Genomic DNA, 47,062 nt, shown 5'->3' on the forward strand with positions numbered 1-47,062 from the left:
GGGGTTTCGACAAAGCCGAAGTCCACCTCGCCGTGCTGCACGGCCCGGATGACATCCTGCGAGTTCATGATCCGCATGCGCGGCTTGACCTGGGGCATGGTGCGGTGCAGGGCGCCGATCCAGCCCGGGGCCAGGAATTCGGCCACCGTCATGCTGGCCCCGAAGTCCAGCTCGGCCTGGCCGAGGTCGGCCAGGGTGCGCGCCCCGGCGGCGAAGTGCTGCAGGCTGTCAAGCACATCGCGGGCCCACTGCACGGTGAGCACGCCCTCGGCGGTGAGCGTGGAGCCGGTGGTCTTGCGCTCGATCAGCTGGTAGCCCAGCCGGCGCTCCATGGTTTTCAGCGCCCGGGTGGCGTTGGGCTGGGCGATTCCAGCGGCCCGGGCCCCAGCGCTGAGGCTGCCGTGGTCGGCGATGCCCACCAGCAGGCTGAGCGTTGAAAATTGCATCCAGTGCGCGATGCTGTTCAGTGATGACGGGTCCTGCTCCATATCAGCATCATATGACGGTGATAGCCACAGAGGGAATACCGCAAAGCTGGCGCCCCGACAAGACTTGTATATATGCAACGCACCAAGAAACCAGCCGAATCCGTCCCGGCAGAAGCCACGGGCAAGCCGCCGAGGATTTTCAAGGGGCTGCTGTTGTGCCTGGCGGTCGGCGCCGCCTGCATGGTCGCCAGCAAGTACCTCAACGGGTTAAGCGCCCTGCTGCTGGCCATCGTGCTTGGCGCCCTGTGGCGCAACCTCGCCCCGGTCCCTGCGGCGCTGGAACCGGGCATCGCCTGGTCGGCCAAGAAGCTGCTGCGCTGGGGCATCGTGGTGCTGGGCCTGCAGCTGTCGCTGAGCACCATCCTAGGCCTGGGCCCGGGCGTGCTACTGGTGGTCTTCCTCTCCGTAGGCATCACCTTCCTGGTGACCTTGTGGATCGGCGCACGCATGGGCATCGACCTGAAGCAGCGCATGCTCATCGCCACCGGCTTCTCTATCTGCGGCGCGGCCGCCGTGGCCGGAGCCGAAAATGTGGTGCGGGCCAAGCAGAACCAAGTGGCCACCGCGGTGGGCCTGGTGGTGCTGTTCGGCACGCTGATGATCCCCGCGATGCCGGCGCTCGGCGCGCTGCTGGGTATGGATGACCGCAGCATCGGCATGCTGGTCGGCGCTTCCACCCACGAGGTGGCCCAGGTGGTGGCCGCCAGCGGCTCGGTCTCCGCCGCGGCCCTAGAAGTTGCTGTCACGGTCAAGCTCGCCCGCGTGGTGCTGCTGGCACCGATCATCGCCGGCGTCGGGGTGTACATGCGCACCAAGCATTCGGTGGTCGGCGGCAAGAACCCTCCACTGATCCCGCTGTTCGTCGTGGGCTTCATTGCAGCCATGCTGCTGCGCACCACCGGCATCGTCCCAGCCCCCGTGCTGGATGCGGCCCAGATGGTGCAGACCCTGTTGCTGGCGGCCGCCATGTTCGCCCTGGGCCTTGGCGTGCACCTGCGCAGCATCGTGAAGTCCGGCGGCAAGGCGCTGATCCTGGGCCTGTTGGCAACCCTGGTGATCATTGTGGTGGCAACCTCCGGCACCCTGCTCTTCCCTCCTCAGTAGGAAAGCTAGACTGATCTGCATGCAGACTTCACCAAACCCCGACACCCCCGGTTCAGCGGTTCGAATCCGCAAGGCAGCCAGCGTCCTGCTGCTGCGCCAGGCGGGTGCGGGGTTTGAAGTCTTTGTGCAGCACCGCGTGAACACCATGGACTTCGCTGCCGGCATGGTGGTGTATCCAGGAGGCCGGGTGGACCCGCAGGATGCCCAGGCTGTTTCCCGGGGCGAAATTCCTGCCCAGCTGATGGCGGCACATGCCCTGCGCTGGGCCGGCTGCTCGGTCGCCGAGGCTGACACCGAGGCGCAGCGCGAAGAGAATGCAGGCATTGTGCTGGCGGCGGCCCGGCGCGAGGTCTTAGAGGAAACCGGGCTGCTGCTTGATGCCCAGCAGCTACTGCCCTGGGCCAATTGGGTCACCCCCGCAGGATTCCCGCGGCGCTTCGACACCTATTTCTTTGTGGCGGCGCTGCGCGAGGGGCAGGAACCGGTGCACCAGACCACCGAAGCAGTGGTCTCCCGCTGGGTCGCCCCTCAAGCGCTCTTCGCCTCGCTTGAACGCGGGGAGATCAAGATGATGCGCCCCACCCAGCGCACGCTGCTCGACGCGATGGCGCTGGGCGGGATCGAGCAGATTACCGCCGCGCAGCATCAGATCCTCAGCGTGCACCCCGACGGGACCGATACCTCCTCGGCCAGCCCCGTCAGGGACAGCGAGCTGTGCCCAAGGAACTTCTAATCTGGTCGTTCTCCGTCCTGGCACCTGTCAATGCCACTCATTTTCAGGATCATTCTCAGAGTTGGCTCCAAACAAAGAGCGTTCCTTTAGACGCTATCCGACAGACCGCTCGTGTCAGAAATAATGCCGCTCATATATGGTGACCAGTCCATACTTCTTTTGGATGTTGCGTGAGTGAAGCCCTGCCAGCATTTGGAAATCAGGTCATCTCTGCGCCACTCGTCTTCAAGATCAATCTGCAGAGCCACTACAAGCTAATCCTAGATTCACACCCCGTCATCCAACGCATACCAGCGGATCTGCAACGTGAAAAGATAATTTAAAAGCAGAATCCCGGCCGTTTGATCGGTCTTTCGAAAAAGACTACAGGGACGGTTCCGGGATGTTCTCTTCTATTTTAGATGACGTGGTACAGATGGCCAACCTTCAATCTTGGGAATTTTACGAGTTTCATTTCGGAGCTGCACGCCTCAAGCACTACCTCAATGAATGTGGCGGACATCAGAACCAAGCCATACTACTCTTCAATTGGAACTCGGATATCTCAGCTGCCTTCTGGGAATCTCTCGGCCATCTAGAAGTGGGCTTAAGAAACGCTATCGACAGGCAGATGAGCGCTCGACACACAGCCAAAGGACGGACCGGCCATTGGATCTTCGATGATGCTCGGGAATTGGGGCGTGATGCAGGCAGAAGCCCGCGACGTCATGCCTATCCATTTATTGATATCGACGCAGCTATGTCCCGCGTTCGTAAAAACCGCATGCCCATGGATTCAGGGCAGGTCATCTCTGAAATCTCTTTCGGATTCTGGCATCAGATGGTTTCAAAGAGTCAGATGTTCCTCTGGCCGGACTTAGCTGCAGCATTCCCCTATATGAAAGGGCGCAGCCAAACGCAGGTCAGCACAAAGGTCGGCGAACTTCGAAACCTAAGGAACAGAATCGGTCATCACCATCGAATCTGGGCTTCGGACTTGGAGAAGAAATTTGATGATCTTGTCGCATTAGCAGGCTATATCGACCCAAATTTCGGCCAGTGGATCAAAAACGGGAGCCCAGTCCCGCATCTGCTTCTCGAACAGCCCAAATAATCGTTTTGGTACTGGCTAAAGATTCCCTATCCCTGTTCCCTCAATCAGGAGAAGGCGGCCCATTGTGGGCCGCCTTAAGGCACGTATAAATTTCGTACCCATGCACGAATCGCGGCTAGCTCATCATCGAGCGGGGCCTTGCGATTCACGTCAGGATTACCCGTCGATCAGGCTGCGCCCGACGATCAGCGACATGATCTCGTTGGTGCCTTCAAGGATCTGGTGCACGCGCAAATCGCGGACCGTCTTTTCCAGCCCGTAGTCGCTGAGGTAGCCATAGCCGCCGTGCAGCTGGATGGCGCTGTTCGCGGCGTTGAAGCCTGCATCGGTGGCGACCTTCTTGGCCATCGCGCACAGGCGCACCGCCTGCGGGGTCTTGGCATCCAGGGCGGCGGCGGCGCGGCGCAGCAGCGAACGGGCGGCCTCCAGCTCCATGTCCATTTCCGCCAGCTTGAAGACCAGCGCCTCCTGCCGGGTCAGCGGGCCGCCGAAGGCCTTGCGCTCCTTGAGGTAGGCGGTGGACTTCTCCAGCGCGAACTGCCCGCCGCCCAGCGAGCAGGCCGCGATATTCAGCCGGCCGCCGTTCAGCGCCTGCATGGCCATGGAGAAGCCTTCGCCCTCGGCGCCGAGCAGATTGGCCGCGGGGATGCGCACATTGTCCATGATGACTTGGCGGGTGGGTTGGGCCTTCCAACCCATCTTCTTTTCATTCGGGCCGAAGCTCAGTCCCTCGCTGTCCAGCGGGACCAGGAAGGCGCTGATGCCGCGCGCGCCGGTATCCGCGGTGCGGGCCATGACGATGTAGACCTTGGAGGCGCCGGCGCCGGAGATGAACTGCTTAACGCCGTTGAGCACATATTCGTCGCCCTGCTTTTCGGCGCGCGTGGTCAGCGCCGCGGCGTCCGATCCGATGCCCGGCTCGGTCAGGCAGTAGGAGCCCAGATCCTGCATGCTGGTCATTGAAGGCAGCCACTTGGCCTGCTGCTCGCGGTTTCCGAAGCGGTCGATCATCCACACCACCATGTTGTGGATGGAGATATAGGCGGAGATGGTGGGGTCGGCCTTGGCCAGCTCTTCGAAAACCAGGATGGCGTCGGAGCGGGTCAGCGCCGACCCGCCGAATTCTTCGCCTGCATAGATGCCGCCCATGCCCAGCGCACCCGCCTCGGCGAGCACGTCGACGGGGAAATGCTTGTTCTCGTCCCAGTCGAGCGCGTTGGGCGCAATGCGTGTTTCGGCGAAATCGTGGACCATCTCCACTAGTGCCTGCTGGTCTTCGCTAAGTTCGAGCATGTTTGGCTCCTCCCTATCACTGCGGCACCCATTCGGTTAAGGGTCCCTAACCGCATTGTATGTGATTCAGGTTACAAGCGGGAGGCCTCTTCGCGGTCATCGAAATCGTCTCTGGCTTGCAGGACCTTGGGCACATGCTCTTCCGACCACACCCTGATTGCCTGCATGGGGCCGAGCAGGCTTTGGCCCAGCTCGCTCAGCTCATAGTCCACCCGGACCGGCACCTGCGCGGTGACGGTGCGCAGCACCAAGCCGTCACGTTCTAGCGTGCGCAGGGTGCTGGTCAGTACCTTGGGAGTGACGGTGCCGATGCGCTGGCGCAGCACGGTGAAGCGCAGCGGGCCTTCGGCGAGCGCCAGCAGCACCAAGGGGGTCCACTTGTCCCCCAGCCGCTGCATGATCTCCCGCGAGGGGCAGCCCTGCACCAGCACATTGAAGGACTGGTCGCTATCCATGAGGAAACCTAGTTTCGTTGTAGTAGTCGATATCTTAAAGATACCATTGAGTCGAAGCAAGCAGCTGGGGTCCACCAGTACAGAGAGGAACACCATGAAAATTGCAGTCTACGGAGCCACCGGAATGGTCGGCAGCGAGGTCGTCGCCGAGGCCGTCTCCCGCGGCCACGAGGTCACCGCGGTCAGCCGCTCGGGCAAGGAAGTTGAAGGCGCCACCGCACTGGCAGCCGAGCTGGGCGACGGCGCAGCCTACCGCGAGCTGGGCAAGGACAACGACGTGATCGTCGTTGCCGTGCCGCCATCGCGCACCGGCGGCGACCACCAGGAATACCTGGACGCCTTCGAGCAGATCACCGAAACCCTGACCGACGCCCGCCTGGTCGTTGTCGGCGGCGCCGGCGCCACCGAGGTCAACGGCGTGCGCCTGGTGGACACCCCGGGCTTCCCGGAGGAATACAAGGCCGAGGCCCTGACCTGCGCCGAGGTCTACGACATGTTCACCTCGGTCTCCGGCATTACCTGGACGGTTGTTGCACCAGCCCCTGTCATCGCGCCGGGCACCCGCACCGGCAGCTACACCCTGGGCACCGATTCGCCGGCCGGCGACTTCGTCTCCTCCCAGGACTTCGCCGTGGCGATCCTCGATGAGATCGAAACCCCGGTCCACGCAAACCGCCGCATGACCGTAGCCAGCGAAAAGTAGCCAGCAGCTGCCCACCGCCACCCAAGGTGTGAACTGGATGACAAGCTATCCTCCGTTCCCCCTTGGGTGGCTATGGTTAAAGGTGGTCATCACACTCATCGATACAACGAGGTATGTTTCCACTCATGCAGAAGAACCAGCGCGCTGCCCGCGTGCTTTCAAGCGCCCTCGCCCTGGGCCTGGTCTCGGCGGTCCTCGCAGGCTGCTCGGGCACCGATACTCCATCAACCGCCGATGCCACTGCCGCGCCAAGCGCCGGCGGCACCCTGGTCTACGCCTCGGGCGACGCCGAGCCAAGCTGCCTTGACCCGCACGTGGGCGGCAACTACCCGCAGGCCCTGGTCTCCAGCCAGTACCTAGAACCGCTGTTCACCAAGGACGCCGAGGGCAAGATCATCCCGTGGCTGGCCGAAAGCACCGAGGTCTCGCAGGATGGGCTGACCCGCACCATCAAGCTGCGCGAGGGAATCAGCTTCACCGACGGCACCAAGCTGACTAGCGAGGCCGTCAAGGCGAACATCGAGCACCTGCAGGACCCGAAGACCGCCTCCTCCACCGGCTACCTGGCGGTGGGCAAGGTCAAGAAGATCGAGCTGCCCGACGAGCTGACCGCCAAGCTGACCCTGTCCGCCCCGGACAATGCACTGCTTGAGTCGCTGTCCATGCCGTGGACCTCCATCGAATCCCCCAAAGCCCTGAAGCGCGACCAGGCCGCGAACTGCGCCGCCCCGGTGGGCACCGGCCCGTTCAAGGTCGAATCCTGGGAGCACCAGAAGCAGGTGAACCTGGTCCGCAACGAGGACTACGTTGCACCGGTTCCAGAAGCCGGGCGCAGCCAGCAGACCGCCTACCTGGACGGCATCACCTGGCGCTTCATCCCAGAGGCAGCCACCCGCTACGCCGCGCTGCAGTCAGGCGAGGTCGACGTGATCGACAACGCCCAGCCTGACACCATTTCCTCCGCGGCCAAGGACAACGCGCTGGGCCACCTGGATGCCCCGCGTCCAGGCGCCTCCAACCGCATCGAGCTGAACAGCGCCAAGGCGCCGTTTGACAACGCCAAGGTGCGCGAGGCATTCATCCGCTCGCTGGATGTCAACGCCGGCATCAGCTCGCTGTACTTCGACACCGCCAAGCGCAGCTACTCGCTGCTTTCCAGCGTGGAGCCGCTGGGCATCAGCGACGAGGCGCTGTTCACCACCGATGTGGCCAAGGCCAACGCGCTGCTCGACGAAGCAGGCTGGACCGAACGCGATGCCGCCGGCTACCGCGCCAAGGACGGCAAGCGCCTGAGCGTCACCTTCCCGGTCTCCACCAACCAGTCGGTGCCTGCCGAGCAGTCGCTGTTCCAGCAGTTCCAGGCCTCGGCCAAGGCCGTGGGCTTCGAGGTGAAGATCGAGCTGCTTGATTTGTCCAGCTGGTACGGCGCGCTGGCCAAGCACGAGTACAACCTGGTCTCCGCCCCGTACACCAAGGTGGGCCCGTCGGTGCTGCGCATCCTGTACCACTCCGACTCCACCGTTCCTGCGCCCTCTGGCTACTTCGCCAACAACGCCCAGGTGAAGAACGATCAGCTGGACAAGCTGCTGACCGAGGCGGAGCAGACCAGCGACGAAGCCCAGCGTGCTGACCTCTACGCCCAGGCGCAGAAGATCGTGCTGGAGGGCTACTACGTACTGCCGCTCTACGACCAGCAGAACCACTTCCTGTACGGCAAGAAGGTCCAGGGCATGGGCGCCACCACCACGGTGTCCTCGCCGACCTACTACGACGTGTTCCTGGCCAAGTAGGACATGGCGTACCTTGGCTGGGCCGCCAGGAAGATCGGCGGGGCGCTGGTGGTGCTGTGGCTGGTTGCCACCGCCATCTTCATCGGCATCCGCATGATCCCCGGCGACCCGGCCGAGGCCATCATGGGCGGTCCGGGCTCGCAGGCCTCCGCCGAGGCCCTGGCCGCCGCCCGCGCCGAGTTCGGCCTGGACCGGCCGATCGGCGTGCAATACCTGATGTACCTGGGCAAGCTGGCGCAGCTTGACTTCGGCACCTCCTATTCGCTCAAGCGCCCGGTCACCGAGGTGATGGGCGAGGTGCTGCCCAACACCCTGTGGCTGGCGCTGGTCTCCCTGGCCGCCGCCTGGCTGCTGGCGCTGCTCTTCGCCGCCGCTTCCATGCGGGCCAGCCGGCTAGGCTCCTGGCTGGGCAGCATGTTTGAAATCATCGCCGCCGCGGTGCCGCATTTCTGGCTCGGATCGGTGCTGATCATGCTCTTCTCCTCCGCCCTGGGCTGGCTGCCGGCGGTGGACAACGGCACCGCCGCGGGCCTGCTGCTGCCGGTGCTCACCCTGGCCCTGCCGCTGGCAGGCTTCCTGACCCAGCTCATGCGCGATTCCCTGGCCGCCGCCATGGGTAGCCAGTTCGCGCTGGCCGCCAGGGCGCGCGGGGAAAGCAGGCTCATGGTCTTCTGGCGCCACGGTCTGCGCCACGCCTCCCTGCCGGCGCTGAACCTGACCGGCTGGGCCTTCGCCTCGCTGCTCTCCGGTGCAGTGGTGGTGGAGGCGATCTTCGCCCGCCCGGGGCTCGGCCGCTCCCTGCTCTCCGCGGTGCTGGCCCGCGACATCCCCATGGTCACCGGCATCGCCCTGTTCTCCGCGCTGGTCTACATCCTGGTGATGGCAGTTGCCGAGGGCATCGAGAAGTTCATCGACCCGGCGGGAGCCGGAGCATGAGCCGCACCGCAAAGATCCTCAGCCTGGCCTTCATCGCCTTCTGGCTGCTCACCGCCCTGGCCCCGTCGCTGATCGCCCCCGGCGACCCGCTGGCCATCAACCCCGCCCAGGCCTTCCAGAAGCCGGGGCTCGGGCACCTTTTCGGCACCGACGAATCAGGCCGCGACGTCTACACCCGCGTGGTCCACGGCGCCCGGGACTCGCTGTTCATCGGCATAGCCGCCACGGCCCTGGGCATGGGGCTTGCCATCGTACTGGGCACCGCCGCCGCGCTGTCCCCGCGCTGGCTGGACGAGGCCATCCTGCGCGTGCTCGAAGCCCTCTATGCGGTGCCTTCCCTGCTGATGGCGCTGCTGATCATCGCGTTCACCGGACCGGGTGTGGGCCCTGCCATTGTGGCGGTGGGCCTGTCCACGGCACCCGGCTATGCCCGGCTGGTGCGCAGCCAGATCCGCACGCTGCGCCGTTCGGAAATGCTGGAAGCCGCCACGGTGCTGGGCCGCGGGCCCTGGGCCAAGGTGCGCAACCACCTGGTGCCCAATGCGCTCAAGCCGCTGCTGGCGCTGGTGACCTTGGGCATCGGCCAGGCGGTCATCTGGGCCGCTGCCCTGTCATTCCTGGGCCTTGGCACTCCCCCGCCGGCTCCCGAATGGGGCGCCATGCTCTCCGCCGGCCGCACCTACCTGCACCTGGCCTGGTGGATGAGCCTGTTCCCCGGCCTTGCCATCGTCGTCGTCGCGGCCGGAGCCACCTTGATCGGCCGGGCCCTGGGCGGAAAGGTCAAAGCACTATGAACCAGCCGGTGATTGCCGTCGAGAACCTCAGGGTGTCCTTCGGTGGAACGACCGCCGTGGACGGCGTCAGCTTCACCCTGCACGCCGGCCGCGCCCTGGCGCTGGTGGGCGAATCAGGCTCCGGAAAATCTGTCACCGCCCGCAGCCTGCTGGGCCTGAGCGGAGGCAGGGCCGCGGCCGATGCGCTGGAGATCTGCGGTCAGGATGCCAGGGATCTATCCGACGGGCAATGGCGGCAGATCCGCGGCACCAGGATCTCCATGATCCTGCAGGATGCGCTCATGGCGCTGGATCCGCTGCGCCCCGTGGGCCGCGAAATCGGCGACGCGCTCAAGGCCCATGGCTCAGCCCCTGCGTCGGCACGCCGCGCACAGGTGATCGACGCCCTGGCGGCCGTGCGCGTGCCGGAGCCCGAACGCCGGGCCAGGCAGCGCTCCACCGAGCTCTCCGGCGGCATGCGCCAACGGGCGCTGATCGCCCAGGCGCTGATCGGCGACCCGCAGGTGGTCATCGCCGATGAGGCCACCACGGCACTGGATTCCCAGCTCACCGCGCTGGTGCTTTCCCAGCTGCGGGACATCAAGGAGCAGGGCCGGGCGGTGCTGATGATCAGCCACGACCTGGCCCAGGTGGCGCAGCTGGCAGATGACATTGCGGTCATGCGCCAGGGGAAAATCGTCGAGTTCGGTCCGGCGATCGAGGTGTTGGGCAGTCCGCAGCACGAATACACCAAGACCCTGCTGCAGGCGGTGCCTTCAGGGGTTCCGCGCTTCTCCTCGCTCTCCCCCGGCTCTGCCGTGCCGCAGTGCCCGGCCCGTCCCAACACCACCTCCGCCGCGCTGCGCGTGAACAGCCTGTCAAAGAGCTTCGGCGGACACCCGGCGGTCCAGGATGTCAGCTTCGAGCTGCCCCGGGGCAAAACCCTGGGCATCGTCGGCGAATCAGGCTCCGGGAAGACCACCACGGCACGCATGGTCTTGGGCATTGAAAGGCCGGATTCCGGAACGGTGGAACTGCTAGGTCAGGGCTTCGTCCCGCAGCGAGAATCGGCGCGCCGCGAACTGCGCCGCCAGATGGGTGCGATCTACCAGAACCCGCTGGGTTCCTTCGACCCGCGCTATTCGGTCTCCCAGCTGCTCACCGATGCGTTAAGCCAAGGCAGAACCAAGCGTTCGAGCCAGTACCGCGACGAGGTGGCACGGCTTCTTGAGCAGGTGGAGCTCGATCCAGCGCTGGGCGGCCGCAACCCTGTCGAACTCTCCGGCGGGCAGCGCCAGCGTCTGGCCATTGCCCGCGCCCTCGCCGCCAAGCCTGCGGTGCTGATTCTTGACGAGCCGGTCTCCGCTCTGGATGTGTCGGTGCAGGCAACGGTGCTGGACCTGCTGGACAGGATCCAGCTGGAAACCGGCACCAGCTACCTGTTCATCAGCCACGACCTATCGGTCATCGAGCATATGAGCGATGCCGTGGCGGTGATGTACCAGGGCCGCATTGTCGAGCAGGGGCCCACCGAGCAGATCTTCGGCGACCCGCAGCAGGACTATACGAAGCAGCTGCTGTCGGCGATGCCGCGGCTGCGCTAGAAACCACAGAGTGGAGCAAGCCGCGGGGAACCTGCTGAATCTCTGCTTCGCACCTATTGCCTCAAGATGAAGCGTCATCGCTCTCTTGCTACGGAAGACTCTTCATCCCCATTCTTGCGCGCTCCGTTCGCCAAAGTTAGGCCGCTTCGATCTTGTCACCTGTCTCGACAGGCGGGAGCATGCGCCTTTCCCTGGCACGACGCTCTATCCGAGCTCCGAATATGGTGGCCGCGACAATGAAGGCAATCCCCGCTGCTTGGACCGGCCCTATGAACTCGCCGCCGAGGGACACTCCTATAGCTACTGCCCAAATGGGTTCGGTTCCCATAAGAAGGCTCACCCTTGCCGCAGAACTGCGCCTCACAGCCCAGGCTTGAACGAGAAATGCGAAAACGCTGCAGGCCAGCCCGAGGAATATGGCGTCAGCCCATGCTGATTCGTCCATACGGACAATATTTACTACTAAGTTCGGAGCACTCAAACCGGTGAATATCACCAGCCCGGAAAAGATCTGCAAACTAATGATCAGAGGTAGATCGTCGCCTTCTTTCAGAAATTTTGCTGTGGCAATGACGTGACCTGCTCTCACTAGCGCGGCAACTATCACAAACAGATCCCCTGCACCTGGCATGCGCAGGCCGCTGCCCGAGGCAAGTAGGACCGCACCGAGCATTCCCAGCAAAGCCATCAGGTAGAAGACTTTCGGCAGGACTCTGCGCAGTACAAGTACTTCGAGCAGGGGCGTGAGAATCAAGCTCAGACTAATGAGAACGCCCGCATTACTGGAGCTGGTCAGTCGCACTCCAGAAGTTTCCAACCAGAGAATAGCGGCCTGACTCAGACCGAGCCCGACTCCAAGCAGGAGAACATGTCGATTCAGCGTGACCGAGCGACGAATGAAGAGAAAAATCAACATACCCGCTAGCGCGACCCCATACCTGAGTGTCAAAGCCGTATTTACATCGGTAGCTGCAACCAAGTTCTTAGCCGAAAGGTAACTGCCACCCCAGGTCGCTGCAACAGCGATCAACAGTAAATCGGGAATTATGGCTTTGGCGAAAGGCTTCTGGTGCATATCTACAATGTTTGTCGCACCAAGACTAAAGAACAATCTTTACTTACTGAACTAAATATTTAGAATTATCTAATGCAACTCTACGAGCTTCGGATCCTGCGAGAACTTGGCGAGCGAGGCAGCGTCGCAGCTGTCGCTCAAGCCCTTTTGGTGACGCCATCTGCCGTTTCCCAACAGCTGAGCACTCTTCAGCGCGGTTTCGGAACTCCGTTGACCACACGTCGCGGACGCCGATTGGAACTGACCCAAGCGGGATGGGCGCTAGCGACCGCCGGCACCAAGGTCGCTGCGGCGATGGCAGATGCGGCCTCGTCCGTAGATGATTTTCTGGCAGATCCCAGCGAGCCAGTCAGCGTCTCGGCCTTTCACAGTGCGGGGCTGGCTTGGTTCGCTCCGCTGCTGGAGGCAACTCAAGACTTACCCACCGTCAATTTATCGGATGAGGATGTTCCTCGGTCCGACTTTGCTGCACTGACGCTGAAGCATGACATCGTCATTGCCCATCGACTGCCCCACGATCCACCGTGGCCACAGGGTCGCGTCATAAGCACCGCTCTGGTATCCGAACCTCTAGATGTCGCTGTTGCCACGAACCACCCTTTGGCTTCACGGCAAAGTATCAGCACCCTGGACCTAGCCAGCGAGCGCTGGATCTCAGTACATGAGGGCTTCCCCTTGTCCCAGCTGCTGGCTCCAATCGCAGTGCGCCATGGTCAACCACTCGACATTGCGCATCGGGTCAATGAGTTTTTCGTTGCAGCAACGATCATTCGCACGGGCCAGGCCATTGGGCTGATGCCGCGCTACACCATGAGTTCTGCCAGCCTCGAAGGCATTGCCCTGCTTCCGCTCAACGATCTGCCATTGGCACGCCAGATCGACGCACTCTCACGACCCGAAGCGCTCCACCGAGCGTCGGTTCGCAAGGTGCTGAACCTGTTAAGCTCCATTGCCAGTGACAGCGCGGCAGCTGAGAGACCATCGACTCCCTGCAGCTAAATAGCCAACAGACCTGTCGCGGCTCGGCTGCGTTAGACGGTGTCGCTGAGCTGGTCCTTGACCTGCTTGCGCAGGATCTTGCCCAGCATTGAGCGCGGCATCTCGTCGATGGCGACAATCCGCTTGGGCACCTTGTAGGCGGCCAGCAGCGAACGGCAGTGCTCGCGCAGTTCCTCTTCATTCAGGCTCGCGCCTTCTTCGAGCTGCACTGCCGCCACAACCATTTCTCCGCCGCGGGCCAGCGGCTTGCCGAAGGCGGCGGCATCGGCCACATCTGCATGCTGGCGCAGCGCAATTTCCACCTCGGTCGGAGAGACGTTGAAGCCGCCGGTGATGATCAGCTCCTTGGCGCGGTCCACCACCTTGGCGAATCCCGCCTCATCCACGGTGACCACGTCGCCCGAGCGCAGCCAGCCATCTGCGGTCATGGTCTTGGCTGTTTCCTCGGGGTTGTTCCAATAGCCCTTGAAGACCTGCGGTCCCTTGATCAACAGCTCCCCGGGTTCCCCCTGGGCTACTTCGCTAGTCGGGTCATCCAGATCGACGACCTTCATCAGGGTGGAGGGGAAGGGCACGCCGATGGTTCCGGTGCGACGCGCGGGGTGGAAGGGATTGCCCAGGGCCACTGGAGAGGATTCGGTCATGCCGTAGCCTTCCACCAGCAGTCCGCCTGACATGGATTCCCAGAGTTCCACCACGTGGTCCGGCAGGTTCATGGCACCGGAGATGCAGTACTTGGCGGATTTGAGCGACATGCCGCGCTCCTTGGCCGCCAGCGCCGTGCGCTCGTAGATCGGAGGGACCGCGCAGTACACGGTGGCAGGCGACTTCTTCCACGCATCCAGGATCATTGCCGGGTCGAACTTCGGGAAGAGCACCAGCAAACCCTGCTTCTTCACTCCGAAGGTCAGGTACAGGGTCATGCCGAAAGCATGGAACATCGGAAGGATCGCATAGAGGATCTCCTTGCGCTCCTGCGCTCCGTGCATCCAGGCTTCGCCCTGCAGTGCGTTGGAGTAGAGGTTGAAATGGGTGAGCATCGCGCCCTTGGGGCGGCCGGTGGTTCCCGAGGTGTATTGGATGACTGCAAGGTCTTCCACCTGCGGGTAGGGGTGGGAGCGGTCGAGCGTTCCACTGGCCAGCAGCTGCTTCCAGGCAGTGGTGCCGCGGGTTCGCGCGGTCAGCGAGGCCTTGGTTTCGCGCAGCTTCTTCAGCGGAAGGTTCAGCGCCAGGCGCTTGACGGCGGGGAATGCTTCGAGCAGGTTGACGGCGACGATGGCGTCGAGCTGCACGTCTTCGGGGAACTGCTGCAGGTTTTCCACGACCTTGTCCCAGGCGATGACCACGCGGGCCTGGTGGTCCTCGAACTGGTGGCGCAGCTCGCGCGAGGTGTACAGCGGATTGTGCTCAACCACCACCGCGCCCAGGCGCAGCACCGCATAGAAGGCAATGACATGCTGCGGGCAGTTGGGAAGCACCAGGGCCACGCGGTCGCCGGCGCGCACGCCGAGCTGGCGCAGGCCTTCGGCTGCCTGCTGTACCTGTTCGCCGAGTTCCCTGTAGCTCATGCGCCGCCCGAAGAACTCGGTGGCGGGGCTGTCGCCCGCCTGCTGCACCGAGTGCTCGAACATGTGGCTCAGCGATTCGGTGGGCAGCACAATTTCGGCGGGAACTCCGGGCTGGTAGTTGGCAACCCAGGGATGATCAGCAGAATTCTCCATAAGCTCATCTTGCCTTGTTTGCACTGGCCGGTTCAACGAATCAAGGTGTTCGCAATGGACTAACTCATCACGTAAACACAATTGTCATCATCGTTGACATTGTTGATGATTCTCCATAATCTCATATCACTGAGACGCACGTCTCACCCGATATTTTGAATGGAGCTCCACCGATGCAGCTGCACCACCTCACCGCCACCGAAGCAGGCAAACTCTTCAGGAGCCGGGAGCTGTCCCCCGTTGAACTTCTTGATGCGGTGGCGGCCCGCAGCGCACAGGCCGAGCCGTCGATCAACGCGTTGACCGAGCAAATGCTCGACACTGCCTATGAGGACGCCCGCGAATCGGAGAAGAAGTTCGCCGCCGGCTCAGCAAATCTCGGCGCTCTGGAAGGCATCCCGCTGCTGCTCAAGGAAGAGCAGCCGATCGCCGGATACAAGGCAGAAGAAGGATCGCTGACTGAGCAGGGCACGATCGCCGAGGTGTCGCACCCAATCGTCGAACGTATCTTTGCCGCCGGCGCCGTGGTGCACGGCCGCACCACCACCCCCGAATTCTGCTGCGCTCCCTACACCCATTCGAAGCTCTGGGGCGTCACCCGCAACCCGTGGAACACCGAGCTGACTCCCGGCGGTTCCTCGGGCGGTTCGGGCGCGGCGCTGGCAGCCGGCGAATCCATCCTCGCCACCGGTTCGGATATCGGCGGAAGCATCCGCATCCCCTCGTCCTTCTGCGGCATCGTCGGCTTCAAGCCTCCCTTCGGCCGGGTGCCAGGCATGGCCCCGTTCAACCAAGACACCTACTGCGCCGACGGCCCGATGGGACGCAGCGTGGCCGACGTGGCAATGCTGCAGAACGTCATCGCCGGCCCGCACCACACCGACCAGGCATCACTGCGCCCCGCGCTGCAGCTGCCGGAGCCCCAGGCCTCCGCTGCCAAGGGAATGAAGGTGGCGCTGTGCATCAATCTCGGAGACTACCCGGTGGACCCGGTCATCGAGGCGAACACCCGCCAAGCCGCCCAGGCGCTGCGCAATGCAGGGGTCACCGTTGACGAGGTCAGCCTGCCATGGACCCGCGAGAAGATCATCAATGCCGCATGGTCCCACTTCGGCGGGATCATGGGCCCCTTCATCACCGAGGTGGCTGGAGCGGACGGCGACCTGCTCATGGACTACACCAAGGACTTCGCCCGCCGCGCGGCCCAGGCCGGCAGCTTTGCCGAGGGCCTGATCGCAGAGGCCGAAGTCTACGAACCGCTGGGCGTGCTGCTCGGCGAATACGACGCGCTGCTCTGCCCAACCTTGGGCGTGACCGGCATGGCCGCGGACTTCCCGGACCCGGCGGCGCTGCTGGAAGTCAACGGCTCTTCGGTGAGCTGGATCGAATCTGCGCTGACGGTGCCGTTCAATGTCATCGGCCGCGTTCCGGTGCTGGCGCTGCCTTCGGGCCTGGCGCCCAACGGGCTGCCCACGGGTGTCCAGATTGTCGGCCGCACCTATGACGACGCTACTGTCTTCACCCTGGGCGCGGCGCTGGAGAAGGAACTGGACCTGTGGACCAAGGCCTCATGGTGGCCGCAGGTGCAGGAGGCGCTGAAGGCCTAGACTCGACGCAGGCATTTCCAGTTCTGCCGGAACGGATAGTCGTCTATCCGCTCCGGCAGAGCTATTTAACGTCGTCCTGTTCGAGGTTGATGACAAAGGCCCGGCGTTCGCAGATCAACGACCCGCGCATCACGAAGACCTCGGCCATCACCATACGGACTTCTTCGCCGTCGGCCCGGTGGGTTCGCCCGTGGATTTCAGCCATGATCGTTTCGCCTTCTTCCACCATCCGCACGATGTGCAGCTCGGGGTATCCGCTGAAATCTTCGTTCTCAATCGCCGCATCGTAGGCAGGCTTGCCGCTGATCCTGAAATGTCCGTACACGGTCCACACGATGTCATCGGTCAGGCAATCGAGGATCTGCGTGTGGTCGTTCTTGTTGAATCCGTCGATATACCTGCGCACAGTTGCCTTGTTCTCTGACATTTTTGCCCTTTGGAAGTTGAGCCGGAACAGCAATGGATTTCAGGCTAAGCGCGGCGGGGGTATTTGAACAAGGCAAAGCCGCGTGAACGTTTTTTCGTTCACGCGGCTTTGCCGGTGGTTCGCTACTTTGCCATGTAGACCTTGCGCAGCGGCTGGTCCACGACCCAGGTGGTGTGCATGCCTTCGCGCAGGTGGCAGATGCTGCCTGGCACCAGGGAAAACACTTCAGCCTCAAACCCGTTGGCTGCATGGACAGTGACGGTTGCCTGGCCAGCCAGCACGATGAACAGCTCTTCGGCCTCGATGTCTGTCATCGCGCCTTCGCTCATCTCCCACAGGCCGAACTCGACCCCGAAGATCTCGCCCAAGCTCTGCACTGCGGTGCAGGGTGAACCAGCCACCAGCTGGCTGCCTTCCACAGGGTCCAGCGCCAGCTCAATCTTCAGCGCGTCGATGCTGCGGGTGTCGTAGTGCTCTTCAAAGACCGTTGAATTATTGTTCATGAGTCGAATCCCATACCGATCGCGTCCATGGTTCGCAGGAACAACCCGCGCTTGCCCTCGTTGCGGTCCGAGCGGGCCATGGCGGCGGTCATCATCTTCACGCCCAGCCAGGCAGCCGGTTCCGGAGGGAACGGCAGAGGCTTTTTCTTCACCATCTTCAGCTCGGTCAACTCGGTCTTCTTGCCCTCCAAAAGATCAAGCATGACCTTGGCGGCGAAGTGGGTGGCACCCACGCCGAGCCCGGTGAATCCGGCCGCCGAGGCAACCTTGCCGTTATAGGCCAGGTCGAAGAAGGAGAAGAAGCGGCTGCAGGAGTCGATGGCTCCGCCCCAGGCGTGGGAGAACTTCAGGTCCTTCAGCTCAGGAAAGGTCGCGAAGAAGTGCGCAGCCAGGCGAGCGTAGGTGGCTTCGCTGTTGTAGTGTTTGCGGTCCACTGCGCCGCCGAAGAAATACAGTGCGTCGTATCCGCCGTAGAGGATTCTGAAGTCCCCGTTCTCGTCAACGATCGGACGGGAATAGTGGAAGCGGCTGTTCAGGTCCACCAGGCCGGTGAGGGTATCCCAGCCGATGGCTTCGCGCTGTGCTGCAGTGAGCGGCTCGGTGACCAGTGCGTAGTCGTAGACCGGGACGGTCATCAGGGCGTTGCGCTTGAGCAGCGGTTGGAACACGTTGGTGCCCAGCGCAACCTTCTTGGCCAGCACCCGGCCGTCTGCGGTGGCGGCGGCGACCAGCTCGCCCTGCTCGGAAAGGGATTCCACGCGAGACTGCTCGTAGACCTTGACGCCCAGCTCTTCGCAGGCCTTGAGCAGGCCCCAGACCAGCTTGGCAGGGTGCACCAGTACGGTGTCTTCCTTCGACCAGGACCCTGAGATGAACGCGGTGGAGCGGATCATCTTGGAGGTCTCTTCACGGTCCAGGTAGAGGACATCTTCGCCGTTGGCTTCCTCGCGCAGCCACTGGTCCTGGTGCGGCTCGATGGCCACGCTCAGCGAGCCTTCTTCGAACAGGTCGCAGTCGATGCCATAGCGGCGGATGGCGTCGACCAGTTCGGCGAGGTTCTCCTCGCCGAGTTCGGTCAGCCGCGCGTTCTCCTCTGGCAGATGGCTTTCTCCGTTGGATTCGCCGTGGACCAGCGAGGCTTCACAGAAGCCGCCGTTGCGGCCCGAGGCTTCATCGCCCACCCAGCCTGCTTCCAGCAGCACGACCTTGGCTTCCGAGTTGCGCTCCTTGGCCTGCAGCGCAGTCCACAGGCCGGTGTAGCCACCGCCGACCACCAGCAGGTCTGCGGTGATCTGCTCGGCGAGCTTGGGGCGAGCGCCGGGGCGGTTGGGGTCGTCAAGCCAGTAGACGGCCCGCTTGGTATCGCGCAAAGCTGCTGCGGTGAGGGCTGGATCGATGGTCTTTTCGGCATTCTCGAAGAATGTCGGCGTAGAAGTAGTCATCACTGTTTCTCTAATAGGAGTTGTTGTCTGCCGGTTCGCGCACTGGCTCGTCTTTGGCCCAGCGCGGGCGCGGCACCGAAGCCAGCAGGGACTTCGTGTACTCGTGGGCCGGGTGGTTCAGCACCTGCCCGGTGGGGCCGGATTCGACGATGCGGCCGTGCTGCACGACGACCAGCTCGTCGCAGATCTCTCCGACGATGCCCAGGTCGTGGCTGATAAACAGCACCGCGACGCCGTTTTCGCGGCGCAGCTTGTTCACCAGCTCCAGCACCTTGGCCTGCACCGAGACATCCAGCGCGCTGGTGGCCTCGTCCAGCACCAGCAGGCGCGGGTTCAGCGCCATGGCCTTGGCGATGGCAACACGCTGGCGCTGGCCGCCGGAGAGCTTGCGCGGCAGCAGGTTAGCGTGCTTCTCCTCCAGGCCGACGCTTGCCAGCAGTTCGCTGATGCGCGCCTTCATGGCCTTGGCATCCAGCTTGTAGTGCAGCTTCAGCACCCGTTCCAGCGCCTTGGCCGGGGTGATGCGCGAATCCAGCGACTGGTAGGGGTCCTGGAAGACCATCTGCACCCTGGAGGCGCGGGCCAGCCGGCGCTCCTTGGCGGAGCCGGTTTCGATCTGTCCTCCGGCCACCGTCATGGTGCCCTCGTCCTGCTCCTCCAGGCCTGCAACAATGCGTCCCAGGGTGGACTTGCCGGAGCCTGATTCGCCCACGATCGCCAGGCCGCCGCCGGCGGGGATGGAGATCGAGACGTCCTGCACTGCCTTCACCGCAGGCTGTCCGGAGGGGTGGTAGGTCTTGAAGGCGTTTTCCACCTTCAGCACCAGCTCCGCGCCCTCGGTGGACGGCAGGGTGTGCACGCCGGCCGCAGGGCCCGAGCGCATGGACGGGGTGGAGGCGATCAGCTTCTTGGTGTAGTCGGCTGTCGGCGCGGTGAAGATCTGCCGGGTGTCCCCCGCTTCCTGCACCTCGCCGCGGCGCAGCACATAGGTGCGGTCGGCAATGGAGGCCGCCAACGCCAGGTCGTGGGTGATGAACAGCATGCCCATGTCGCGTTCGCGCACCGCGGTGGAGAGCAGTTCCATGACCGCCGCCTGAGTGGTGACATCCAATGCGGTGGTGGACTCGTCGCAGATCAGCAACTGCGGGTCGTTCATCAGCGCACCGGCGATCATCACACGCTGCAGCATGCCGCCGGAGAGCTCATGCGGGTACTGCTTCATGCGCGCCTCGGGATTACTCAGGCCCATGGAGCCCAGCAGTCCCACGGCGCGGGCCTCAAGTTCGGCCCGGTTGGACCCCGGCACCTGCAGCATCGGCTCGATCAGGTGCGCGCCCAGGGTGCGCACCGGGTTGATCGACGAGCGCGGGTCCTGGAACACCATGGCCGCTGTGGTGCGGCGCACCTGGCGCAGCGCCGCCTTGGAGGCGCCGAGGATTTCGGTGCCGTCGAGGTTGATGGACCCATGGGTGGTGGCGTGGGCCGGCAGCAGGCCGAGCACCGCGCGAGCGGTCAGCGACTTGCCGGAACCGGATTCGCCCACCAGCGCCACGCTTTCCCCGCTATTGATCTGCAGCGACACCTCGTGCAGCAGCCTGTTGGTCAGGCCGTTGACGCGAATGTCGATACCCAGGTTCTGAATTTCTAACAGGCTCATGCGAACGGGTCTCCCAACTTATCTGATAGCCAGCCACCGATGGAGTTGACTGCCACGACGATCAGCACCACTGCCAGCGAAGGAATCATTGCGGGCAGGAAGTTGCCTGCCACCAGGGCGCTTTGGCCCTCGTTGATCATGTTGCCCCAGTCCGCGGCCGGAGCCTGGATGCCCAGGCCCAGGAAGGACAGGGCCGCCAGCTCCACCAGCACATAGCCGAAGTTCTGGGTAGTCTGCGAACCGACCACGCCCAGCACATTGGGCATGACCGCGCGAGTGGCGATCCAGCCCGGAGCGAAGCCCTGAACCTGGTAGGCGGAGACGTACTGGCGGTTCTTCTCCCCGGAGACCAGTTGGCGGGTGAGCCTGCCGATGTACGGGGTGTAGGCGATGGACATCGCGATGATCGGGGCGGTCAGCCCCTTGCCGAACAGCGCCACGGCCAAGATGGCCAGCAGCAGCGCTGGGAAGGCCAGCACGATGTCGAAGATGCGGGTGATCACCGCATCGATGATGCCGCCGGCCCAGCCGGCCCACAGTCCCAGGATCACGCCGAGGATGGTGGAGAGCAGGATGACGAAGATCGGCCCATACAGCGCGGTGCGCGCGCCGTAGATCATCCGGGACAGGGTGTCGCGGCCCAGCGCGTCGGTGCCCAGCAGGTGGGCGGCGCTCGGGGCGGAGTTCACGTTCAGCAGGTCGACTGCCGCCGGCGGATACGGGGAGACCAGCGGGGCGAAAACCGCCGCCAGGATCACCACCACCACAAAAATGGCTGAAATCAGCAGGCCCCAGCGGGTGCGGTGCAGGCTCAGGCGGCTGATCGCCTTGCGCGGTGCTTCTTGGATGCTCATCTAGCTCCCTTTCCTGCCTTCAAGCGGGGGTCGACTACCGGGCCGAGCAGATCGACCAGGGTGTTGATGGCGACGAATGCCGTCACGACGATCAGCACGATCGCCTGGACTACCGGGAAGTCCAGCCGGTCCACCGAGGAGACCAGCAGGGATCCGAGCCCAGCCAGGCCGAAGGCCTGCTCGACGATGGCCGAGGAGACCAACAGGCCTGCCACCAGCAGGCCGGAGACCGTCATGATCGGGCCCAGCGAGTTGCGCAGCACGTGGCGGAAGACCACTGCCACTTCGGTGATGCCGCGGGAGCGGGCCACCTCGACGTGTTCGCGGGAGAATTCCTCCATCATGGCCGAGCGGGTCACGCGGCCCACCACGGCGATGAAGGACAGCGCCAGCGCCAGGGACGGTAGCACCAGGTGGTAGATCATGTCCCCGAAGCCTTCGCCGGAGCCGAAGGAGGGGAACATGCCCAGCTGGATGGAGAAGATCGCGATCAGCACGATCGCGCCGACGAAGGACGGGATGGCAGCCAGCGCGGACATGCCGGCGATGATGCCGCGGTCGATCCAGCTGCCGCGGAACAGCGCCGCTGCGATGCCTGCTGCCAGGCCCAGCACCGCGATCATCAGCCCAGCCATGACCACCAGGCCCAGGGTGACCGGCAGGCGGTCAAGGATCACGTCGGTGACGTCCTGGCGGTACTGCAGCGAGCGGCCGAAGTCGCCCTGCAGCACCCCGGTAATCCAGTGCCAGTACTGCTCCAGCGGCGGCTTGTCCAGCCCGTAGATCGCGGTGACTTCCGCGATGGCCTCCGGGTTGGGGCTGCGTCCGCGCAGCAGGAAGTTGATCGGGTCCCCGGGCACCAGCCAGCGGGAGAAGAACACGATCACCGAGGAGATGAACACGGTGAACACGAAGCCGAAAAGCTTCATGGCGATCATTTTCAGGTTCGCCAGCAGCGTTGATTCTTTGTCTGCGCGCGCACGTGCCGGGGGCAGTGCGGTTGCGAGGTTACTTTGCGCCAATTTGTGCCGCCCAAGGGTAGTAGAGGTAGTTCACCGAAACGTCGGTTCCGGTGACCCGGTCGCTCATCCACAGCGTGGTGGGGGTTTCATACAACGGCAGCCATGGCAGCTGCTCGTTGAGGATCTTCTGTGCTTCCAGCAGGTTCTTCGACTCGCCCTCAGGCTTTTCGCTGAACAGCGCCTGGTTGACTGCCTTGTCGTACTTCGGCGAAGAGAAGCCGCCGTAGTTGGAGAAGTCGTCGGTGCGCATGATGGAGAACATTTCCAGCGGGTTGCCCACGGACAGGTACCAGTTGGTGAAGAACAGGTCGGTGCCTTCGCGGGCCGCCGGGTCGGAGAACAGCGCGGTGTAGGCGTTCGGGGTCACCGTCTTGATGGTGGCCTTCAGCCCGATGGACTCCGCGGCTGCGGCGGTGGCCTGGGCCACCACGTTGAAGTTGTTGCCCATGGGCGCCGTGGTGATGGTGATTTCCCGGCCTTCCGCGCCGGCTTCCTTCACCAGCGACTTGGCCTTCTCCAGGTCGTAGGGGTACTCATTGAGCTGATCGAAGGCGGCTTCTTGCACCTTTTTCGGCTGCTGCCCCCAGACCCCCTGGGCGGTCAGCGAATCGGTGGCGGTGGCGTAGCCCGACTCGGCGGCCATGACCAGGCCGTTGCGGTCGATCGAGCGCACCAGCGCCTCGCGCACCCGGGCATCGCCCAGCGGGCCTTCGGGGTTGGAAACCACCAGCGAGCTGACCGCCGAGTTGGTGCCGAAGTACATTTGGCCGGTGCCGGTGGCCTGCAGTTCGTTGATGGCGTTGGACGGGATCATCCAGCCGCCGTCGATCTCCCCTGACTTCAGCGCATTCACGCGGGCCACCGGGTCGGTCATGACCACGAAGTCCAGCTTCTTCGCCTTGGGCGCCAGGTCCTTGTCCCAGTATTCGTCGAAGCTTGACAGGCTCAGCTTTTCTCCGCTGCTCCATTCATCGAGCTGGTACGGGCCGGTGCAGTTGACCCCGCCGCTGGCGTTGCCGTAGTCGCCGCCCAGCTTTTCCAGCGTCGCGGCGGATTCGATGACGCCGGCCGCTCCGGAGAGCGATTCGTTCAGCAGCGCGTCGGGCTTCGTGGTGGTGATGGTGACCTGGTCCTTGCCGGTGGCCTCGATGCTCTTCACATTGGCGAAGGCGCTGTACCAGGAGGAGCCGACTTCAGGATCCAGGTGGCGGTTCAGCGATGCCACCACGTCCTTGGGGGTCAGGGTGGTGCCGTCGTGGAACTTGACGTTCTTCCGGATGGTGTAGACCCAGGTGGTCGGGGTGGGGTTCTCCCACTTCGCGGCGAGTCCCGGGGCGACGGAGAGGTCAGGATTCAGGCGCAGCAGCGGCTCGCAGATATTGGCCAGCACCTGGTTGTCCGAGTAGTCGAAGGCATAGGCGTAGTCCAGTGAGTAGGGCTCGGCATACAGCGACCACTTCAGGGTATCCAGCTCGCCTGCCGCGGCAGGGGTGGAGTCGGTCAGGTTCATGACAGGCTTTTCAACCATCGAGCCGCTGGCCGACCCGCAGCTGGCGAGCATCAGCATGCTGGCCGCGGCGGCGGTGAGTTTGAGTGCTTTGTTCTTCATTGAACCGTTGTTCCTAGCGTGCGTTCACTGGCTCTGGCAGGTCGGCTGCGCGGTAGACGCACTGGCCGTCGATCCAGGTGGAGCGCACCTGGCTCTTGTAGATCTGCTCGGCAGGGACCTCGAAGGGGTTCGGGAAGACGACCACCAGGTCTGCGGCGAAGCCCTCGGCAATATGGCCGGAGACCTCGTCCAGGTGGTTCACGTAGGCGGTGCCTGAGGTGTAGGCGGCCAGGATGGCCTTCAGGCTCAGGCACTGGGCTTCTCCGCCCAATGGCACGCTCTGGTTTTCAGGGGAGATGCGGTTCACGGCGATGTGCGAGCCTTCCAGCGGGTTGGCGCTGGAGACCGGCCAGTCGCTGCCTGCTGCCAGGCGGGCACCGGTGGCTGCGATCTCGCCGAAGGGGTACTGGCGGTCCTGGGCGCTGTGCGGCATGAACGGCAGGGTCAGCTCGTCGAGCTGGTCCTCGTGGCAGGCCCACAGCGGCTGCAGGTTGGCGGTGACGTCCAGTTCGACAAAGCGTGCAGCATCGGCCTGACTGACGATCTGCAGGTGGGCCAGGTGGTGGCGGTTGTCGCTCGGGCCGTTGGCGGCGCGGGCTGCTGCCACGGCGTCCAGCGCATCGCGCACAGCGCGGTCGCCCAGTGCGTGGAAGTGCACCTGGAAGCCTTCCTTGTCCAGCGCGGTGACATAGGTGGCCAGATCCTCGGCGGAGATGAAGGAGATGCCCTTGTTCTCGGTGGCGTGGCCGCACTTGTCGCGGTAGGGCTCGATCATCGCGGCGGTGAAGTTCTCGGCGATGCCGTCCACCATGATCTTCACGGTGCCCAGGCTGTAACGCTCTGGCATTTCCAGGGCGGCGGCCTGCTCGCGCAGGGCGATCATGCCCGGAATCTGCTCCAGGCCCTGGTCGCGCTTCCACCACTGGGCGCCGCGCACGCGCACCTTCAGGTTGCCTTCGGCCAGCGCGCGCTGGTAGACGGCTGCCAGCGAATCGGCGCCGTTGTACTCGTTGATCATGGCGTCCTGCCAGCCGGTGATGCCTTGGGCCAGCAGGTCGTCCTGGGCCTTGAGCAGGCCGGCGAGCGCGAAGTCTTCGGTCAGTTCCGGGGTGATGGCCTCGACCAGGCCCATGGCGCCTTCGTGCAGGGTGCCTGCCGGGCTGCCGTCTTCCAGGCGCTCGATGCGACCGTCGGCAGGGTCTGCGGTGGCCGCGGTGATGCCGGCGCGGCGCAGCGCCTCGGAGTTGGCCCACAGCGAGTGGTGGTCGCGGCTGGCCAGTGCCACCGGTCGGTCAGGAACCACCGCGTCGATCAGCGATGCCAGCGGCGCGCCGCCCGCGTAGTGGTCCATGGACCAGCCGCCGCCGACGATCCATTCAAGTTCTGGGTTGGCCGCTGCGTAGGCGGCGATGGTGTCGACGACTTCCTGCACGCTGTCCGCTTCGCTGAGGTTGCACTGCAGCAGCTCGGTGCCGCCGGAGACCGGGTGGATGTGCGAGTCCTGAAAGCCGGGTGCCAGCAGGGCGCCGTCCAGGTCGATGACCTCGGTGGCGTCGTTGATGAACGCTGCAGCCTGGGCTTCGTCGAGCACCGCGCTGATTTTCCCGTCGTTGACCAGCGCCACGTGATTGGCAAGCGGCTGGCCGGAACCGGTGAAGATGCTTCCATTGCGGAAGGCAACCTGGGCTGCAACAGACATGTGTGATCCTTCTCTCAAGAACGTGTTGGGTAAGACACTATTGGATGATCAACGTCTCTGTCAACGCTGTTGACAGAGACGTTGTTGCGAGGGAACCTTGGATGTCTGGTAATTCGATTTCCGGCGCTAAATTCGAGGTTGAAAGGAGCATGGACGCCCATGGCTGCAGCACTTGGCCGAACCAGAAAACCAGTTCTGGACCAGGAAGCCTTTATCCGCTCGGGGCTGCGCCTAGCCCAGGATCCCGTCACCGCACAGCTGACCTTTCGGGACATAGGCCGCGATCTGGGTGTTGATTCAACAGCGATCTACCGGCATTTCAGGACCAGGGAAGTTTTTGCCGCCGCCCTGCTGGACCGCATCCTGCAGGAGATCGCCGAACTGACCATCACCCCGATAGCACTCTGGGAGCAGCGGCTGCTTGAGTTCGCGGCCAACACCCTGCGGGTGTTCGCCAAGTACCCGGCGATCAGCGCCTGCGCCGGCACCATCACCACCCACGGGTCCGGAGAACTTGCCTGCATGGAATTGATGCTTGAATGCTTCGCGCAGGCAGGGCTCCAGGGCGGGGAACTCGTCCAGCACTATGCGGGCTTCGCCTCCTACATCATCTCCGCGTCTACGGGGCTTGCCCGAGAGACCATGGCGGAGCACACCGACGACTCTCCCGCGTGGTTCACGGGAACGCTGCGCGTAGACCCCTCGCGGCATCCGCTGTCCTCGGCCCTCCAGGAAGAAATCCTCGCCCTGGACAACGAGTCGCTGTTTTTGGCGGGGGCAGAGCAGATCATCCATGCGGCGGCCAAAAAATAGGCCATTGCCCCTGGCCGCACATGCGGCAAGGGACATTGGCCCGGGTCTTGCGCAGGGAACCGCTACTTGGCTCCCAGCTGCGCTCCCCATGGGAAGTACAGGAAGTTGATCGACAGCGATGGGCCGGTGACCTTATCCCCCATCCACAGGTAGTTCGGCGATTCATAGAGCGGAAGCCATGGGATCTGCTCATTGGTGATCTTCTGCGAGGTCAGCGACGTGGTGAAGCGCTCCTGCTGGTCCATGGTTTCCAGCGCCTTGTTGGTGTTGGCGTCGAAGTCCTTGTCCGACCAGTTGCCGTAGTTGGAGAAGTCATCGGTGCGCAGGATGGAGAACATTTCCAGCGGGTCGCCGATGGACAGGTACCAGCTGGTGAAGAACAGGTCGGTGCCCTTGCGGGACTCGGGATCCGAGAACAGCGCCGAGTAGGCGTTCGGGGTGACGGTGTTGATCTTCGCCTTCAAGCCAATCGATTCAGCAGCGGCGGCAGTGGCCTGGGCAACCACGGCGAAGTCATTGCCCATGGGGGCCGTGGTGATGGTGATCTCCTGGCCCTTCACCCCCTGCTCCTCGATGATCTTGGTGGCTGCTTCCAGGTCGTAGGGGTAGTCCTTCAGGTTTTCGAAGGCCGCCTTGGCGGTTGCCTCGTCGGCCTGACCCCAGACCGATTCATTGGTCAGCGAATTGGTCGGCTTGCCGTAGCCCATGGTGGCAGCCTGCGACAGGCCGTTGCGGTCGATGGCCATCAGCAGTGCCTTGCGCACCTCGGGCTTGCCCAGCGGGCCCTCAAGGTTCGAGACCACCAGCATCTGGGTGGCGGAGTTCGGGCCGAAGTACATCTGGCCGGAGCCCGAGCCCTTCAGCTCGTCGATGGCGTTGGCCGGCACCAGCCAGCTGCCGTCCACCTCACCGGACTTCATGGCATTCACGCGTGCCACCGGGTCGGTCATGATGACGAAGTCAAGCTCCTTGGCCTTGGCCATCAGGTCCTTGTCCCAGTACTTGTCGTAGCGGGTCAGCGAGATCTTTTCGCCGCTCTGCCACTTCTGAAGCTCGAACGGGCCGGTGCAGTTAACCCCGCCCTTGGCATTGCCGTAGTCCCGGCCCGCCTTCTTCAGCGTGGCCGCCGATTCCACGACGCCAGCAGCTCCGGACATCGACTCGGCAAAGAGCGCGTCGGGAATCTTGGTGGTCACCGTGACCTCGTTGGCCCCGGTCTTCTTGATGCTCTTCACGTTCTGGTAGACGGAGTACCAGAAGGAGCCCACCGCGGGGTCGATATGCCGGTTCATCGAGGCGACCACGTCGTCGGCGGTCATGGCGCTGCCGTCATGGAAGGTCACGCCGTCTCGGATGGTGAAGACCCAGGTGGTCGGGTTCGTGTTCTTCCACGCGGTGGCCAAGCCCGGGGAGACCGACAGGTCGGGATTCAGCCGCAGCAGCGATTCGCACACGTTGGACAGCACCTGGTTGTCCGCGTAGTCAAAGGCGTAGACATAGTCCAGGGACAGCGGCTCGGCATAGGCGGCCCAGGTGACCTTGTCGATCTGGCCGCTCGGAGCGGCTGTCTGGTCCGTGATCTCGTACTTGGGCCCGTCGGCCGACTTGGTTCCGCCGGCCGATCCGCCGCAGGCGGTCAGGGCCAATGCCGCGCAGGCTGCCACCGCTGCGGCTGCAAGCTTCTTCTTCATTCCGGTCTCCCTCAATGCGAGCTGTGACTCGAAGTGCACGTTCCCCACGAGGGGCGCCGGCTGAATTGTGACGCCCGTCTCTTCGAGTGTTTAGCTAAGAGACTAAGCAAAGGTCAATAATGATGTCAATGGTGTTGACAAGATTGCTGTCAAAGATGAATTGTAAGATGACCAAGAGGCACTCTTCGGCACCCCCGAACTTTAGGAAGCAGGCACCATGGCGACAAAGGCATCCACAAAGCGCAGCGCAAAAACCCCGCTTGACCGCGAAGCATATGTTGCCGCCGCACTGAAGCTGGCATCCCGGCAGACCACCACCAACCTGACGTTCCGCGAACTGGGAACTGCGATGGGCGTGGATCCCACGGCCATCTACCGCCATTTCCTCAACAAGGACTCACTGATGCAGGAGCTGCTGGACCGGGCTTTCAAGATGGCTCTGCAGCGGCTGCAGACGCCGGTCGAGCAGTGGGAGCAGTGCCTGGAAGAATTCGCAGTCCACACGCTGGACGTGTTCCTGGAGCACCCTGCCATCGCCGCCTCGGCGACGGTGCTGACCACCAGCGGCCAGGGCGAGCTGGACAGCATCGAGCTCATGCTCAGCTGCTTCGCGCAGTCCGGGCTGGAAGGCAGGGCCCTGGCCGAGCAGTACGCAATCTTCGGTTCCTACGTCCTTTCCGGCGCCGCCAGTCTGGCCATCAGCCATGTGGAAGCATCGGATCCGGAAGGTCGCGAATGGTTTAGCGGCCCGCTGTTGGCTGACCCGCGCAGCACCCCGCTGGTCAGCTCGCTGCGTAATGAAATCCTGGAGCTGGACCACCGCGAAATCTTCATCTCCGGCGCCCGGCAGATCATCCAGGCCGCCCGCGGCTAGCTGTCAGCCGAGCCCGTCCAGGCGGTACCCAATGCCTGAGGCGGTGGAAATAAACTCTGGCTTCGCCGGGTTGACCTCAATTTTCTTGCGCAGCTGCGAGATGTACAACCGCAGGTAGCCGCTGTCCATGGCGTGTTCGGTCCCCCAAATGGCCGTGAGCAGATCCTGCCTCGTCACCACCTTGCCGGCGTTGCGGATCAAGATTTCCAGCACCTGCCATTCAGTGGGCGTCAGCGAGATGCTCTTGAGCTTGTCGTCCTGGATCCGCGTCACAATGCGCGCCGCAAGATCCACCGTCACCGGCCCCAGCGTGACCACCGGGACGCTCTCATCGCTGCGGATGCGCCGGGTCAGCGCGCGCAGCCGGGCCAGCAACTCCTCGATGGAGAAGGGCTTGGTGATGTAGTCGTCGGCCCCCGCGTCCAGGGCTTTGACCTTTTCCGAGGGGCTGGTGCGCCCCGAAAGCACCAAGATCGGCGCCTGGGACCAGCCGCGGATCCCCTGGATGACTTCCACCCCATCCAACCCCGGCATGCCCAAGTCCAAGAGAAACAAATCCGGTTGGTGCTCGATGGCGGCGTTCAACGCGGCAGTGCCGTCTACGGCGGTGATGATGGTGTACTTCTTTGCGGTAAGCGTGATGCGCAGCGCGCGCAGGATCTGCTGGTCGTCGTCGGCGATGAGTATTTTCATGATTCCTCCTGCAGTTCTTCCGCCTCGAGGCCGCTGCACTGATTCCTCGGCAGGGAGACGACCATGGTCAAGCCGCCACCCGGAGTTTCCTCGGGAACCAGTGTTCCATGCATTGCCTCGACAAAGCCCCGCGCCAGCGCGAGCCCGAGGCCCAGCCCCGTCGAATTATCGGTGTCGCCCAACCGCTGGAAGGGCACGAAGACATCGTCGAGCCGTTCGGGCGGAATTCCTGGGCCATTGTCCACCACGCGGATCTCCAGGAAGTCCTTGAAGACGCTCGTGGTGATCAGCGTCGGCGAGCCTTCCGGCTGATGGCGCAGGGCGTTGGTCAGCAGGTTGACCACCACCCGCTGCAACAGCGCCGGGTCGCAGTCGATGTCATTCGCCTCATGTCCCAGATTCACCCGCACCAGCGCAGGCCCTGGATTCAGCTCGTCGAGGGCCCCAGCGATGACGCTGGCCGGATCGGTAGGCACGGTGACCAGGCTAATCACCCCCGCCTGCAGCCTGGTGACATCCAGCAGGTCGTTGACCAGCTCCGACAGCGAGCCAAGGCTTTGGCGGGCTGCATCGATCAGCTCGGCCCGGTCTTCCGCGGAGAGTTCATCGCCCACCTCCCTCAGCCCGCCGACCGCGGCCGTCGCCGCTGCCAGTGGACGGCGCAAATCATGGCTGAGCGCAGAGAGCAGGGCGCCGCGGATCTTATCCGAGGCGGCCAGCGGCTCCACCTGTTCCGCCGCCTGCTTCAGCCGTTCGCGATCCAGCGCCGACTCAAGCTGCGCAACGATCACCGACAGCAGCCGGCGTTCAGACCCGGACAAGTCCCTGCCCTCGATCTGCAGACTCGTGTCATCGGTCAGTGGAATCACGCTGGGAACCGCCGGCCCTTCCGAGCGGCCGCTGGAAGCGAGCACCCTGTCTCCGGCGAGCACCTGCACACGGTCCAGGCCGAAGACTTCTCTGGTTTGCTCCACCAGCGCACTGACCGGGTCCTCGCGCTCCAGCACTGTATTGGCGACCATCTGGATCAGCTCGGATTCGGCGCTTGAACGCCGCGCCTGCCGCGAACGCCTGGCCGAACGGTCAACTACCACGCTGACCACGATGGCCACCAGCACGTAGAGCATCAGCGCCAGCGCATGCAGCGGCTCGGCGATGGTGATCGTATACAGCGGCGAGACGAAGAAATAGTCAAGGGTCAGCCCGGAGAGCACCGCGGCGAAGATCGCCGGCCAGAACCCGCCGACCAGGGCCACCAGCACCACCAGCAGCTGATAGGAGAGCACGTCGCTGGTGATCGACTCGGCGCTGCGGAAAATCGACAGCACCCAGGTCAGCAGCGGGCCGGCAAGCAGGGCAAAGATGAACCCCGCCAGCTGGCGCTTGAGCGACAGCGCACCGCCCAGCGGCGGCAGGGTGAACCTGCCACCGGCGGCGGCATGCGTCACGATGTGTACGTCCAGGTCACCCGACTCGCGGATCACCGTGGCGCCGATGCCGGGCCCGCTCAGCGCCGCGGCGATGCGTCCGCGGCGGCTCACGCCGATGATCAGCTGGGTGGCATTCAGGGACTTGGCGAATTCGACCAGCGCCTGCGGAATGTCATCCCCGACGATCTGGTGGAAGGTGCCGCCCAGCTTCTGCACCAGGGCGCGCTGCTGGGCCAGGACCCCAGGATTCAGCGGCTCCAGCCCGTCCTGCCCTGCCACGTGCACAGCAAACAGCTCTCCGCCTGCGGAGCGGGCCGCCACCCGGGCGCCCCGGCGCAGCAGCGTTTCACCCTCGGGGCCACCCGGGAGAGCGACGACCACGCGCTCGCGGGCCTCCCACTTGGCATCGATGCGGTGCTCGCTGCGATAGGCCAGCAGCGCCTGGTCCACCTCGTCGGCCAACCAGAGCAACGCCAGTTCGCGCAGGGCAGTAAGGTTTCCCAGCCGGAAGTAGTTGGACAGGGCCGCGTCGATGCGCTCGGCCGGATACACCACTCCGCCGGCCAGCCTGTCGCGCAGCGCCTGGGGCGCCAGGTCGATAACCTCGATCTGATCGGCCCGGCGCAGGAAGCTGTCCGGCAGCGTCTCGCGCTGCGGCACCCCGGTGATCTTCTCCACCACGTCGTTCAGCGATTCAATGTGCTGAATATTCACCGTGGTGATCACGTCGATGCCAGCCTCCAGCAGCTCATCCACGTCCTGCCAGCGTTTTTCATTGCGCGAGCCGCGCACATTGGTATGCGCCAGCTCGTCAACCAACGCGATCTGCGGGTGCACGGCGAGCACCGCATCGATATCCATTTCTTCCAACGCCACACCCTGGTAGTCAACCAGCTGACGGGGAATGACGGGGATCCGCCCCACGCGGCCGGCGGTGCCTGCCCGACCATGGGTCTCGACCAAACCGATCCTTACGTCCTGCCCGTCCGCGATGAGGCGCTGCCCCTCTTCGAGCATTGCGTAGGTCTTGCCTACGCCAGGGGCCGCCCCGAGCAGCACCCTGAGTCGACCCCTTGCGCCCATCTCTTATCCTCGCTGTAACTGATCCAGCGCAAGATTCAGTTCAAGCACCTGGACCACCGGCTCGCCGAGAAAACCTAGGTCGGGAGCTTTGGTGTACTTTTCCACCAATGCTCGAACCTTAGCAATATCAAGCCCGCGGGCCGCGGCAACACGCTCCTGCTGAATCTGTGCATACTGCACGCTGATCTGGGGATCTAGGCCGGAGGCGGAAGCGGTCACGGCATCGGCCGGCACCTGGGCTTCAGGCACCTTGTTGAATTCGGCAATGCTCTTCTTCCGCTGCGCAATTTGTTCGATGAGTTCCGGGTTCTGCGGTCCCAGGTTGCTTCCCGAGGAGGCGGCGCCGTCGTAGCCTTCGCCGGCGGCGGAAGGCCGGGTCTGGAAGTACTGCGGCAGCGGGTTGCCCAATTTGTCGGTGAAGGCCTGCCCGATCAGCGCCGAGCCGACGGTTGTTGACTGCTCGTTGGTGATCAGTGAACCGTTGGCCTGGGCCGGCAGGAGCAGCTGTCCGAGGCCGGTGACCAGCGTCGTGTATCCCAGGCCGAGCACCAGGGTCAGCACCGCGACGGCACGCACCGCGGCGAGGGCCGTGCGGCTGGAGGAACTGCTGAAGAATTTCATGGTGTTTCCTTGAGTTTCAGGCGGGTTAGAATCCGGGGATGAAGCGGATCAGCTGGTCGATCAGCCAGATGCCGATGAACGGGGTGACGATGCCGCCCAGACCGTAGATCATGATGTTGCGGCCCAAGGTCTTGGCTGCATTCATCGGCCGGTATTTCACTCCGCGCAGCGCCAGCGGCACCAGGAAGACGATGACTATCGCGTTGAAGATCACCGCAGAGAGCACCGCAGAGGCCGGCGAATGCAGTCCCATAATGTTCAGCGCCTGCAGCCCCGGCAGGGCGCCGACGAAGATCGCCGGGATGATCGCGAAGTACTTGGCAATGTCATTGGCGATGGAGAAGGTGGTCAGCGCGCCGCGGGTGATCAGCAGCTGTTTGCCGATGGCGACGATGTCGATGAGCTTGGTCGGATCCGAATCCAGGTCCACCATGTTCCCCGCCTCCTTGGCCGCCGAGGTGCCGGTGTTCATGGCCACGCCCACGTCGGCCTGGGCCAGGGCCGGGGCGTCGTTGGTGCCGTCTCCCGTCATCGCCACCAGCGCCCCTCCCTCCTGCTCGCGGCGGATGTAGTGAAGCTTCTGCTCCGGGGTCGCCTCGGCCAGGTAGTCATCCACCCCGGCTTCTGCGGCGATGGCAGCGGCCGTCAGCGGGTTGTCTCCGGTGACCATGACGGTGCGGATGCCCATGGCGCGCAGCTGCTCGAAGCGCTGCGGCAGGCCCTCCTTGACGATGTCCTTCAGGTGGATCACCCCGAGGATTTCACCGCGGCCCGAGGCCTGCTTGCTGGCCACCACCAGCGGGGTGCCGCCGGAGACCGAGATATGGGTGGCGATCTCATCCAGTTCGGCGGCCTGCACCGCGGCCACCTGCCCGCCGTCCTCCTGCAGCCAGGCGATGATCGCCGAGGATGCACCCTTGCGGATGCTGGTGCCGTCCGCCAGGTCCAGCCCCGACATGCGGGTCTGGGCGGAGAACGGGACCACCTTGCTGTGTGCGTCGGGCTTGACGTCGACGCCCAGCTCATGGCCTAGGTCCACAATCGATGTGCCCTCCGGGGTGGGGTCCGCCAGCGAGCTGTACACCGCCGCCTGCAGCATCGTCTCCCTGCGCACCCCGGTCAGCTCCGCGAAGGCGCTGGCACGGCGGTTGCCGTAGGTGATGGTGCCGGTCTTATCCAGCAGCAGCGTGGTCACGTCTCCCGCCGCCTCCACCGCGCGCCCCGACATGGCCAGCACATTGCGCTGCACCAGCCGGTCCATGCCGGCGATGCCGATGGCGCTGAGCAGCGCGCCGATGGTGGTGGGTATCAGGCAGACCAGCAGCGCGATGAGCACCGTGAGGCTGGCAGGGCTCGCCGGGTAGGAGGCGATCGGGTTCAGCGTGAGCACCACCGCGACGAACACGATGGACAGCGAGGAGAGCAGGATGTTCAGCGCAATCTCATTGGGGGTGCGCGCCCGCGAGGCGCCCTCGACCAGGGCGATCATCCGATCCACGAAGGTCTCGCCGGGGCGGGAGGTAATCTTCACGAGAATGCGGTCGGAAAGCACCCGGGTGCCGCCGGTGACCGCCGAGCGGTCGCCGCCTGCCTCGCGGACCACCGGCGCCGATTCTCCGGTGATCGCCGACTCGTCCACGCTGGCGATGCCCCAGATGACATCCCCGTCGCCGGGGATCAGCTGCCCCGCGCTCACCACCACCGTGTCGCCCAGCTTCAGGTCGGCCGAGGATACTTCGCGCAACTGCACGGTCAGCGCCCCCGGGTCCTGCAGCTGGTCATAGTCTTCCGGGATGAAGGCTGGGGTGCTGGTGCGGGTCTTGCGCAGGGTTTCGGCCTGCGCCTTGCCGCGGCCCTCGGCGATGGACTCCGCCAGGTTGGCGAAGAGCACTGTCAGCCAGAGCCAGATGGCCACCGCCGCGGTGAAGGAGACGGGCACCTGTGTGCCGCCGGAAGCCTGCGGCCCGCCGATGAACGGCTCTGCCGCGGCGATCGCGCTGGTCAGGCAGGCGCCGATCCAGACCAGGAACATCACCGGGTTGTGCCACTGCAGCCGCGGATCCAGCTTCTTGAACATGCCGGGCAGCGCCGTGCGGATCTGCTCCCAGGACATTAGCTTTGAGCGGTGCGAGGCCGGCTGCGGGGTGCTCGCTTCCTGGGGCTGCGCCGGTTTAACTTGGGTGGTAGACATGATGCTTACATCAGCCCTTCTGCGATGGGTGCAAGTGCCAGCACGGGGAAGAACACCAGTGCGGTGACAAGGACCGCGGTTCCGGCGGTCAGTGAGATGAATAGGGGTCGGTGGGTGGGCAGCGTGCCGGCAGTGGCCGGGATCTTGTCCTGGGCCGCAAAGGATCCGGCAAGGGCCAGCACCAGTGCGATCGGGATGAATCTGCCCAGCAGCATGGCCACGGCGATCGAGGCGGTGAGCCATGGGGTGGAGGCGTCCAGCCCGGCGAAGGCCGAGCCGTTGTTGTTCGCTCCCGAAGCGAAGGCGTAGAGCACCTCCGAAAGTCCGTGGGACCCGGTGTTAGCCAGCGATTCGTTGACGATGCTGCCCTTCAGCGCAGGCACGCCGAAGCTCAGCGCTACGCCGGCGAGTACCAGCAGCGGCATGACCAGGATGTAGAGGCTTGCCAACTTCATCTGGCTCGGGCCGATCTTCTTGCCCAGATATTCGGGGGTGCGCCCCACGAGCAGGCCCGCCAAAAACACCGCGATGACCGCGATGACCAGCATGCCGTAGAGCCCCGAGCCCACGCCGCCCGGGGCGATCTCGCCCAGCAGCATGTTCAGCATCTGCATCATGCCTCCCAGCGAGGTGTAGGAGTCGTGCATCGAGTTCACCGCGCCGGTGGAGGTCAGCGTGGTGGTGGCTGCGAAGATCACCGACTGCACCAGGCCGAAGCGGGTCTCCTTGCCCTCCATCGCCGCCCCAGCAAGTCCCGGTGCGCCGCCGTGGCCGGAGAATTCAAAGGCAGCCAGCGCCGCCATCGATCCGAGGTACAACACCGCCATGGTGACCAGGATTGCGTAGCCCTGCCGCTTGTCGCCCACCATGGTGCCGAAGGTGCGCGGCAGCGAGAAGGGAATCAGCAGGATCAGGAAGCATTCGAACAGGCTGGTCCACCCGGTGGGGTTCTCGAAGGGATGCGAGGAGTTCGCGTTGTAGAAGCCGCCGCCGTTGGTGCCCAGCTCCTTGATGACTTCCTGCGATGCCACCGGCCCGCCCGGGATCAGTTGCTGTGCGCCGGTCAGCGTGTGCACCTGGGTGAAGCCGTTGAAGTTCTGCACCACACCGGCGGTGATCAGCACCAGTGCGCCGAGGATGGAGATCGGCAGCAGGATGCGCAGCGATCCCCTGATCAGGTCCACCCAGAAGTTTCCGATGACCCCGCTCCTGCGGTAGGCCAGGCCGCGGATCAGCGCCACGGCCACGGCCATGCCGGTGGCTGCGGAAACGAAGTTCTGCACCGTCAGCCCCGCAAGCTGCACCGAGTAGGACAGGGTCTCCCCCGAGTAGGCCTGCCAGTTGGTATTGGCGACAAAGGAAGCGGCGGTGTTGAAGGCGATGGCAGGTTCGACGTTGCCGCCGCCCTGCGAATAGGGCAGCCACTGCTGCACGCGCTGCAGCAGGTACAACAGCAGCAGTCCTGCCAGGGAGAAATACAGCACGGCGCGCAGGTACGCGCGCCAGGACTGCTGCTTCGCCGGGTCGACGCCCATGACCGCATAGGCCCAGCGTTCCACCTTCAAGTTCTTCGCTGAGCTGTAGACCCATGCCATGTAATCGCCCATGGGCCGGTACAGCAGCCCCAGCAGCAGGGTGAGCGTAGCGATGCTCGCAGCAAGAGAAGCCCACAGCATTAGAATCGCTCCGGCTTCACGAGTGCGATGAACAGGTAGACCACGGCGGCGGTTCCGAGCACGGCTGCCACGACATCGAAGACGATCACAGCTTCTGCACCGCCTTCGCCACCAGGGCCACGGAAGCGAACAACAGAATCGCTCCCAGCACATAGACAATGTCAAGCAAAACAGAACCTCTATCGATGCGAATCAATCGGCCGCGGCGATCGCGGCCCAACGCTCACTGCGAGCGTCAGCATCTATCTAGCGCCCTGCGGCGATGGGCAGCCAAGCATCCTAACGGAACGCATACGGCCCGATGCGGCGGAGCCGGGCAATCCTCGTACAGCGTCCTAACGGTTTCTTAACAACGCACAGCCCCGCCGCAGGTACTCCCGCAGCGAGGCTGTTCTCCGTCATCAACCGGTGTTTTACCGCTGAGACACGATGGCCGCGACGGTGCCGCCGCCCTCTGGCCCCTGGTGGAATGCCGCGTTGGAGATGTACATGATCGTGTCCTGCATGAACACCGAGTAGGCCCCGGCCACCGCTGCCTTCAGCTCGTTGAAGTAGGCGGGGTTCTGCCCCTGGTGCACCTGGCGGCGCCCGCGCAGCCTGCCCTCGATGGGCGTTCCGACCTTGACATACAGGGCCTTGACCCGCGCCCGCTGCGCAGGGCTGAGGATTGCCCCGTCCGCAATGTCCATGCCCGCCGAGCGCAGCGCCCGGTGCAGGGCGGTGATATCCAGCAGGTCGTGCATCACCGCATGTCCCACCCGCAGGCTTCCGCCGGCCGCGGCGCTGTTGCCCAGCAGCACCACCTGCGAGCGCTCGTTTTCGTTGCCGGCGGAGCAGGAGGCCACCGGCGAGTACAGCGACCCGTCAAAGCCGATCGCCGATTCATCGGGCATGGCGATGGCCCCGGTGGCCACGGCGATGCCCAGCGCGGCCCCTCCGGTGGTCTGCGCGGTGGCGTGGGCACGGTCGAAGGGCTCGATGCGCACCCCGCGCGCCGCGGCTTCTTGGATGTCGGCTGCCGAAACCCCGCGGTTCTTGGTCAGCACGTACTCGGCATCTTCCGGGGCGATGCCGGCCTGCTGCGCCGCGCGGTGCACGGTAGCTGCCACCTGCTCGACAGTCTGCCTGCGGCCCACCCATTCAGGCAGGATCGGATCCGACAGGGCGGTGCCGAGCACCAGCCGGGACTCGCCTACCGGCCCCTCCCAGGGGCTGCGGGTGTACACGGCAAGGTGCGGGCTCAGGATTCCCACTCCCCCGCTGGAGAGCACAAAGGGAATCTGCGCCACGTGCTCTTCGGGCAGCTTGGCGGCCCCAGTGAGCAGGCGGCGCACCGCGTCCATGGCGTTGCCCCGGCTGTTTTCTCCCGGGGTGTTGCCCTCGACCTTTCCGGTCACCGCGACGATCTGCGCAGGATCGATCACGCCGTCGCTGATCAGCTGGGAGAGCACGGTGGTATCGGATTCGTGTTCCAGCGGTGCGGTAAAGATGTCGATGGCAGTCGGCTGGCCTGCAGGGGTAACGTCGCTCACAAGCACCAATGGTATGCCAAAAAGAGTGCCGAGGTTCGTCCGAACTTGGCATCCACCAAGAACGGCGGCGCGTGAGTGGCCTCTGCGATACCTTGAAACTCCATCACCGGTCAACGAAGAGGCACACTGAAGCATGGCCCACCGCTCACGCAGCAACCGAAAGCTTCCGATTCGCCGTCGACGCCGCGGCAGCGGATTCCGCTACCTCGATTCCCAGCAAACTGTCGAAGACCCCGCCACGCTCCAGCGCATCAAGGAGCTGTCGATCCCGCCTGCGTGGAGGGAGGTTGAAATTTCGCGCAGTCCACGCGCCAAGGTCCAGGCACGGGGCGTCGATGCGGCCGGCCGAACCCAGACGATCTACCACCCTGCATTTCGTGCACGCCGGGAGCGGGAGAAATTCGACAAGCTCGTGGAATTCGGGCGGGCCTTGCCCCAGCTGCGCAAGCAGGTGCAGCGCGACCTTCGGCGCAGGCACGACGATCGAGAATGGGTCACCGCCTGCTTAGTGCTGCTGCTTGACGAACACCTGTTACGGGTCGGTTCCCCCGCCTACGCCAGGAAACACCAGTCCTTTGGCGCCAGCACGCTGCGCCGCAAACACGTCCGCACCGAAGGCGAGCACGTCGTGCTCGCATTTGGCGGCAAGAGCGGGCAGCAGCACCGCATTAAGGTAGTCGACAAACAGGTAGCGCGCGTGCTTCTTGAGCTGTGCAGGCGGCCAGGCTACGAACTCTTCTCGTATCTTGATGCGGATTCTCATTCCCGCCTGCTGCAGCCGCAGCAGGTGAACGCGTACCTGTCCCACCACATGGGAGAGGGGTTCACCGCCAAAGATTTCCGCACCTGGGGCGGGACTCTTGCAGGATTCACTGCATTGCTCGATGCCCCTGCCAAAACCGAGGCGGGCGCGCTGAAACAGCTCCTTCTCGAAGCCGCAAGCCAGCAGCTGGGGAACACCGCAGCCATTGCTCAGTCGTCGTATGTCGATCCTCGGGTGATCGAGTTGGCCGGCGAGGCCGATCGACTAGCCATTCTGCGCCACTCGCGCGCACATTTCAAAACCCGCCCCCACATGGACGCCAATCACCAGGCTCTCGTTTCGTTTCTGCGCAAAACCCCAGCGGACCAGAACTAGTCGCCGTCGCCGTCATCAAGATGGATCACGCTGGCGACATAGGCGCTTTCCACATCGGCGCCGGTGATTTCCGCAGCCGACCCCTCGTCCAGGACAGCCTTCAGCTCCGGCACGGTAGCCATATATGCGTCGTCATCGCTGACGTAGCGAATCTCAACATCGATGTCCATGCACCGATTATGGGCGCCGCAAGGCACCGGGGCAAGGACAGAGCCGTCCTTCTCCTGCGCCAGCGGCAGTCCAACTCTGCCCACGGCATCACCTGGCCCCGAACTGTCCGGTGCTGTGCCTACACTGGCAGCAACGCTCTAAACTTCGTCCGCTGCTCACACTGGGGGAACCATGCCACGGTGCTATCCGCAAGATCCGGAATTCACGGAGAAGACCTCGGCTGAGAAAGCCGTCTGGGACCAGCTGAACAAGGACCTGCCGGACGAGGTCCTGCTTTTCCATTCGGTGCAGCTGCGCAACCACACGGCAGAACATGAGATCGACATCCTGGTGCTGTGGCCTCGGGTGGGCATTGCGGTGATCGAGGTCAAGGGCGGGCTGGTCAGCATCTGCGAGGGCACCTGGTACCAGTCGGACGCCAAGGGCAAACACAAGCTCAAGCAGAGCCCTATGGCCCAGGTTCAAAGCGCCGCCCATGCGCTCAAGGAACAGCTCAAGGACTTGATGGGCACCCCGATCACCAGCCGCATGGCCCATGTGATCGCCCTGCCCTATACCCACTGGCCGGAAGACTACACCTCGGTGGGCATCCCCCGCGAGCTGATCATCGACCGCTCGGAAATGGACAGCATCGCGCAGCCGCTGCGGGCGGCAATAGAAGAGCAGGGCGGAGGGATGAGCGGGCTGAGCCCCGAGTTCGCGCAGCGCATGGTCAAGCACCTGTCCTCCGACACCGGCCTGCTGGGCTCGGACCCGGCGGAAGTCTCCTATGCCCAGGCGCTGTCCAACGAGGATTCGCAGGAGGCCCTGACCACCCGGCAGTCGATCCTGCTGACCAGCACCCGCTCGCTGCCGCGCGTGCGCTTCATCGGCGGGGCAGGCAGCGGCAAAACCTGGATGGCGCTGGAGCTGGCAAAGCAGCTGTGCCGGCAGGGCCAGCGCGTGGGGCTGTTCTGCTACAACAAGGGGCTCGGGCACTACCTGGCGGCTGAAACGAGCACTTGGCGGCACAACAAGCCGGTGCACACCGGGGAATTCCACGAGTACGCCCGCAGCCTGGGGGTGCCCGACGGCTCGGGCCAGGAATACTTCGACTCGGTCATGCCGCAGAAGCTGCGGGAGATCGGGCTTCAGCTGCCGATCGAGCAGAAGCTGGATGCGATCATCGTCGACGAGGCCCAGGATTTCGCCCCCAGCTGGTGGGAGGCGCTGCTTGCCTGCGCCAAGGACCCGCTGGCAGGGCAGGTGCATGCCTTCATGGACAGCCGGCAGGACGTGTACCGCCGCTGGGACGGCTCAAAAATCGGGCACAGCTTCGGCGGCGCCTCCGAACCGCTGGTCCCGATCCACGTGGACGACAACCTGCGCAATACCCGGCGCATCGCCGAGACCTTCAAGAAGCTGATCGGAGATCACAGCAAGCTGCGCGGAGGCGACGGGATCCCGGTGCGCTATGTCCGCTGCGCGACGCAGGACGCGGTGGACACCGCCTCGGACTGCGTCGACGCGCTGATCGCCGAGGGATGGGCGAATAACCAGATTGCCCTGCTCACCACCAACCGGCGCCACCCGGTGCACCAGGACCACTTCGAGGCCGGCACCATCGACAGCGAGTACTGGCCCGCATTCCACCGCCGCGAGGAGGAATTCTACGGGCACGTGCTGGGGTTCAAGGGGCTGGAGCGCAGCGTCGTCATCCTGTGCGTGAACGGGTTCAAACAGATGGAACGCGCCGCCGAAATGCTCTACGTCGGCTTTTCCCGCGCCCGCAGCCTGCTCGTGGTCGTCGGCGACGAGCAGCTGCTGGACCAGGGGTGCGGCAGCGAGCTGCACTCGGCCCTGCACAACTCCCAGCCCTGGCAGCCGAGCTAGTAGTTCATCCCCCGGGAGGCCACATCCCAGCGCTCCACGGTGTCATCCGGGTGGACGGCGAGCACCGAGTCCACCAGGTTCACCGCAATGCACACGTGGTTCGGAATCACGCGCAGCACCGTGCCGTGGGCCGGCAATTCCCGGTTCTCGGGCCACTGCACCGTCGCATGGTGCTCCGACAGGGCGGTGATCCGCGCTTCGGGGCATTCAACGACGCGCCCAAATCCGCTGGCCCAGGCAGGGCGGTCCGCGCCCAGGACCTTGCTTCCGGCATCCACCACGATGCGGCGCGGGATCTGCCCGTCTCCCTCATGCCGGCTGACCACGGTGGTGGCAACGCTCAACGCAATGTCTTCCCATTTGGTCCGCCCCAACTCGTACTGCTGGGCATCGCCGAAGACGTAGACGCCCGGGCGCACCTCGGTGAGCACCGAGCTGTCGGAGAGCTCTGCGGTCGGGGTGGAGCCGCCGCTGATCCGCTTGATGTTGTGACCCGCTTCGCGCAGCAGGCAGGCGGCCTCGGCCAGGGCCTTGTGCTCGTCGTTGATGGCGCTGTCCATGGCTTCCGGCGCGTAGCTGTGGCCGGGGAAGGTAAAGACGCCGTGCACGCGCAGCCCCAGGTCCCGGGCGGCGCCGGCAATCTCTACGGCCTGCGCCGGCGAGACGCCGCTGCGGTGGTGGCCGCTGTCGATCTCAATCATGAGCTTGACCTTGGCGGCCTTCTCCCCCAGCATTTTTGCGGCCTGCTGCACAGCGGCCACCGAGTCGGTGCCAATGCTCAGCTTGGCCCGCTTCATCAGCTCGATGATGCGCGCGGCGGAAGACTCGTTGATCCACAGCGGGTAGGCGATGAAGATCTTCGGCACCCCGTGCAGTGCAAAGCTCAGCGCTTCGCCAACCGTCGCGACGGTCAGTCCAGAGGCGCCGGCATCGAGCTGGCGCTGGGCGACCTCGTGCATCTTGTGGGTTTTGGAATGCGGGCGCAGCTTCAGTCCCTGGCCGGCAACCCGCTGGGCAACACGGGCGATATTCTTCTCCAGCTTTGCTACGTCAATCAAGATTTCAGGCGTATTGATGCCTGCAGGAATAGTGCCCACTGCTACCTTTTCATCGCTTAGTTGCGCCCCTCGGCGCACAACGTTTCCGCCTGACAGACTACAGCAGGAAGATTTCTTATTCCTGAACCCAGCTATCGGATCATCACGCCGGGACTGGTGCGCAGCTTGGTGGACAGCTCATGCGCGTGGTGCAACAGCAGCCGTCCCAGTTCCTTGCGGCGCGCTGCCTGGAAGCGGGATTCGATCCCGGTCAGGCTCAATGCCCAGGCCGGCTGGCCCGAGGCGTCGAACACCGCGGCGCCCATCCCCCAGCTGCCCTCGACGATCAGCCCGGGGTTGACCGAGTAGCCCAGCGTCCTGGTCTCGGCGACCTTGGCGCGCAGCGCCTTGGCGGCATGGGCCGCACCGTACTCGGGAACCAGGTTGCTGTTCTTCAAGTAGGCTTCCACCTCGGCTTCGGGCAGGAACGCGAGGATCGCAATTCCCGCCGAGGCGACTCCCAAGGGGAAGCGGCGTCCTTCATAGAGAACGAAGGAGCGCACGGGGAATGCCCCGTCCTGGCGCACCAGGCAGACAGTTTCATCGCCGCGCCGGGCAGACAGGAAGGCGCTTTCGCCGGTGGCATCGGCCAAGGCAGCCACATGTTCGCGGGCAAGTTCGCTGATGTCATAGCGTTCGGCGGCGACGGCGCCCATGAGATACAGCTCCGGTCCCAGCATCCACACGCCGCTTTCCTGGTCGTGGTCGCAGAAGCCTTCGGCCACCAACGCAGTGAGCAGCCGGTGCACCGTCGGCCGCGCCAGAGAAGTTTTGCGGGCCGCCTGGGTGGTGGTGATGCCCTGCGGCATGGAGGTGCTAACCGCGCGCAGCACTGCTGCGAGACGGCCGACCACTTGGGCTCCAGCGGGAGTTGAACTCATGACCACATTATGGACGAATCTTCGGTCCTGCCGGTAGCAAAAGTCCTAGGCGAAGCCGAACTGTTGCCTGCTACGCACCGCGGTGTAACAATAAAGGCACGCTGTTTTTGGGCGAAGCCCGGTGCTCGTTACACCGGACCTCGCTGGCCGCTAAGCTAACCAAACGGCAGCAGCTCAATAATGAGCCTGATAAGGGCCACGATAAGCCGGGCGATGTCTAGCATCAGCCCGGCTTTCGTGCCCCTAGGCTTGTTTTCACAAGCTTTCCGGCACTTCTTGTGCTTCCTAGCCATGGCAGCCACCTCGCTTTCTGCCCGTGAGAACGAGCCCGCGAACCGTGAATATCCGCAAAATTGCATGATTCACGGTCCACGTGCCCGCTGCGGCCCAAGGGACAGAATGACCAGCAGCGAACCGCTGATACTTCAAAGACTATGAGTGCTGCCGGAGCATCGGGTTAAGTTCCCTGCCAATCGTGGACGGCACTGGTTCAGCGCGGCAGTTCTTGGGATACTGCGGAATATGGCCACAGAATTCCAGTTGGCGATCGACTGCGCAGATCCACAGGCAATGGTCCGGTTCTGGGCTCCTGCCCTTGGCTATATCCCCGAACCTCCTCCCGCGGGGCACGAGTCATGGCGCAGCTATTGGCAGGCCGCAGGGGTTCCCGAAGAAGAGCTTCCCGAAGGGGCGGGCGATGTCCCCGAATCAATCATCGACCCCGAGGGCAAAAAGCCGCGGATCTGGTTTCAGCAGGTCCCCGAAGGCAAGAGGGTCAAGAACCGCTGGCATTTCGACCTCAAGGTGTCCGGCGGCATCAAGGTCCCCTTGGCCGAACGCAAGAAGCTGATAGGACAGGCAGTGGAACGATATGCGGCCGCCGGCGCGCAGATCATTCGGGTCAACGACCTGCCTGAAATGAACCATTACGCCGTAGCGATGAGCGATCCCGAAGGCAATGAATTCGACGTAGTCTAGGGCTTTCTGCGACTATCCATATTATGGACAATTTGAGCGATCTTCCCCATCATCTGAGCAATCGACGAAGAATCCAATGACAACTATTGATTGCTTACTTGCGACTACGTAGTTTTGAAGGTAATCAGAACTGCTCTCCACATAGTGGACGCATGGAGGAAATGATGTCAACGAAGTATCGCGAAGACGCGGCTGCGGAACTGGCAGCCGTCGTCAAGGACGGGATGACCATCGCCGTGGGCGGCTTTGGCCTGTCGGGCAACCCCAATCGGCTGATCACAGCGCTGCGCGATTCTGGCGCAAAGAACCTGACGGTGGTCTCCAACAACATGGGCGTCGACGGCAAGGGCCTTGGCGTACTGATCGAGAACAAGCAGGTGTCAAAGGTCATCGCCTCCTATGTGGGCGAGAACAAGCTCTTCGCCCAGCAGTTCCTCAGCGGAGACCTTGAAGTCGAATTCTGCCCGCAGGGCACTCTGGCCGAGCGGCTGCGCGCCGGCGGCGTCGGAATTCCCGCGTTCTTCACCCCGACCGGCGTGGGCACCCCGGTCGCAGAGGGCAAGGAAGTCATGGAGTTCAACGGCCGCCCTGCCATTTTGGAACGCGGCATCTTTGCAGACATCGCGCTGGTCCGCGCCTACCAGGCGGACGCGGAAGGCAACCTGCGCTACCGGATGACCTCGAAGAATTTCAACCCGCTGGCAGCAATGTCAGGCCGGCACACCTTCGCCGAAGCCGAGCACATCCTCGACGACTATCTGGATCCGTCGCTGGTGGAAACGCCGGGCATCTTCGTGCAGACCCTCGTGCAGGCCGATGAAACCAAGTACATCGAACAGCGCACAGTTCGAACCAAGCAGGAGGGCTAGCGATGTGGACCCGCGATGAAATGGCTGCAATCGCCGCCAGCGAATTGGTCGACGGCCAGTATGTGAACCTGGGCATCGGCATCCCCACCATGGTGGCCAACAACCTGCCCGAAGGAGTCTCCGTCAAGCTGCAAAGCGAGAACGGGCTGCTGGGCATGGGCCCCTTTCCCTATGAGGGCGAAGAAGACGCCGACTTGATCAACGCCGGCAAGCAGACGGTGACGGTCCTTCCCGGCGGCAGCTTCTTCGACTCGGCCACCAGCTTCGGCATGATCCGCGGCGGGCACGTGCAGACAGCCATCCTCGGCGCCCTGCAGGTCGCCGCCAACGGCGACCTGGCCAACTGGACCATCCCGGGCAAGCTGGTCAAGGGCATGGGCGGAGCCATGGATCTTGTGGCCGGAACCCCTCGGGTCATCGTGCTCACCGACCATGTGGCCAAGGACGGCACCAGCAAAATCGTCGAGCAGTGCGACCTGCCGCTGACGGGAGTCGGGGTAGTCAACCGCATCATTACCGACCGCGCGGTCTTCGACATCGACGACGGCCAGCTCATCCTGCGGGCCATGGCCCCGGGAGAAGACGTAGACAGCATTAAAGCAATCACCGCGGCGGAATTCGCCGTGGACATCCAGGAGGACCAAGCAGTATGACCGCTAAAATCGTGGGCTACGCCCGCACCCCGTTCATGAAGTTCAACGGGGCGTTCGCCTCGGTGCCGGGTACCGAACTCGGAGCCCATGCCGCCAAGGCCGCCCTGGAACGCGCCGGAGTCGACGCCGGCGAGGTCCAGCAGGTCATTGCCGGCCAGGTGCTGCAGGGCGGCGCGGGCCAGAACCCTGCACGCCAGTCAGCGGTGGGAGCCGGCGTTCCGCTGAGCGTCCCCTCCATCGCCGTCAACGCCGTCTGCCTCTCCGGCGCCGAAGCGGTAGTCGCCGCGGCCCGGCTGATCAACGCCGGCGAAGCGGACGTGGTGCTTGCCATCGGCCAGGAGTCCATGTCGCTGGCCCCGCATGTGCAGCGCGCCCGCGCCGGCACCAAGTACGGTGCGATCGAGCTGATCGACACCCTGGAATACGACGGTCTGACCGACGCCGCCGAAAAACGTTCCATGGGTGCCTCCACCGAGGAGCACAATGCAGTCTTGAAGCTGACCCGCGAAGCGCAGGACGCCGTCTCCGCCGCCTCGCACCAGCGGGCGGCCGCCTCCCGCGAATTCCTCGCAGGCGAAATCGCGCCGTTCACCATCTCCACCCGCAAGGGCGAGACCGTGTATTCACAGGATGACGGAGTCCGCGAAACCACCACCGTCGAGTCCTTGGGCGGCCTGCGTCCGGCCTTCGCCAAAGACGGCACCATCACCGCAGGCAACTCCTCGCAGATCACCGACGGCGCGGCCGCGGTGGTGCTCGCCAGCGATGTTGCCATCGAGCGCCTGGGCCTGAAGCCGATGGCCGAGGTTGTATCCCACGCCTTCGTCGCCGGCCCGGACCGCACGCTGCACGAGCAGCCCTCCAACGCCATCAAAGCCGCCCTAGCCAAGGCCGGCGCCAGCGCAGATGAGCTGAAGGTTGTGGAGATCAACGAGGCCTTCGCCGCGGTGTCGGTGCAGTCCACCGCAGCCTTGGGCCTCGATCCGGCGATCGTGAATCCGCACGGCGGGGCGATCGCCCTGGGCCACCCGATCGGCGCTTCGGGCGCCCGCATCATCGGCACGCTGGCCCGCGAACTGCAGGAAGCAGGCCCAGGGTCGCTGGGTGCCGTGGGCATCTGCGGCGGCGGCGGACAGGGCACCGCGGTGGTGCTCCGCTCGCTTTAGGCTGCACGTTAATTGCTGTCGGGCTGCTGGTTGAAACCAGCAGCCC

The 47,062-nt window shown here is 64.1% G+C and carries 42 protein-coding genes (1 of these 42 cut by a window edge); 18 read left to right on the top strand and 24 right to left on the bottom strand.

All coding sequences use genetic code 11. The features are described from left to right. On the bottom strand, positions 1–488 hold the 5' portion of the coding sequence (locus AUR04nite_RS07455; protein ID WP_141363516.1) for a LysR substrate-binding domain-containing protein. Its footprint begins 433 nt before the window's first position; only the first 488 of its 921 coding nucleotides appear in the window; it begins with the start codon at positions 486–488; the stop codon falls past the left edge of the window. Between the two features lie 72 nt (positions 489–560). Between AUR04nite_RS07455 and AUR04nite_RS07460 the strand changes: the two genes are divergently transcribed. From AUR04nite_RS07460 to AUR04nite_RS07470, 3 genes are all read left to right on the top strand, one after another. Further along, entirely contained in the window at positions 561–1,592 is a 1,032-nt protein-coding gene (locus AUR04nite_RS07460) for a YeiH family protein (protein ID WP_141363518.1), read from the top strand. Positions 1,593–1,611: 19 nt separating this feature from the next. Then, on the top strand, positions 1,612–2,325 hold the full coding sequence (locus AUR04nite_RS07465) for an NUDIX hydrolase (RefSeq protein WP_141363520.1): 714 nt from the start codon (positions 1,612–1,614) through the stop codon (positions 2,323–2,325). A 382-nt stretch (positions 2,326–2,707) separates the two neighbouring features. Further along, positions 2,708–3,418 carry an Abi family protein gene (locus AUR04nite_RS07470; RefSeq protein ID WP_141363522.1) on the top strand — a complete coding sequence of 237 codons (711 nt, stop codon included), beginning with the start codon at positions 2,708–2,710 and terminating at the stop codon, positions 3,416–3,418. A gap of 156 nt (positions 3,419–3,574) precedes the next feature. Here AUR04nite_RS07470 and AUR04nite_RS07475 read toward each other — a convergent pair whose 3' ends face one another. Together AUR04nite_RS07475 and AUR04nite_RS07480 are read right to left on the bottom strand one after the other, a co-directional pair. Then, entirely contained in the window at positions 3,575–4,711 is a 1,137-nt protein-coding gene (locus tag AUR04nite_RS07475; protein ID WP_141363524.1) for an acyl-CoA dehydrogenase family protein, read from the bottom strand. Between the two features lie 71 nt (positions 4,712–4,782). After that, entirely contained in the window at positions 4,783–5,166 is a 384-nt protein-coding gene (locus tag AUR04nite_RS07480) for a winged helix-turn-helix transcriptional regulator (protein ID WP_141363526.1), read from the bottom strand. 94 nt (positions 5,167–5,260) lie between these two features. Between AUR04nite_RS07480 and AUR04nite_RS07485 the strand changes: the two genes are divergently transcribed. The 5 genes from AUR04nite_RS07485 (at position 5,261) to AUR04nite_RS07505 (ending at position 10,972) form a co-directional block, all read left to right on the top strand. Next, positions 5,261–5,869, top strand: a complete 609-nt coding sequence (locus tag AUR04nite_RS07485; RefSeq protein ID WP_141363528.1) for an NAD(P)-dependent oxidoreductase — start codon at positions 5,261–5,263, stop codon at positions 5,867–5,869. Between the two features lie 125 nt (positions 5,870–5,994). Further along, entirely contained in the window at positions 5,995–7,659 is a 1,665-nt protein-coding gene (locus AUR04nite_RS07490; RefSeq protein WP_141363530.1) for an ABC transporter substrate-binding protein, read from the top strand. Between the two features lie 3 nt (positions 7,660–7,662). Beyond that, positions 7,663–8,595: an ABC transporter permease gene (locus AUR04nite_RS07495; RefSeq protein ID WP_141363532.1), complete on the top strand. Its 933-nt coding sequence runs from the start codon at positions 7,663–7,665 to the stop codon at positions 8,593–8,595. Further along, on the top strand, positions 8,592–9,389 hold the full coding sequence (locus AUR04nite_RS07500) for an ABC transporter permease (protein ID WP_141363534.1): 798 nt from the start codon (positions 8,592–8,594) through the stop codon (positions 9,387–9,389). The genes AUR04nite_RS07495 and AUR04nite_RS07500 overlap by 4 nt, the downstream gene beginning before the upstream one ends. Then, positions 9,386–10,972 (top strand): dipeptide ABC transporter ATP-binding protein, encoded by a 1,587-nt coding sequence (locus AUR04nite_RS07505; RefSeq protein ID WP_141363536.1) that lies wholly within the window; start codon positions 9,386–9,388, stop codon positions 10,970–10,972. Before AUR04nite_RS07500 ends, AUR04nite_RS07505 begins: the two co-directional genes overlap by 4 nt. Before the next feature lie 136 nt (positions 10,973–11,108). Here the strand turns inward: AUR04nite_RS07505 and AUR04nite_RS07510 are convergent, their stop codons facing one another. Next, a complete protein-coding gene (locus tag AUR04nite_RS07510) occupies positions 11,109–12,047 on the bottom strand; it encodes a DMT family transporter (protein ID WP_141363538.1) in 939 nt (312 codons plus the stop codon). Between the two features lie 72 nt (positions 12,048–12,119). On the opposite strand from AUR04nite_RS07510, the gene AUR04nite_RS07515 reads away from it, so the two are divergent. Next, a complete protein-coding gene (locus AUR04nite_RS07515; RefSeq protein ID WP_141363540.1) occupies positions 12,120–13,046 on the top strand; it encodes a LysR family transcriptional regulator in 927 nt (308 codons plus the stop codon). A 32-nt stretch (positions 13,047–13,078) separates the two neighbouring features. Here AUR04nite_RS07515 and AUR04nite_RS07520 read toward each other — a convergent pair whose 3' ends face one another. Next, complete coding sequence (locus AUR04nite_RS07520; protein WP_141363542.1) at positions 13,079–14,767, bottom strand: long-chain-fatty-acid--CoA ligase; 1,689 nt, start codon at positions 14,765–14,767, stop codon at positions 13,079–13,081. A gap of 173 nt (positions 14,768–14,940) precedes the next feature. On the opposite strand from AUR04nite_RS07520, the gene AUR04nite_RS07525 reads away from it, so the two are divergent. Beyond that, positions 14,941–16,374, top strand: coding sequence for an amidase (locus AUR04nite_RS07525; protein WP_141363544.1), 1,434 nt, complete (start codon positions 14,941–14,943; stop codon positions 16,372–16,374). Between the two features lie 61 nt (positions 16,375–16,435). On the opposite strand, the gene AUR04nite_RS07530 is transcribed toward AUR04nite_RS07525, so the two are convergent. The 8 genes from AUR04nite_RS07530 to AUR04nite_RS07565 form a co-directional block, all read right to left on the bottom strand. Next, the gene (locus tag AUR04nite_RS07530; RefSeq protein WP_141363545.1) at positions 16,436–16,801 is read right to left on the bottom strand and encodes a nuclear transport factor 2 family protein; all 366 of its coding nucleotides are present in this window, start codon (positions 16,799–16,801) and stop codon (positions 16,436–16,438) included. 122 nt (positions 16,802–16,923) lie between these two features. Then, on the bottom strand, positions 16,924–17,304 hold the full coding sequence (locus AUR04nite_RS07535; RefSeq protein WP_218024652.1) for a cupin domain-containing protein: 381 nt from the start codon (positions 17,302–17,304) through the stop codon (positions 16,924–16,926). Then, entirely contained in the window at positions 17,301–18,746 is a 1,446-nt protein-coding gene (locus AUR04nite_RS07540) for an NAD(P)/FAD-dependent oxidoreductase (protein WP_141363546.1), read from the bottom strand. Before AUR04nite_RS07540 ends, AUR04nite_RS07535 begins: the two co-directional genes overlap by 4 nt. 10 nt (positions 18,747–18,756) lie before the next feature. After that, positions 18,757–20,403 carry a dipeptide ABC transporter ATP-binding protein gene (locus AUR04nite_RS07545; protein WP_141363548.1) on the bottom strand — a complete coding sequence of 549 codons (1,647 nt, stop codon included), beginning with the start codon at positions 20,401–20,403 and terminating at the stop codon, positions 18,757–18,759. Then, positions 20,400–21,257, bottom strand: a complete 858-nt coding sequence (locus AUR04nite_RS07550; protein ID WP_141363550.1) for an ABC transporter permease — start codon at positions 21,255–21,257, stop codon at positions 20,400–20,402. The genes AUR04nite_RS07545 and AUR04nite_RS07550 overlap by 4 nt, the downstream gene beginning before the upstream one ends. Continuing rightward, positions 21,254–22,186 carry an ABC transporter permease gene (locus AUR04nite_RS07555; RefSeq protein ID WP_407646672.1) on the bottom strand — a complete coding sequence of 311 codons (933 nt, stop codon included), beginning with the start codon at positions 22,184–22,186 and terminating at the stop codon, positions 21,254–21,256. The genes AUR04nite_RS07550 and AUR04nite_RS07555 overlap by 4 nt, the downstream gene beginning before the upstream one ends. Before the next feature lie 79 nt (positions 22,187–22,265). Further along, positions 22,266–23,888, bottom strand: a complete 1,623-nt coding sequence (locus AUR04nite_RS07560; RefSeq protein ID WP_141363552.1) for an ABC transporter substrate-binding protein — start codon at positions 23,886–23,888, stop codon at positions 22,266–22,268. A 13-nt stretch (positions 23,889–23,901) separates the two neighbouring features. Then, complete coding sequence (locus AUR04nite_RS07565; RefSeq protein WP_141363554.1) at positions 23,902–25,587, bottom strand: amidohydrolase; 1,686 nt, start codon at positions 25,585–25,587, stop codon at positions 23,902–23,904. 159 nt (positions 25,588–25,746) lie between these two features. Here AUR04nite_RS07565 and AUR04nite_RS07570 point away from each other — a divergent pair, with 159 nt between their 5' ends. Beyond that, positions 25,747–26,400, top strand: coding sequence for a TetR/AcrR family transcriptional regulator (locus AUR04nite_RS07570; RefSeq protein WP_141363556.1), 654 nt, complete (start codon positions 25,747–25,749; stop codon positions 26,398–26,400). A gap of 62 nt (positions 26,401–26,462) precedes the next feature. Here the strand turns inward: AUR04nite_RS07570 and AUR04nite_RS07575 are convergent, their stop codons facing one another. After that, positions 26,463–28,091, bottom strand: a complete 1,629-nt coding sequence (locus AUR04nite_RS07575) for an ABC transporter substrate-binding protein (RefSeq protein WP_141363558.1) — start codon at positions 28,089–28,091, stop codon at positions 26,463–26,465. A 217-nt stretch (positions 28,092–28,308) separates the two neighbouring features. Between AUR04nite_RS07575 and AUR04nite_RS07580 the strand changes: the two genes are divergently transcribed. Next, positions 28,309–28,965, top strand: coding sequence for a TetR/AcrR family transcriptional regulator (locus tag AUR04nite_RS07580; protein ID WP_141363560.1), 657 nt, complete (start codon positions 28,309–28,311; stop codon positions 28,963–28,965). A 3-nt stretch (positions 28,966–28,968) separates the two neighbouring features. On the opposite strand, the gene AUR04nite_RS07585 is transcribed toward AUR04nite_RS07580, so the two are convergent. The 7 genes from AUR04nite_RS07585 to AUR04nite_RS07615 all read right to left on the bottom strand — a co-directional run bounded on the left by AUR04nite_RS07585 (position 28,969) and on the right by AUR04nite_RS07615 (position 38,191). After that, positions 28,969–29,658 carry a response regulator transcription factor gene (locus tag AUR04nite_RS07585; RefSeq protein ID WP_141363562.1) on the bottom strand — a complete coding sequence of 230 codons (690 nt, stop codon included), beginning with the start codon at positions 29,656–29,658 and terminating at the stop codon, positions 28,969–28,971. Next, entirely contained in the window at positions 29,655–32,171 is a 2,517-nt protein-coding gene (locus AUR04nite_RS07590) for an ATP-binding protein (protein ID WP_141363564.1), read from the bottom strand. The genes AUR04nite_RS07585 and AUR04nite_RS07590 overlap by 4 nt, the downstream gene beginning before the upstream one ends. A 3-nt stretch (positions 32,172–32,174) precedes the next feature. Then, positions 32,175–32,792, bottom strand: a complete 618-nt coding sequence (gene kdpC / locus AUR04nite_RS07595) for a potassium-transporting ATPase subunit KdpC (RefSeq protein ID WP_141363566.1) — start codon at positions 32,790–32,792, stop codon at positions 32,175–32,177. Between the two features lie 25 nt (positions 32,793–32,817). Next, the gene (gene kdpB / locus AUR04nite_RS07600; RefSeq protein WP_141363568.1) at positions 32,818–34,983 is read right to left on the bottom strand and encodes a potassium-transporting ATPase subunit KdpB; all 2,166 of its coding nucleotides are present in this window, start codon (positions 34,981–34,983) and stop codon (positions 32,818–32,820) included. A gap of 5 nt (positions 34,984–34,988) precedes the next feature. Further along, positions 34,989–36,659 carry a potassium-transporting ATPase subunit KdpA gene (gene kdpA, locus AUR04nite_RS07605; protein WP_141363570.1) on the bottom strand — a complete coding sequence of 557 codons (1,671 nt, stop codon included), beginning with the start codon at positions 36,657–36,659 and terminating at the stop codon, positions 34,989–34,991. After that, positions 36,659–36,748, bottom strand: coding sequence for a potassium-transporting ATPase subunit F (locus AUR04nite_RS07610; RefSeq protein ID WP_141363572.1), 90 nt, complete (start codon positions 36,746–36,748; stop codon positions 36,659–36,661). The genes kdpA and AUR04nite_RS07610 overlap by 1 nt, the downstream gene beginning before the upstream one ends. 324 nt (positions 36,749–37,072) lie before the next feature. Then, a complete protein-coding gene (locus AUR04nite_RS07615; protein ID WP_170184133.1) occupies positions 37,073–38,191 on the bottom strand; it encodes a ring-opening amidohydrolase in 1,119 nt (372 codons plus the stop codon). A 133-nt stretch (positions 38,192–38,324) separates the two neighbouring features. Here AUR04nite_RS07615 and AUR04nite_RS07620 point away from each other — a divergent pair, with 133 nt between their 5' ends. Beyond that, positions 38,325–39,329 carry a DNA topoisomerase IB gene (locus tag AUR04nite_RS07620; RefSeq protein ID WP_141363576.1) on the top strand — a complete coding sequence of 335 codons (1,005 nt, stop codon included), beginning with the start codon at positions 38,325–38,327 and terminating at the stop codon, positions 39,327–39,329. On the opposite strand, the gene AUR04nite_RS07625 is transcribed toward AUR04nite_RS07620, so the two are convergent. Further along, positions 39,326–39,583, bottom strand: coding sequence for a hypothetical protein (locus tag AUR04nite_RS07625; RefSeq protein WP_141363578.1), 258 nt, complete (start codon positions 39,581–39,583; stop codon positions 39,326–39,328). The two genes, AUR04nite_RS07620 and AUR04nite_RS07625, sit on opposite strands and share 4 nt — an antisense overlap. 88 nt (positions 39,584–39,671) lie before the next feature. Between AUR04nite_RS07625 and AUR04nite_RS07630 the strand changes: the two genes are divergently transcribed. Then, positions 39,672–41,372, top strand: a complete 1,701-nt coding sequence (locus tag AUR04nite_RS07630) for a nuclease-related domain-containing DEAD/DEAH box helicase (protein ID WP_141363580.1) — start codon at positions 39,672–39,674, stop codon at positions 41,370–41,372. Here the strand turns inward: AUR04nite_RS07630 and AUR04nite_RS07635 are convergent. Together AUR04nite_RS07635 and AUR04nite_RS07640 are read right to left on the bottom strand one after the other, a co-directional pair. Then, the gene (locus tag AUR04nite_RS07635) at positions 41,369–42,469 is read right to left on the bottom strand and encodes an alanine racemase (protein WP_141363582.1); all 1,101 of its coding nucleotides are present in this window, start codon (positions 42,467–42,469) and stop codon (positions 41,369–41,371) included. The two genes, AUR04nite_RS07630 and AUR04nite_RS07635, sit on opposite strands and share 4 nt — an antisense overlap. A 92-nt stretch (positions 42,470–42,561) precedes the next feature. Next, positions 42,562–43,350, bottom strand: a complete 789-nt coding sequence (locus AUR04nite_RS07640) for an IclR family transcriptional regulator (protein ID WP_141363584.1) — start codon at positions 43,348–43,350, stop codon at positions 42,562–42,564. Between the two features lie 522 nt (positions 43,351–43,872). Between AUR04nite_RS07640 and AUR04nite_RS07645 the strand changes: the two genes are divergently transcribed. From AUR04nite_RS07645 to AUR04nite_RS07660, 4 genes are all read left to right on the top strand, one after another. Next, positions 43,873–44,328, top strand: a complete 456-nt coding sequence (locus AUR04nite_RS07645; protein ID WP_141363586.1) for a VOC family protein — start codon at positions 43,873–43,875, stop codon at positions 44,326–44,328. A 164-nt stretch (positions 44,329–44,492) separates the two neighbouring features. Next, entirely contained in the window at positions 44,493–45,197 is a 705-nt protein-coding gene (locus AUR04nite_RS07650; RefSeq protein WP_141363588.1) for a CoA transferase subunit A, read from the top strand. 2 nt (positions 45,198–45,199) lie between these two features. Continuing rightward, on the top strand, positions 45,200–45,850 hold the full coding sequence (locus tag AUR04nite_RS07655) for a CoA transferase subunit B (RefSeq protein ID WP_141363590.1): 651 nt from the start codon (positions 45,200–45,202) through the stop codon (positions 45,848–45,850). Beyond that, on the top strand, positions 45,847–47,016 hold the full coding sequence (locus tag AUR04nite_RS07660) for an acetyl-CoA C-acyltransferase (protein WP_141363593.1): 1,170 nt from the start codon (positions 45,847–45,849) through the stop codon (positions 47,014–47,016). Before AUR04nite_RS07655 ends, AUR04nite_RS07660 begins: the two co-directional genes overlap by 4 nt. The last annotated feature ends 46 nt before the right edge of the window (positions 47,017–47,062 follow it).

The sequence above is a fragment of the Glutamicibacter uratoxydans genome, assembly GCF_006539925.1.
Classification (GTDB): domain Bacteria; phylum Actinomycetota; class Actinomycetes; order Actinomycetales; family Micrococcaceae; genus Glutamicibacter; species Glutamicibacter uratoxydans.

Excerpts from the sequence above, each read along its gene's own strand:
- AUR04nite_RS07460 (WP_141363518.1), top strand. The coding sequence starts at position 561 with ATGCAACGCACCAAGAAACCAGCCGAATCCGTCCCGGCAGAAGCCACG.
- AUR04nite_RS07465 (WP_141363520.1), top strand. The coding sequence starts at position 1,612 with ATGCAGACTTCACCAAACCCCGACACCCCCGGTTCAGCGGTTCGAATC.
- AUR04nite_RS07470 (WP_141363522.1), top strand. The coding sequence starts at position 2,708 with ATGTTCTCTTCTATTTTAGATGACGTGGTACAGATGGCCAACCTTCAA.
- AUR04nite_RS07475 (WP_141363524.1), bottom strand. The coding sequence starts at position 4,711 with ATGCTCGAACTTAGCGAAGACCAGCAGGCACTAGTGGAGATGGTCCAC.
- AUR04nite_RS07480 (WP_141363526.1), bottom strand. The coding sequence starts at position 5,166 with ATGGATAGCGACCAGTCCTTCAATGTGCTGGTGCAGGGCTGCCCCTCG.
- AUR04nite_RS07485 (WP_141363528.1), top strand. The coding sequence starts at position 5,261 with ATGAAAATTGCAGTCTACGGAGCCACCGGAATGGTCGGCAGCGAGGTC.
- AUR04nite_RS07490 (WP_141363530.1), top strand. The coding sequence starts at position 5,995 with ATGCAGAAGAACCAGCGCGCTGCCCGCGTGCTTTCAAGCGCCCTCGCC.
- AUR04nite_RS07495 (WP_141363532.1), top strand. The coding sequence starts at position 7,663 with ATGGCGTACCTTGGCTGGGCCGCCAGGAAGATCGGCGGGGCGCTGGTG.
- AUR04nite_RS07500 (WP_141363534.1), top strand. The coding sequence starts at position 8,592 with ATGAGCCGCACCGCAAAGATCCTCAGCCTGGCCTTCATCGCCTTCTGG.
- AUR04nite_RS07505 (WP_141363536.1), top strand. The coding sequence starts at position 9,386 with ATGAACCAGCCGGTGATTGCCGTCGAGAACCTCAGGGTGTCCTTCGGT.
- AUR04nite_RS07510 (WP_141363538.1), bottom strand. The coding sequence starts at position 12,047 with ATGCACCAGAAGCCTTTCGCCAAAGCCATAATTCCCGATTTACTGTTG.
- AUR04nite_RS07515 (WP_141363540.1), top strand. The coding sequence starts at position 12,120 with ATGCAACTCTACGAGCTTCGGATCCTGCGAGAACTTGGCGAGCGAGGC.
- AUR04nite_RS07520 (WP_141363542.1), bottom strand. The coding sequence starts at position 14,767 with ATGGAGAATTCTGCTGATCATCCCTGGGTTGCCAACTACCAGCCCGGA.
- AUR04nite_RS07525 (WP_141363544.1), top strand. The coding sequence starts at position 14,941 with ATGCAGCTGCACCACCTCACCGCCACCGAAGCAGGCAAACTCTTCAGG.
- AUR04nite_RS07530 (WP_141363545.1), bottom strand. The coding sequence starts at position 16,801 with ATGTCAGAGAACAAGGCAACTGTGCGCAGGTATATCGACGGATTCAAC.
- AUR04nite_RS07535 (WP_218024652.1), bottom strand. The coding sequence starts at position 17,304 with ATGAACAATAATTCAACGGTCTTTGAAGAGCACTACGACACCCGCAGC.
- AUR04nite_RS07540 (WP_141363546.1), bottom strand. The coding sequence starts at position 18,746 with ATGACTACTTCTACGCCGACATTCTTCGAGAATGCCGAAAAGACCATC.
- AUR04nite_RS07545 (WP_141363548.1), bottom strand. The coding sequence starts at position 20,403 with ATGAGCCTGTTAGAAATTCAGAACCTGGGTATCGACATTCGCGTCAAC.
- AUR04nite_RS07550 (WP_141363550.1), bottom strand. The coding sequence starts at position 21,257 with ATGAGCATCCAAGAAGCACCGCGCAAGGCGATCAGCCGCCTGAGCCTG.
- AUR04nite_RS07555 (WP_407646672.1), bottom strand. The coding sequence starts at position 22,186 with ATGAAGCTTTTCGGCTTCGTGTTCACCGTGTTCATCTCCTCGGTGATC.
- AUR04nite_RS07560 (WP_141363552.1), bottom strand. The coding sequence starts at position 23,888 with ATGAAGAACAAAGCACTCAAACTCACCGCCGCCGCGGCCAGCATGCTG.
- AUR04nite_RS07565 (WP_141363554.1), bottom strand. The coding sequence starts at position 25,587 with ATGTCTGTTGCAGCCCAGGTTGCCTTCCGCAATGGAAGCATCTTCACC.
- AUR04nite_RS07570 (WP_141363556.1), top strand. The coding sequence starts at position 25,747 with ATGGCTGCAGCACTTGGCCGAACCAGAAAACCAGTTCTGGACCAGGAA.
- AUR04nite_RS07575 (WP_141363558.1), bottom strand. The coding sequence starts at position 28,091 with ATGAAGAAGAAGCTTGCAGCCGCAGCGGTGGCAGCCTGCGCGGCATTG.
- AUR04nite_RS07580 (WP_141363560.1), top strand. The coding sequence starts at position 28,309 with ATGGCGACAAAGGCATCCACAAAGCGCAGCGCAAAAACCCCGCTTGAC.
- AUR04nite_RS07585 (WP_141363562.1), bottom strand. The coding sequence starts at position 29,658 with ATGAAAATACTCATCGCCGACGACGACCAGCAGATCCTGCGCGCGCTG.
- AUR04nite_RS07590 (WP_141363564.1), bottom strand. The coding sequence starts at position 32,171 with ATGGGCGCAAGGGGTCGACTCAGGGTGCTGCTCGGGGCGGCCCCTGGC.
- kdpC (WP_141363566.1), bottom strand. The coding sequence starts at position 32,792 with ATGAAATTCTTCAGCAGTTCCTCCAGCCGCACGGCCCTCGCCGCGGTG.
- kdpB (WP_141363568.1), bottom strand. The coding sequence starts at position 34,983 with ATGTCTACCACCCAAGTTAAACCGGCGCAGCCCCAGGAAGCGAGCACC.
- kdpA (WP_141363570.1), bottom strand. The coding sequence starts at position 36,659 with ATGCTGTGGGCTTCTCTTGCTGCGAGCATCGCTACGCTCACCCTGCTG.
- AUR04nite_RS07620 (WP_141363576.1), top strand. The coding sequence starts at position 38,325 with ATGGCCCACCGCTCACGCAGCAACCGAAAGCTTCCGATTCGCCGTCGA.
- AUR04nite_RS07630 (WP_141363580.1), top strand. The coding sequence starts at position 39,672 with ATGCCACGGTGCTATCCGCAAGATCCGGAATTCACGGAGAAGACCTCG.
- AUR04nite_RS07640 (WP_141363584.1), bottom strand. The coding sequence starts at position 43,350 with ATGAGTTCAACTCCCGCTGGAGCCCAAGTGGTCGGCCGTCTCGCAGCA.
- AUR04nite_RS07645 (WP_141363586.1), top strand. The coding sequence starts at position 43,873 with ATGGCCACAGAATTCCAGTTGGCGATCGACTGCGCAGATCCACAGGCA.
- AUR04nite_RS07650 (WP_141363588.1), top strand. The coding sequence starts at position 44,493 with ATGTCAACGAAGTATCGCGAAGACGCGGCTGCGGAACTGGCAGCCGTC.
- AUR04nite_RS07655 (WP_141363590.1), top strand. The coding sequence starts at position 45,200 with ATGTGGACCCGCGATGAAATGGCTGCAATCGCCGCCAGCGAATTGGTC.
- AUR04nite_RS07660 (WP_141363593.1), top strand. The coding sequence starts at position 45,847 with ATGACCGCTAAAATCGTGGGCTACGCCCGCACCCCGTTCATGAAGTTC.